Genomic DNA, 53590 nt, shown 5'->3' on the forward strand with positions numbered 1-53590 from the left:
CGACCCGATCAACATGGCCCGCGAGGACGCCATCTCCAGCCGTGGAGGGAACCCCTTCGTCGACCTGGCCCTGCCCACCATGACCCTCGTCCTGGAGCAGGCGTTCGGCCGCCTCATCCGCAGCTCGGACGACCGGGGCACCGTCGCGATCCTCGACTCGCGGCTGTCGGCGACCTGGTGGGGCCAGAAGATCCAGGCGGCCCTGCCGCCCGCCCGCCGCACCACGGACTTCGCCGACGTCGCCGAGTTCTACGCCCGCCACGGCGCGCACGAACTCGCCAGCTGAATCCGTTGATCGCTACCCCAACTTTGGGGTAGAGTTGGCCTCACGCCAAGACAGACCCGCCACAGCACAGGAGCATCAACGTGACGACTTCCGCTGCCCTCACCAAGGCGCTCGTTCCCGCCTACGACTTCGATCAGGTCACCGCCTCCCTCAAGGCCGACCCGGGCACCGACCTCGCATCCCTGCTCAACGACCTGGCCAAGATCCCCACCCCGGAGATCACCAAGCCGGTCGCCAAGAAGACCAAACTGGCCGTCGCCGAGCAGCTCAACGCGCAGATGGCGCACTCGATCGAGGCCCTTCCCCAGGTCTTCGGCAAGACCCCGCTCCCGGCCACCCGCCGGACGCTGCGCAAGAACGAACTGGCGGCCTTCACGGACGAGAAGGAGGAGATCGTCACCGCGAAGGCCGCCCTCACCAAGCGCGAGGAGCAGATCACCCGCGCAGTCTCCACGCACTTCGACGTCGTCGCCGAGCGCGAAGGCCGCGCCTCGATCGACAAGACGCCGGTCGACAAGAACGGCCACTACCTGATCGGCGGCAGCGGCAAGGGCACGCGAATGGAAGCCCCCGTCCCCGGCCGAGAGAAGTTCTTTGTTCGCGAGCGCAGCCAGGACAGGTCCGAACTGAACTTCGAGATGCTTTTTGACCTCTACGAGCAGGGCAGGGTCTCCCGCGCGGAGTTCCTCTACTACACCAAGGAGGTCCGGTACCGCGTGCTCGACGGCGCGAAGTTCAGCAAGGGCCTCCTGTCCCGGGCGCGCCGCAGCCGGACCCAGGAGATCATGACCATGATCAGCAGGGTCACCTACGGCACGCTGAGCATCAAGCTCCGCAGTTAGCAAGATCCCCTCCACCGGAGGGACGTACATAATGCCCACCTCCGCCCGTATACACGGGCGGAGGTAGCGGTATATGAGAGGTCACCATGACTGACGACGACACGAACCCCATCATCATCGAGCCCTACGTCGACACCCGAAAGGCCGACCCGAAGAAGAACATCTTCATCCTCTACGACGAGGACTTCCTGGAGGAAACCGACCCCAGGCGGCAATCAACCGACCCGGACAGGCCGCTGCGCCAGCCGCACTTCTCCATCGGAGAGATCGGCCCCTGGGTCTTCGGCCGGAACGTCCACTGGCTGCGCAACGAGACGAAGAACCACCCTCTCATGCTGAACGGCAAGCGACTCGTCTTCCGCTTCACCACGGGCGGCCGGGGAGGGGGCGAGCGCCGCCTGACCCTGCCCGACATCGAACGCCTGGCCTGGGCCCTGTTCCAGGGCAAAAGGATCGACGGAGTCGTACTCCAGCGCGCGACACAGATTCTCTCCTCCGTCGCCCACCAGCACGGCGCACTCCGAGACAAGAACGGAAAGCGGATCCGGTGACACGCCCCACCCTGCTGGTCGACGGCAACAACCTGCTCTACCGCGCGGTCGAGGCCACCCGCCGCTCGGCCATGAACGCCCCCGACGGCACGAGCACCAGCGCCCTGGTGGTCTTCACCTCCACCCTCTCCCGCTACATCCGCGAGGAGAAGCCCTACCGCGTCATGATCTGCTGGGACGCGGGCTACGGCTGGCGCACCCGCCTGCACCCGGGCTACAAGGCCGCCCGGCCCCAGCACACCGACGACTACCGCAGCACCTCCCGGGACCTCGTCACCGGCTTCCTGCAGCGCTGCCGCATCCCCCAGGCCAGAGTCGACGGCTTCGAGGCCGACGACCTGATCGCCGCCTACTGGCGCGCCCTGGACGCCCCCATCACCATCCTGTCCAACGACAAGGACATGCTCCAGATGGTGGGCCCCAACCCGGCCGGGCAGCCCTGCGAGCAGATCCGCATCTCCTCGGCCGACACCCCGACCGACCGCTGGGACGAGGCGAAGGTCATCGAGCACTTCGGCTGCACACCCGCCCAGCTGCCGATCGCCATGTCGCTGGCCGGAGACCCCGGAGACGGCGTTCCCGGAGTCTCCGGCATCGGTATGAAAACGGCCGTCAAGCACCTCGCGAAGGCCGACTGGGACCTCAGCGCCATCACCCACCCGGGCATCGCCGCCGCCCGCGACAGCGGAGAGATAGAGGTCTACCGCCAGCTCGTCGACCTGCGCGACACCCCCACCCCCGTGGTCCTGCCCCTGTCGGTGGCCCCCTTCATCCCCGTCACCCCCGGCCCGGACGACGCCTGGAGGGATCTCTACGGCTTCCTCAGCCGCTACGGCATGACCCGGACCATCAACCGCCTGGCCAGCGGCGAACTCTGGTAGGGCATTTTCTTGCCCCCGGCCGAGCGCCGGGATAGCTTCAAGGAGCCTCCCCGCCAAGGGGCATCACCCACGGCATGCACCACCGATTTGCCGTGCCCAGCCACCGCCAGGTTGGAGCTATCAACTTGATCAACTTCGCCCCCACCGCCCCGTACGGAAAGCCCGCCACGACGGCCGAAGCGCCCCCCGTGACCGCGCGCCCCGCCGGAGCCCCGGGCCCCGTCTCCATGGCCGCCACGGACCTCCTGGACTCCCCGGCGGACTGGTCCTGGGAGCAGCTGCGCGACTACGTCACGAGGTCCATCGCCGAGCGCCACGGGCCCCAGCCTCGGCACGAGTCCGTCAAGGTCAACTCGGTCTTCAAGTCCTTCGCCGCCCGCTGGGGCAACCAGGCCGGACCGATCGCGCGCTTCGCCTTCGAGGACCAGGACGGCTTCTGGCGCTCGGGCCCGGTCACCCTCACCCGGTTCATGAAGGGCAACGACGCCCACTTTGCGGGCCCCATCTCGGAGCGCCTTGCCAATGTCTAAGGCTCTCGACGCCATCCCCTGGGGCGAGCCGCCCTGCTGCCCGGACTTCTTCATCTGCTGCTGCCACGGCAACTTGTCCATCGAGTGCACCAGGCATCACGAGAACCCCTGCACGCGAAGCGAGGGGCACTCCTCGGTCACCCGGGAGCAGTGGCACGACTGGGCGGAGAGGTGGGAACGGGAACTGCTCGACCGCCACATCACCGCCCACCAGGTCCTGGAGGCCTTCGGTCTCCCCGACTGGTGGAACACCAGAGCCCTGAACGCCCTCATCTGATCCACACGGCCCGACCGCCACGGGCCCCTCATCAAGGACCGCCACCTTGAAACCGCCACCGAAACCCGCCGCCTGCATGCCGCTGTCCAACGCGGACTTCGAGCGCCTGAGGGCCGCCCGTCCCAAGCTGTGGGGCGACCCCCAGCGCGAGTGCAAGGTCTGCCTGAAGGAGAACGGCAACACCTACCGCTGGTGGGCCGACTCCTCGCGAACCGAGATCGCCACATACGAGTGCAATTGCACCGACCAGTGGCTGATGCACATGTGGTTCCTCAACGCAGGCATCGGAGCCAACTACCAGCGCCTGACCTGGGACGACGTCGCCAGTGTGGACCCAGCCATCGTCGAGCAGATCATGGCCTACGTCCTGAACGCCAAGCGCAACGTCGCCGACGGCCGCAACCTCGTGCTGTGGTCGCAGTCCCCGGGCACCGGCAAGACGCTCCTGCTCAGCCTGCTGCTCAAGGCCCTCATGGTCCAGGGCTTCCAGGCCCACCTCGCCCAGTTCAACGAGATCATCGACCTCTTCACGAACTCCTGGCGGGACAAAGCCGAGCGCGAGCAGTGGAACCGCCGCGTACGCAACGTCCACATCCTCGGCATGGACGACATGGGCAAGGAGAGCAAGGGCCGCCTGGAGATGGTCGAGGCCATGGTCGATCAGATCGTCCGCGCCCGCGTCTCCGACTCCCTGCCGGTGGCCATCACCACCAACCTCACACCCCAGCAGATGCAGGAGGGGTACGGAGGCGGCGTCATGAGCCTGCTGTCCGAGCAGGCCGACTTCATCGAGGTCACCGGCACCGACTACCGGCCCCGCCGACGAGAACTCACAGCCCAGGAGGCCCGCCTGGGCCTCGTCCGACCGATTGCAGCGGTGTGACCATGAGCAACGACGACATGTACCTCGGCACGGACATCTGGACCGCGAACCCTGCGGCGCAGCCTGCGCGCCTCCCCGTCCCCAAGGTCAAAAGCCTCCTTGGCGCGGAGGACCGCCATCGGCTTGCCCCGCGCCCCGTCGCCTACGCCAACGCGAGCACGACGGCGGCCGTCGCGGAGGTCGAGGCCGAGCTGAACAAGCTCCGTACCGGCCTCAAGGGGTTCTCCGACAAGTTTGTCGAGCTGGACATGACCACCACCCGCATGGTTGCCGCCCTGCGGGCGCCGGACGGCGAACTCGCCGAGGCGAGGGACACGATTGCAGCCCTGGAGAAACGGGTCGGGGCTCTGATCAAGGAGGCGCAGCGGCAGAAGCGCCGCGCCGAGCGCGCCGAGATCACGCCGGAGGAGATCGAGGCGAGCAAGCCGGGCGAGGTCGCCTTCCTGCGCCGGACCCCGGGTGACGCAATCAGGTACCTCGCCGCCGAGGTCATGAAGCACGCCGAAGCCGACGTCAACGCCTTCCTGATGGGCGCCGCCATGGGCCTGCGCATGATCGCCGATGACGTGGATCGGCTGCCGCAGGGATGACCACGAACGCCGAGGCGACCCTGTACGCCTCCCTCACCGACGTGGACGCGCTGGAGCAGCTGGCCGACACCGGCCTGGCCGCCGAGTGCATCCCGACGGAGGGCATGCGCGAGGTCGTCGCCTACTGCGTGGCGTACTTCCACCGTTCCGGCCGAACCAAGGCGCCCTCCCGCGAGCTGCTGCAGGAACAGTGGGGCACACGCCTGGAGCAGTGCCAGGTCATCCTCCCCGAAGCCGACCTGCAGGCCGACGAGATCTGGGCGGCCGTGGAGTACCTGCGCTCCCAGCACGTCCTGGCCGAGTCCCAGCGCCTCCAGCGCGACATCGCCGTGAAGATCGCCGAGGCCGGGGTCCACGAACGCGTCGAGGTCATCCACGAGGCCGCCCAGGCCTTCCACGGCCTGTCCATGTCCGTACGCGACCGCTCGGCCGAGGTCGAGGGCATCACCGGCCTGCGCGACTCCCTGGCCCGCTACGACCAGCGCGCCGCCGCCCCCAAGGTCATCTCCGGCATGTCGCTGGGTATGAGCGCCGTGGACGAGCACTGCCTGGGCATCCACGACGGCGAGATCTGCACCTGGGCCGCCCCGCCCAAGGGCGCGAAGTCCTGGACCTCCACCCACGTCGCCCACACCGAGTGGAAGCGCGGCCGGGAAACCGTCCTCTACACGCTGGAGAACGGCGTGAAGATGTCCTACGACCGGCTCGCCTGCCAGATCTGCTGCGTGGACTACCGCCAGTACCAGAAGGGCACCTGCACCCCCGAGGACGTCGACCGCGTACGCACCTGGCTGGACGAGAACGAAGCCGAGCTGGCCGACGGACTGCACATCCTCTCCCCGGACGACGGCCGCCGCACCCCGGCCGCCCTCATCCGCCAGGCCCAGTCCTACGGCGCCAAGAGCGTCATCGTCGACCAGCTCTCCCACATCGAGCACCCCAGCCCCGACTCCCGCCGCGCCCAGCACCAGAAGATCGCCGACATCATGGACGAACTGTCCAAGATCATCACCACCGGCCACCAGATGCTGCCGCTGTTCCTCAACGCCCAGATCAACCGCGAAGGCGTGGCCGCCGCGAGCAAGGCCGGACGGCTGGAGCTGCAGCACCTCGCGGAGTCGGCCGCCATCGAGCGCTACAGCAGCTGGGTGTTCGGCCTGATCCGCTCCGAGACCGAGGTCGTGGCCGGGATGGCCACGCTGCAGATGCTCGCCTCCCGGCGCATGGACCTGAAGAACTGGCGCATGGCCTGGGAGCCCTGGTACGGCACTCAGCACAGCCTCGGCGAGGTGTCCCTGTGAGTACGACAGTCAAGATCACCCATGTCATCGAGTACCCGCTGACTCTCGTCAGGGACGACCCCGAAGAATTCGCGCGAGGCATGGTGCGGATCTACGCCCTGCAGGCCCTCTGCCGCGCATACCCCTGCACCAGCACGACCGACGACCTTCAGATCACCGTCGCGACGGCGCGGACGACGGACCCCTTCGGCCGCATCACGCTGACCGGCACCGCCACGGCCCCCTGCGGCAAACCCCGCGACTGCGCCAAGACGTACGGGGTGGTCCTCCCATGACCGGCCCCGTTGTCCACGAGCTGACGACGACGGTCCTCCTCACCGGCGACGAGATCTTCGACGTCGGCGAGTTCACGGAGAAGGACCTCACCGTGCGGCTCGTCCGCGACGCCCCCTGCCTGGAAGGCGATGAGGACCGGGTCATGGTCACCTCGACTCCCTGCAGCGACCCGCCCGCCGTGTTCGCCTTCCCCCACTCGCACCTCTACCGCGCGAGAGCAATCTGCCGCACCCCCTACAAGTGCGCGCTCCTACGAAAGGCGGACCGGTGACGTTCCCCTGCAGTACCGATCCTCGCCTCTTCGACGCCGGGGGCGGCCCCGACGACCCGGACGTCCAGAAGGCCAAGGCCATCTGCTTCACCTGCCCGGCCATTTTCATGTGCCGCCAGCAGGGCCGTGACGGCCGCGAGAACGGCGTCTGGGGCGGCGAGTCCCAGGTCGAGCGAGTCGGTGTCGTCGGCATGGGAGAGGACGCGGCCGAGTGCGGCACCTACGCCGGGCTGATGCTCCACCGCGCCCTGTTGGAGACGTGCGAGACCTGCCTTGCAGCCCGGCGCGAGCGCGAGCGGGACTACAACGAGAAGCGCAAGGCAGGCAAGAAGCTCGTGGACATCAAGCCTCGTGGAGGAGTCCGCACGAAGTCGGAGTGCCCCTCCGTGGCCGCCTACAAGCGCCACATGAAGAACGACGAAGACCCGGGGCCCTGCGGTTGCCGTGGCGCCTACAACGCAGCGAGGAAGGCCGAGAGGGCCGCCAAGCCGAAGGGGCCCCGCAAGGTCCAGGGCTGCCCGTCCACGGCCGCCTACCGTCGGCACCACCGCAACGGCGAGAGCGGCATCGAGTGCGGCTGCCGGGCATTCAAGCTGGGCAAGGACGCCAAGGCCCGCGAAGAGAAGAAGCAGAAGGCAGGCGCAGCATGAGTACGAACATGGCCCACCGCGTGTGGCTGCGCGTCTTCAGCGGCGAGCCGGAGGGGCGCTGTCCCTCCTGCCTGACATCGCCGGTCCTCACCGAGTACCACGACACGGTCGTCATGGGCATGTGCAAGGAGAAGCGCGACATCGTCCTGGCGCTGGCCGACGACGTCTCGGACGTCCCGGACGAGACCACCCCGCACCTGTGCCGGGGCTGCCCCACCTGCGGCTACGAGTGGTGTGAGGGCGTGGCCAGCGCCGAGGATCTCCTTCGGGTGAAGGGCCGGGCCTCCGATGACGACTGACCTCGAACAGCTCGCCGCCCTGCCCGAGGCCCACAAGGCCCAGCTCGCCCGCGACGCGCTGGCCTCCATCGGCGTCGCCGTGAAACGCGAGCAGGGTGACGAACTGATCATCGCCTGCCCCATCGGCGGCTACCACAAGGACCAGGAGCGCAACCCCACGGCGGCCCTGTCGACCACGAAGCTGCTCTTCAACTGCCTGGGCTGCCAGGCCCGGGGAACGATCCTGTGGCTGATTGCCACGGTGCGCGGCGACGACAGCATCGAGCAGGCCCGCCAGTGGCTCACCGGCGAAGCCGGACTGACCCGGGCCATGGACCTGCCGGTCCTGCTCGACCTCTTCGACTCGCTGTACGCCGAGAAGAAGACCGAGCCGATCCCGGTCTACAGCCCCCGCATGCTGGACCGCTGGGAGGGCATCGACGGCTACATCCTCGACGACCGCCAGATCCCCATCACCACGGCGGCGAAAATGGGGATCTGCACCGACCCCGACGGCTTCATGGGCCCGCCGGACAGCCGCGTACGCACCGGCCCTCGCGCCGTCATCCCGCATTACTGGAGGGGCGACCTCGTCGGCTGGCAGTCCCGCCGCCTGCCCGCCGCCGACCCGAGCGCGCCCAAGTACCTCTCCACGCCGAGCTTCCCCCGCGACCAGACGATCTACAACGACTTGCTCCACGCGGACGAGGTCGTCGTCGTCGAGTCACCCATGAGCGCCCTGCGGCACATGCACCACTCGCCGGTCGTCGCGACCTTCGGCAGCGAGGTCACCGAAGCCCAGATCACCCGCCTGGCCCGCAACCGGGGCAAGGTCACCTGGTGGCCAGACAACGACCCCGCCGGGTGGCGCACCGTGGAGGGCTACCAGCGCAAGGGCAGCCGCTCCCGCTCCCTGGGCGCCCCCGAGCGGGCCTCGGCCATGTGCCAGAACTGGATCGTCCAGAACCCCTTCGCGGCCGACCCGGCCGACCTGTCCGACGAGGTCTACGACATCGTCCTGGACACCGCCGTGCCCTGGCAGATCTACCAGCGGCCCGAGCGGCTGTACTGCCACCGGTGCCTCAACGTCGCCCACCGTGGGGCCTGCTGATGGACCACGAGACCTACCGCCTGGACCCCCAGAGCGCCGTCGCCGACGCCGAACAGTGGATGGCCCGCCACCAGGTCGACTGGGGCCCGGCCGCGCTGACCGATCACCTGAACCGGTTCGCCATCTACGCCTCCGACGGCAGTATCGCTCGGCCCAGCCGCTTCTCACTCAGGGGCAGGCTGCACTTCCTGAACAGCCAGCCCCTGTTCGTCGCCGAGGTCGGCGACACGTTGTGCTGGGACGGAACTCGTGTCCAGCTGCACTCCACCAACCGCCAAGGGGTGCAGACCTGCACCAGCGAGGAGGCCCCTATGCTCAAGTTCGGCACCGGCGCGATCATCCAGGACGACGAGGAAGGCCGTATCGTCCGTACGGCCGTCGCGCTCAGCGAGGCCGAGCGCGCGGGGATCATCGACGAGGGCGAAGAGACGGAGCCCGAGGGGGAGTAGGCGTGGCGGACCTGCAGCTGATCGGCCGCCCGGACGCCGCCATCGTCTCCACGAGCACCGACCTCGTGCCCGTGCGCTCGACCTGGGGACGTCATGACGTCAACGGCTACTACCGGGCTCTGGGGGTGCGGCCGGACGCCACCCGCCGCCAGCTCATGGACGCCTACCTCGCCCGGGACGGTCAGAACGACGCCTACCTGACCTACGTCTTCCGCCAGCTCCTCGACGTCCGGACCCGGGCCCGCTACGACGCCGCGCCGCTCGGCCAGCCCTTCCAGGACCGCTACGTCCACGACGAGATCCTGCGCCTGGCGAGCCTGCAGGCGTCCGCCCAGAATGCCGCCCATGGCACCGAAACGACCGCCGCAGACATTCTTAAATCTCACGGAATCAGCTCCGAAGAACCGACGGGCGAATTTCTTGATTCCGCCCCGCAGGGACGCTTTAGTGATGACGGGAAGAGGGACCGCCAACCCTCTCCCAGCTCCCCGGCCACCTGGTCGTACTCCTACCTTCTACTGGCATCCACCTGCGACGATGAGTCGCGGATGGCTCAGTGGAGGGAAGGGCTCGGCAAGGCCCTGGCGGCCCGGAACTGTCCGCGATTCGCGGTCGGATTCCACGGCATTCCAGGGCGGCCGTTCTTCGTGGCGAAGGACCTCGGGCCCCCCGTGGTGTTTCTCCACGAGGACCAGCCCGTGACGGAGGAGTTGATCGCGGCAGCCGCCACTGCCGCCGTCGGATAACCGACATCACCCGCCATCAGAACCGCATCAGGAGCATTCGTGACCGCCAACACGAGCCCCACCTTCCGCAAGGGCGGCAGCGCCGCCGAAGAGGCCGAGAAGGAGTCCAACGCCAACGGTGGCCGCCGCGACCGGGGCCCGGACTACTTCAGCCTCAAGGAGGACCAGTCCTCCACCGTGATCCGTCTCCTGACGGACCACGACGACTGGATCTACGTCGAGCAGCACTCGTTCGTGCCGACCAAGGCGGCCCCCAAGGGCGTCGAGAAGTGGCCCAAGGCCATGACCTCCGTCTGCCGCAAGGACCCGGCGTTCGAGGGGCACTTCTCGGACTGCTACATCTGCGACAACAAGATCAAGAACAACTTCGGCAAGGTCGCCTCCTCCCGCATCCGTGTCTGGGCCCTGGCGGTCGAGCGCGAGCTGGTGCGCGGTGACGGCACCGAAGCCCTCGGCGGCCCGGCCAAGAAGGGCGTCGTCATCGGCGTCCGGGACCGGATCGACGAGGTCGACGAGCTGAACGCCGACGGCAAGCCGACCGGCGCCAAGGTCAACTATCCGCGCCTGCTGGTGATCAACCAGCCCATGAAGGGGTTCTTCGCCAACCTCAAGGCGCTCCACGGCCTCTACGGCACGGTCTGCGACCGCGACTTCGCCATCACCCGCGACGGGCTCGGCACGGACACGAACTACAAGATCGTGCCCATCGACCCGATCCCCGACCTCAAGCCCGGCACCCCGGCCTGGGAGCTCTACACCCAGTCCGTCACCGACCGTGAGGTCGTCCTGGAGGCGATCGTCGGCGAGAAGGCCAGCGACGAGTACTACGCGCGGTTCTTCGACCCGACCAAGACCGTCGAGAAGGACGGCACCATCGTGGACTCCACCGCCGCCACGACGGCCACCGGAGCCGTCGCCGTCGGCGGCATGATGAACCTCGCCAGCGCCAGCTCCCCCTCGGGCGACACGGGCCTCTCCTCCGACATGCGGGGCAAGATCCAGGCCCTGGGAGTACCGGCCGGTAGCTGATCCAGCCCGGCCCCTCAAACCCGGTCCGCCCCGGTGCCGTCAGATACGGCTCCAGTGACTCAGTCGCTGTTTCTTCCCGGGGCGGGCCGGATCCATCACCCTCCTTCATGCGCGAGGACCACCACAGTGCTGCGCCTGGTCACTTCCTATGCCTCTGAGCGTTTCCCCGGAGCCGAACACCGTGTCGGCGGCCTGCGAATCCACCTCCCCGCCCTCGTCGAGCACGAGGAAGACGGCACCCGCTGGCTGCTGAACCCCGGCTACACGCCCCTCGACGTCACGACGTCTGTGTGGCGTCGGGCGCTCGCCGACGGCGCGGCCGGGATCCTCTTCCCCCTGCAGGACGGCATCTGCGCCATCGCCTCCCACCAGGTCGACGAGCACGCCCACGACCTGGGCAACGGCCACCTGCGCCTCAACCACGCGCACACCGCGATCTTCTCCGATGCCGACGGCATCCCGACCTACCACGAGGTCCTGGACCAGACCGAGGCTCGTGACAGCACGCCGCCGATCCGCCCGAAGCAGGGGTTCGTCCACCTGCACACGCACAGCGAGTACAGCCCCCTCGACGGCCTGTCCCGCATGGCCGAGATCGTCGAGCAGGTCGCAGCCCACGGCCAGCGCGCCGTCGGCATCACCGACCACGGCAACTGCGCCGGGCACCCGGCCCTGCAGCGCGCGGCCGACGCCGCCGGACTCAAGCCGGTCTTCGGCATCGAAGCCAACCTGACCGACGACCGGCACCAGCGCTCCACCGACCTCGTCCCCGACGACGACCCCATGCGCGACGTCCTGGACGACGAGGGCAAGCAGGTCCCGTTCGCCCGGCAGATTCTCAACAAGTACTGGCACCTGTGCCTGTTCGCCGAGACCGACGAGGGCCTGCGCAACATCTGGGCCGCGTCCACCGAAGGTTTCCGCGACGGCTTCTACGGCCGCCCCCGCATGGACTGGGACACCCTGGCCCGCCACAGCGAAGGCGTCATCGCCTCCACCGGCTGCCTGCGCGGCCCCGTTGCCGTCGCCATCAAGGCAGGCGACATGGAGCTGGCCCGCCACCGTCTGACCCGGCTCATGGACATCTACCCGGGCCGCCTGTACGTCGAGCTGCAGCCCAACGACCTGCCCGAGCAGCGCCTGGTCAACGAGACGATGGTCGCCCTGGCCCGCGAGTTCGGCCTGCCGCTGCTGGCCACCGTCGACTCCCACTTCCCGACGGCCGAGGACGCCCACGCCCACCAGGTGTGGATCGCCTGCCAGACCCAGAAGGACGTCCAGGACGAAGGCGACCTCTTCAAGGAGGACCTCAACCTTTACCTGATGGGCGAGGACGAGGTCCGCGACGGCCTGGCCTACCTCGGCGCGGCCGTCGCCAGCGAAGCCATCGCCAACACCGTGGTGCTCACCGACCGCTGCGACGCCCGCATCAAGGGCGCCCCCGTCGTTCCGTCCTTCACCGGCGACCCGGACGAGGACGTACGGCGCCTGCGCGAGCTGTGCATGGCCAACTGGGACCGCCTGCCCGCCAGCGCCCAGGACCAGCCGACCGGCGCCCACCGCGTCTACCGCGAGCGCTTCGAGCGCGAGATGGACCTGCTGGTCACCAAGGGCTTCTGCGGCTACTACCTGATGGTCGCCGACTACGTGGGCTGGGCCAAGGAGAACGGCATCCTCGTCGGCCCCGGGCGCGGCTCCGGAGGCGGCTCCCTGGTCGCCTACCTCGCCCGCATCACCAGCCTGGACCCGATCCGCCACGACCTGCTCTTCGAGCGCTTCCTGACCATGGGCCGCTCCGGCCTGCCCGACTTCGACGTCGACTTCCCCGCCTCGAAGAAGGGCCTGATCCTCGGCTACCTCCGCCAGCGCTGGGGCGCCGAGTTCGTCGTCACCATCGGCTCCGAGGGCCGCCTGAAGAACAAGGCCGTCCTCGACAACGTCCTGCGCGCGCTGAAGTCCCGCCTGCCCGACAACGCCGAGGCCGACCTGAAGCAGGTCAAGGAGCTGATCAAGGAGGCCGAGGCGGGCACCGCCGGACTCGGCATGAGCTGGGAGGACCTGTGGGTCCAGCACGGTGACCAGCTCCAGCCCTACGCCGACCGCTACCCCGAGCTGTTCGCCATGGCCGAGAAGTTCGTCGGCCGCCTGAAGTCCTACGGCCGCCATGCCGCCGGGGTCGTCATCTCCACCGACGCGCCCCTGTCCGACTGGATGCCGATGCGCGCGGTCGACGGCGAAGAGCAGATGGTCACCCAGTGGGCCATGGACGACGTCGAGGCCATCGGCGGCATCAAGTTCGACATCCTCACCCTCGGCACCCTCGACACGATCCAGCGCTGCATCGACCTCGTCTACGCCCGCTACGGCGTCCGCATCGACCTGGAGTCCTGGGACAAGGAGTTCGAGGACCCGGACGTGTGGGACGAGATCCAGCGCGCCCTGACCCTCGGCATCTTCCAGATCGAAACGCCGAGCGGCACCCGCCTGTGCGAGCGGATGCGCCCGGCCAACATCGCCGAGCTGTCCGACATGATCACCATCGTCCGGCCGGGCCCCATGAACTCCGGCCTCACCGACGCCTACCTGCGCCGCCGCGCCGGAGAGCAGGCCGTCACCTACCCCGACGAGCGCCTGCGCCGCGTCCTGGAGCCCACCTACGGCGCCATGATCTACCAGGAGCAGGTCATGGCCGTCACCCGGATCATCGCCGGGTACGACGAGTCCGAGGCCGACACCGTCCGCAAGATCCTCGGCAAGAAGAAGGTCGCCGCGATCGAGTCGGCCGGACGCGAGTTCCTCGAACGAGCCGACATGGCCGAGGCCCAGGCCGCCCACCTGTGGGCCCAGATGGCCGAGTTCTCCAAGTACGGTTTCAACAAGTCCCACGCCTACGCCTACGCCTACCTCGCGTACTGGACCGCGTTCCTGAAGGTCAACTACCGGCGCGAGTTCCTCGTGGCCGTCATGACGACCGTCGACAACGACCGGCTGCCCGAGTTCGTCCGCGAGGCCCGCCGCGTCGGCGTCGGCGTCCAGCCGCCGGACATCAACCTCTCCCGCCAGGGCTTCACCGTCGACCCGGCCGAGTACTCGATCCGCTACGGTCTCGACTCCGTCAAGGGCGTCGGCGAGTCCGCTGTCGGCGACATCGTCCCCCACCAGCCCTACCAGGCCTGGGACGACTTCCTGGAGCGCAAGGGCTCCAAGGCCAACGCCGGGGTCGTCTCCCTGCTGGCCAGGGTCGGCGCCTTCGACTCCCTCGTGCCCAACCGGCGCGGCCTGGAAGCCACCCTGCTGGCCAAGAAGACCGGCGAGGACGCCCGCTGCACCCTCAAGCAGGACGACGCCCAGCCGGAGACTCTCCTCATACACCCCCGGCGGGACGACGAGTCCGACGAGGACTTCGCGGCCCGCAAGGAGGCCGCCCGCGTCCGGCAGCGCGTCGCCCCGCCTACCTGCACCTTCGACTGGAAGACCGAGCCCGCCCCGGTCAACGCCCGCACCGGCAAGAAACTCAAGCCGAAGCCCCCACCGAAGAAGTGCACCAAGGCCTGCCGGATGTACGACCCCCGGCCGCCGATGGACCTCGACGCCGTCGAGCCCTACACGGACGAGGACATCCGCCAGATCGAGCTGGAGATGCTCGGAGTCTTCCTCTCCAGCACCCCCTTCGAACGGCTCAACCCGAACGACCGCCAGGCGTGCCTGCACAACGCCACCGTGATCACGGATGGCCCCAACGGCAACTACATCGTCGCCGCGATCGTCGCCTCCGCCCGGCCCCACCGCTCCATCCCCATGGGGTTCGTGTCCCTGGAGACCGAGGCCGCCACCCTCAGCGCGGCCGTGTTCCAGGACGCCTGGGCCGTCGAGAAGCACCGCCTGAACAAGGGCCAGCTCTGCTTCGCCGAGATCCGCAAAACCGACCGGGGCCTCAACCTCGTCGCCTACCAGCCCGTCTAAGGAGCACCCGCCAGTGAGCACCACCCGAAAAGCCGTCATCAGCTTCCTCGTGGGCTTCGTGACCGTCATCCTCCTCACGGCCGCCGCTTTCGCGTTCCGCTGGTTCAGCGCCGACCTGCGCGGCGAGGCCAGCAAGCGCGAGCAGACGATCGCCAACGGCGCCTGGCGCCTGGGCACCTACGAGGAGTTCTTCGACCTCTGCGCCGCCGTCGAGTCGACCGAGCAGAAGATCAAGAACCTCGAAGCCGAGCTGGCCACCAAGCCCTCCGCAGACCGGGCCGAGCGGATCAACACCAGCCTCGCCGCGCTGAAGAACACCCGCGCCGACTCGATCGCCACCTACAACTCCAAGGCCTCCCAGGAACACCGCACCGCGTTCCAGGACGCCGCCCTGCCCTACACCCTCAACAACGCCCAGGAGACCCAGTGCGCCGCCTGACCACCACCCTGACCGCCACCCTCATGACGGTCGGCCTCGTCCTCGGCCTCACCGCCTGCATGGAGGAGGACACCAAGCCGTCCTCCCGCGCCAAGGAGAACTCGGCCCGCAGCAGCAACTACGACCGCCTCGTCGCCAAGCAGCCCGCCGAGACCGTCGACCACAGCCCCACCCGCGACACGAAGAACTTCTGGATCAAGACCTGGGGCAAGACTCCCGGCAAGCTCTCCTACGTCTACCTGCAGGACGCGGCGGGCGGCTGGGGCTACTTCGTCCTCAAGGGCCTGCCCGTCACCTACTGCGTGAGCCTCCTCCCGCCGGAGAGCAAGACCCGCGTCGACCTCGGCCAGTACGAGGGCGACTCCTTCATCCAGGGCCCCTCCATGGACGGCACCTACAGCAGCAACTCCAACTGCAGCTCGTACTACGGCGAGGACGCCAACACGGGCGCCTACGTCGAGTTCAGCGTCGGCGCGAACCAGTCCTACCTGCTCTACAGCGAGCCGATGGACCTGCCGCAGTTCAAGGGCGCCGTGCCGCTCGGCCAGACCCGCCTCGACAACGTCAAGAAGTAGCCCACCGACGGGGGCCGACACGTTCGGCCCCCGCCTCCCGAACGGAGCCCCATGGCAGCCAACGTCATCGCCAGCATCGCCCACCCCTACTGGGCCAACCTCGGCTACGCCGTACGCGAGAAGCGCCTGGACCTGAAGTACTCCCAGGCATACACGGCAGGCGCCCTCGGCCTGTCCGTACGCGACCTGGCCGCCCTGGAGTCGGGCTTCGTCCCCTCCGACGTCGCCGAGGCCCTCAGCCGGGTCAGCCTGCAGTCCATCGACGAGATCCTGAGCTGGCGGGAGGGTACGGCCCGCAAGTACGTCACCGAAGCCGTCCAGGCCGCCATCACCCCCTCCTCCACCCCGGGCCGCATCGGCTTCGACCGCTCCTTCTACAGCACGGCCGCCTGGACCCGCCTGGGCAAGGCCATCCAGACCGCCCGCGCGGCCCTGAACATGACCCGCCCCGTCCTGGCCTACGCCGTCCGGTCCAGCGGCAAGACCATCCTGCGCCTGGAGCAGGGGCGCATCTACGGCGACCCGCGCACCGCACCGCCCGGCGACTACAACTCCGAGAAGTACATGCTCAAGCGCCTCTCCCTGCTGGAGATGGCCCTGGAATGGGAGCACGGCCAGGCCCGCCAGATCCTCGAAGGGGGAACCCGGTGACGACCCCCACCCCCGACGACGTCGCTGTGGGCCTGAAGGCCCTTGACGAAGAACGCCGCAAGCAAGCCGACCTGGACCTGGTCAACGACTACCGCAAGGCCGTCGACTTCCTGCGCGGCCTGCGCACCTGCGGCGTCCCCGAAGGCGACGTCATCGACGCCGTCACCAACGTCGACAGCCTCTTCTGCATGGCCGTACAGCGCAGCACCTGACACCCGCCCCACCGGCCGACCGCCAACGGCCGCGCACCACCCCTCCTACCGCCAGGGAGAAACTGCATGGCCTCCAAGGGCCTCTCCAAGCTCCGCACCGACCTCTCCAAGGTCTACGGCGACCGCGTCACCCGCCGCGACGCCATGGTCCCGCCGACCTTCATCTCCACCGGCAGCCTCACCCTCGACTACGCCATGGGCGGGGGGTTCGCCCTCAAGCGCACCCACGAGATCCTCGGCCCCGAGGGCATGGGCAAGACGTCGCTGGCGAACCTCGCCATGGCCAACGCTCAGAAGCAGTTCCCCGACCGCGCCGCCGCCGTCATCGACATGGAGCAGGCCTACGACTTCGACTGGGCCGCCTCGCTCGGAGTCGACCTCGGCGAGAACCAGTTCTTCCACCTCTACCCCGACCACTCCGAGGACGTCTCCGACCAGATCTCCATGCTGCTGCGCAGCGGCGAGGTCTCCCTGGTCGTGGTCGACTCCATCGGCGGCATGGAGTCCCGGGCAGCGTTCGAGAAGAAGGCCGAGGAGTCGGCCATGGGCAAGAACGCCCAGGTCATCTCCCGCATGGTCAAGCGCGTCGCCGGACTGTGCCGCGAGAACAACGCCGCCGTGGTGTTCATCAACCAGTACCGCGCCGACATCGGCGGCCGGATGCCCGGAGGCCAGAAGGCCGCAGGCCCCTCCGCGCTGAAGTACAACACCACCAGCCAGATCAAGATGAGCCGCACCAGCGAGCCCACCCGCAAGATCGCCATCTCCGACGCCGTCTCCAAGGCCCCCAGCGAGCTGGAGGTCGGCCGCCAGCTGCGCGTCAAGGTCACCCGCAACAAGCTCACCGCCCAGGGCCGGGTCGCGGACTTCTGGTTCTACAACGTCGCCACCGACAAGCACGGCCCCATCGGCATCGACCAGCTCGACGAGGCCGCCGTCCTCGGCATGGCCACCGGCGCCATCAAGCGCCTCACCAGCGTGACCTACGAGTTCCCCGGCGGCGCCCAGGTCAAGGGCGGCCGACCCGGCGTCCTGACCTACCTCGCCGAACACCGCGAACTCGTCGGCACCATCCGCGAGCTGGCCCTGCAGCAGATCTCCAGCGAGATCAAGTCCGAGCACACCGTCTCCTACGACGACGAGGAAGCAGCATGAAGACGATTTTGATCCGCTGCCACAACTGGGCGCACGAGCACGCCCGCCTCCTCTCTCTCCTGCTCCTCGCGCTGAGTCTCCTGGAGGTGGCGGGCCTGGCCGCTGTCCTCCTGATCGCGTTGCCCGACGCGGGCCCCGCGCGCGAGGACTTTGCTTTCGCCGCACTGGTGGGCATGACCTACGTGCTCGTCGCAGGAGGTTTCGGCAGCGCCGTCCAGCGTTTGTTCGGGCTCTACCGGCCCCGTTCCATGAAGGTCGACCCGCTCTACCCGCCGAAGCCCGGCATCTTCGCCCGCGAGCCCGAGGACCCTAAGGCCCTGTGCGAGTGCCACTGCCTCCCTCTCGCGGACGGACAGCCCATCATCTGCTGGCCGCAGCCCCCCAAGTTCACCTGCGACACCACTACGGAGGTCTCGAAGTGACCGGGGCCGAGCACCAGTGCCTCCTGCCGCACCCCGGCCGCCATCTTGACGCGTCCACCTTCTTCTGCGCCGGATGCGGCGCAGAGTACGAGCTGGTCTACGTCGGCCTGTGGGGCATTCCGCTGCGCTTCAAGCGCCTCTTCCAGGCCCTCGGCCGCAAGCTCAGGGGACGCCGGTGAGCCTGAACAAGGACATGGGCGACGCGCACGAGGCCCACCTGGCCGAGACCCTGGGCATGCGCCAGACCCGGGGCTCGGGCAACCAGTGGCGCGACCCGATCGACGCGCGCCACAACCGCCTCGACACCGCGTACGCCTTCGCGGTCGACGGCAAGTCCACCCTCGCCAAGTCCATCAGCATCACCCGCACCATGTGGGAGAAGGCCGTCGAACAGGCCGGGGGCGAGAAGCCCATGCTCGGCCTGCGCTTCTACGACGACGGCGCCCGCAAGGTCCACGCCGACCTCGCCGCCTGCGACCTCCTCGACTTCGCCGAGCTGCTCGAAGCCGCCCGAGCCTGGGAGCTGGCGAAGCCCCTCGTGCAGAGGTTCGTCAAGGAACACGGCCTTGAGTCCCTGTTGCCTGCCCTGGCAGGCGAGGGCGAGACGGCACTGCTTAGGGAGCTGCTCAAGTGACGACCTCCGACACCACCGCGAAGGACGCCGAGCGCTGGCGCAAGGCCAAGCTGGTCCTGGAGGCCCTCGTCGAGGAGGACCCGCGCTGCATCCGGGTTCTCGTCGCTCGGGCCCAGCGGATCCTCAAGGAGGACTCGTGAACCCCGCCTGGAGCTACGTCCTCACCCTGATCGGCATCACCGGCCTGCTGCTCGCCGGGCGAAAGAAGGCCTTCGGCTGGATCATCGGCTTCCTCGCCCAGGGCCCGTGGGCCACGTACGGCGTCGTCACCGGCCAGCACGGCTTCGTCATCAGTGCCCTCGCCTACGGATACGTCTACGCCCTGAACTTCTGGACCTGGCGCCGCGACAAGGCCGAGAAGCCCGAGGAGCTGACCCCCGAACAGCGGCTGTTCAAGCTGGCCGAGGAGATGCTGAAGATCGCCTCCCCGGACACCTCGCTGGTCGACCGGGCCCGGTACGCCGACGTCCTGATCAAGTTCTCCAAGACGGCCGCCGCCTGGGAAGAGACGAACAACCCGAAGCCGACCCGCCGCAAGATGCCAAGGACGAGCCGCCGCCGATGACGACCTTCACTCCCAGCTTCCGCCGGGTCGTCTCGCTCAACCGCGACCTGGTCCTGATTCCCCTGATCGAGAACGCCGTCCAGCAGTGCGCGTTCCCCAAGAAGTTCTCCGTCACCTTCGAGGGCTACACCGCCACCCGCGAGCCGGACGGCTGGTTCCATCCCTCCACCCACCCGACCATGGACGCCCGCAAGCTGTACTACTACCTCGCCCGGCCGGAGAAGTGGACCGAGGACGAGTTCCCCTACGGCGCCCGCATGTCCGTCCTCATGGGCTCGGCCACGCACGACATCTTCCAGCACGTCATGACCGAGATGGGCCTGCTCCTGCAGCCCAAGGGCACCTGCGTGGCCTGCGGCAAGACCCACGGCCGCCGCAAGGGCCAGTGCAACGAATGGGGCGTCCGCGATGACAACCTCGGCCGCCGGGGCCACATCGATGGCCTCTTCGAGGACCTGCCCAAGTGGGGCGAGGGAATCTTCGACCTCAAGACCTGCGCCCCGCCGGTCATCCGGGGCATCCAGAGCCACGACCTCGACGCCTTCAAGATCAAGTGGCCCAAGTACTACGCCCAGGCCCAGGAGTACATGGCGCTGACCGGCAAGGTCCGCACCCTGATCCTCTTCCTCGCCATGAGCGAGGGCTGGGACATGAGGGAGTTCACAATCCCTCGCGACGATTCCTTTATCGCGAGCATGGAGGCGAAGTACCGTGTCGTGCGCCAGCATGTAGAGATGGGCACCCCGCCACCCGTCGCGTGCTGCTCCACCCGCGCCTCCGCCCGCAAGTGTCCCGCCAGCGCTTGCCCCGTCAAGATCGGTTTCGCCGCGTGACTGCCATCACCCCTGCATCAACCCCCTTCAGCGCCTCCGGCAACGCCCTCGGTTTCGTCCGCTACGAGGACGACGCGGCAGAGTGGCGCCCCAACAACCCCTTCTCCGCCACCCTGCGCATCCACGACGTCAAGCGCAGCGTCTCCTCCTGCCGCGTCATCTGGCGCGACGAGACGACCGGCACCCTCTACCCGATGCTCCTGCCCGAGCTGGAAGACCTGCTCACCGCAGGCACGATCAGCCTCGGCGTCGCCAAGGGCTGGTGGATCATCCGCCAGCGAGGCCGCAACTACGGCATCTGCCGCGCCTACGAGGCCGAGATCGTCGCCATGCCGACGCCCGAAGAGCGCGACGGCGAAATGACCTGCTCCATGCCCCGCCCCCACATGCCGCACGACCTCACCCACGATTCCCGCACGTACCACTGCGACGGAGTCCGCGTCTCCTTCACCCGCCGCCCCGCACCCGCTCAAGGAGAACCGACTCCGTGACCCGCACCCGCCTCGCCAAGGCCCCGTATGACCAGCACGGCAGCCTGATCAACTACGTCGGCAGCGACCCCGAGGACGTCCACGAGTGGCGGGAGAACAAGCCCTTCCCCACGATGCTCATCCTCACCGGCACGACACGCGGCATGTCGGCCGCGCGTCTCTCATGGCGCTCCGACAGGGGCCGCACCTTCGAGATGTTTCTGACTGACGCCGCAGCCCTCATGCAGGGCAGCGCCCCCATCTACGCGGGATCCGTCGACACCTGGTGGATCGCCCAGAGGCGCGGCAGCAACTACGGCATCCGCCAGGCCACCCAGGACGACCTGAAGTTCGCCGGACACACCGGCGGCCCGAAGGCCGACTGCAAGGCCTGCGACGGCGTCGCCTACGGCTACGAGTCCTGGTGCCCCCTCCCGCCTACCCCCGACAAGCCGCACCAGTTCCGGCCCGGCTCCTACTCGATCGCACGGTGCCTGTGTGGCGAGCGGCTGCGCCACGCCGCGCACCCGGGCCACCTCGACGAGGACGAGCCCGAGCAGGCCCCCGTTGCCCCCGCACCGCAGCCGATCGAACTCACCCCGGGCGTTGTCCACGTCAACGGCGAGCCCGTCGCCGTCGCGAAGCCCGCCTGCTCCTGCAGCAGGACCGACCGCACCGCCTGCAGTTCCGCCACCTGCCAGGGCTGACCGCCAACAGCCGTCCTCCTCCGACCGCCAACGGAGCCTTCATGTCCACTCAGCTCACCATCGCCGCCGTCGATGACCTCGCCACCCGCAAGGGCTGGACCCCGCCCCGGGCCCCCGGCGACTTCGCGTACGGCATCGTCCAGGCCTTCGACCCGGCCCTCGCGAACACCGGCATGGCCGTGATCAAGTCCAACGAGGCAGGGATCCACCTGCTGATCACTTCCATGATCCGGCCGCCCGCCGACGTCCAGGCCATCAAGGCGTTCGAGGGCAACAACGCCCGCGCCGACAGCGTCTACGCGGGCGTTGTCCGGGCCCGGGGCGGATTCGCCGCCAACGCCGACGCCGTGGTGTACGAGCGCCCGCCGGTCAAGGGCCAGCGCCTGGAGTCCATCCAGATGGCCGGACGCGAGATCCACCGCGCCACCCTCGGCCGCGCCGTCCTCATCGACAACCGGCACGCCAAGTCGGTCATCGTCGGCACCGCCGGGTCGAAGGCCAACCCGGTCACCAAGGCCCACGTCAAGGCGGCCGTCGAACGCTACGTCATCCCGCCCAGGGACCAGTGCAAGACGATGCCCTGGAACGAGCACGTGCGCGACGCCGTCCTGCTCGCCCTGACCTGGCTCTACGACCGGAAGATCCTGGAAGACATGGCGAAGATGGAGACGTCCGCGTGAGTGCCACTCGGAGCGTCGGCCAGGACAGCCAGGACATCGCCCTCGACGGCAGCCAGGCCGTCGACCAGGCCAACCGCGTCATCGGTGAGATCGCCCGCGAGGCCGACGATCCGGTGGCCGTGGACATCGACCCCGACCGCACCCGGGAGACGTCCACCACTGGGTTCGCCCGCATGCGCACCGACTGGCGCCCCGGCGACAGCGCCGAGATCCTCGGCATCACCCAGCAGGCCCAGGGGATCATCCACCGGACGTTCCCCGACGCCTACCTGATCATGAACGAGCTGTGGTGGCTCGTGCGCGAGCCGATCGCCAACGAGACCACCGGCGAGGTCGTCACGGACATTTTCGGCTGGCCCGAGTGGGTCAAGCTCCCCTCCGGCGCCTACCAGGAGGACTACACCAAGCTCACCGCCCGGGAGAAGGAAGACTTCCTCCTGCGCATCACCACCGGCCTCATGGAGTGGGAGCAGAAGGCCTCCCGCAGCTGGCTGGAGGCCATGCTGGCCAAGGGCCGCTGGGAGGAGGCCATGGCCACCGGCTTCATCACGCCGTCCGGCCGGGTCACTGTCGAGGAGCGCACCCAGCGCGGCCGGGCCTTCGCGGCCGAGGACCGCTACCACGCGATCTTCCGGGCCGCCGTGAGCCGCTCGGCCGAGCAGCTCGTCCGTTCGATGGAGCGACTGGGGCAGCGCTTGAAGGACTCGCTGACGGCCTAGTCCTGTCCGGCCCCAAACTTCGAACGACGAATTACTGGAACGGGTCGCAGGCGTCGACCTATGCTGTGGAAAAATCCGGCTCTTTGCCCGCCAGAAGGCGCCGGAGGCGTGACCGCCACACGTCAGCGTAAGGAACCCGCCTGCATGACTATTCCTGTGCGCACGCTCAGGGAACTGTTCCGGCACCTCCAGGCATGGAATGCCCTCTACGAAGCTGAGGGCAAGGACACCATCACTGGGCCGGACGGGACCGAGTACTGCATCCACGACATCGTCCGCCTCTACAACACGGCAATCCACGGACGCGGTGAAAAGGGAAAGCACCTCCTTTCGCCGCGCCAGCGCGAGGCAATTCAGCTGTTCCTCATCGAGAACAGGCCCGAGCGCAATGTCGCCCGCATCATGGGCGTCTCCGAGGACAACCCCGTCGCCTCGTACGCCACCCAGGGCCTGGTCCGGCTCAACGAGCTGATCGAGTCCGGCACCATCCCCGACACCGGCCGAGCCGAGCTGGAAGTGGCCGCGTGAGCCGCGTACGCCACGGCGTCGACCTGGAACTGGAGACGGCCGCCGACGAGCTGCTCAAGCAGTCCTTCCTCGACGACCCGGACCCGGACGAGAAAGCGCTGATCCTCACCAAGTACATGCTGCAGAACCGCTACAAGCGCGAGGTCTACACGACCGACGGCACCCCCGACGGTTCCGTGCGCCGGGGCACCTTCCACAGGGCCCTGAACCCCAAGTACCTGCACCTCAACGCGATCGAGGGCGTCGCCGCCCCGCAGCACCGGATCCCCAGGACGGCGATGGACGAATGAGCAACAACCTGCCCGTCAAGTTCGACCCCGACGACGACGGCCCCTCCAGCCTCGTCATGGTCCGCGTCGGCACCCAGACCGTGCCCGCCAAGACGGCCGCCCGCTGCCGCGTCTGCCAGAGCCCCGACCGCATCCAGATCGAGAAGTGGATGCTGGGCGGCTTCACCCGCCCCACGATCCTCGGCCACCTGGCCGACCTGAAGCCCGGCCCCCTCGGCCACCCCTCGGACAAGTCGCTGCGCCTGCACGCCGACAAGCACATGGCTCTGGGCGACCGCGCCCAGACCGCGATCCTCGCCCGCCGCGCAGAACAGCTCGGCGAAGAGATCGAAAAATATGGCGGCCGTGTCGCAGACCATCAGTCGGCCCTCGATATCGTGGTCCTGAGAGGCTTCGACGCGCTCCAGCGCGGCGACATCAAGGTCGATGCCGCAACCCTCATGAAGGCCATCGACCTCAAGCATAAAATCGACCAGACCCTCGACGGGGGAGTAGAGGTCAACGTCTGGCGAGGTGCTCTCATGGAGTACATGCGAACGGCCCTGGGATTCATCCCTGCGGACCGGCGCAGAGAATTCGCCGACGCCCTCAACGCGAATCCCGTCCTCGCCGCCCTTTCGAAGAACATGCAGAACCCATCACATCAATAAATCCGGACCCGCCACCGGATTCACCTCCTTCCCGCCAAGAGGAGAACACCCGCCATGCACCTGCGCGAGCGTGAGCCCCGCACCCTCAACGACGTCTACGCCGACTGGAAGAGCCGCGACCGCAGCTGGACCTCCGACGCCTGCGTCCCTGTAGTCGACTTCACCTACGAGGAGAACGAGACGTCCGGCCTCCTGCTCGGAGACCACCGGATCTCCCTCGACGAGAAGGCCATCGACCAGCTCTGCGCCTTCTACGCGATCCCCAGGGCGTTCTTCCACCGGCTCACCCCGGCCGAGAAGCACTTCGTCATGAACTCCCGGATCGACCACGCCCCCGGTGAGGTCACCGTCGAGTACAACCGCCTCGGCCTCACCGACGTCCGCAAGCCGACCCAGCCCCGCCTGGAGGTCGAGCAGTTCGTGCGGATCGCCTCCCGGATCTTCCCCGCCAGCGCCACGGTGCTCGACGACTGGTTCACCCCCGACGACCTGCGCCTGGACGTCATCTTCCAGCTGCCGACCATCGGTACCCGGGGCCTCGTCTACGGCGGCCTGCGCTTCGCCCAGAACCGCAAGCAGAACTTGGCCCCCACGGTGAACCCGATCCTCTTCCACGAGGAGTCCACCAGCGTCATCGAGATCCCCGACTGGTCCCTGAGGATCGACGCCCGGGGCGTGTCCGTCGAGAAGATCGCCGAGCGCCTGGAGGCCGAGGCCCTGCGCGCGGAAGCCCGCCTCAGCGCCGACGCGACGCACCTGCTCGACCTGGACCGCATCTCCATTGGCGGCGACCGCATCACCCGCCTGCACCGCATCGCCGCAGAGCACAAGCTGCCCGTACGCCCGCTGGCCGACGTCACCGTCACGCTCTCCCGCTCCGGCGAGCCGACGATGTTCGACCTGGCCCTGGCCATTGCCAACGCCGCCAACGCCCCCAAGCTCCAGGACGCCAGCAAGATCACCTCCCGCACCAAGCTCCAGTCCGTCGCCGGAGCCGTCGTCACCGACGAGTCCGCGCGCTGCGACAGCTGCGCCGCCGTCCTCACCGCCGCCTGACCCGCCACAGGAGAACGCCATGCCCGAACGTGAGTGGCCCGAACACTTCATCGAGTCCCCTGTGCCTATCCCTGACCCCGGCTACGTCGACCGGCTCACCAGAAAGATCGGCGCCCCCAGTAGCCTCAGCGAGTACAGGCAGCAGGAGAAGCTCCGTCAGCGCTCCGGTGACCAGCCCCTGCCCACCGAGGGCCAGGAGAACGTCCAGGACCGCCTCATCGAGCTGCTCAGCGAGCGCCGCACGCTCGGCATCGAGCGCTACGGCCGCGCCCTGCAGACCTTCAACGGCCGCAACGCGATCCGCGACCTGATCGAAGAACTGCTCGACGGCGCCACCTACGCCATGCAGGCCGAGATGGAACGCGACGCCACCCGGCGCACCATCAGCGCCGCCCTGGACGAGCACCGCGCCGGACCCGACGGCCTATGCGCCTCCTGCCACGTGGCCATCCCCTGCCGCACCCGCAAGGTACTCACCCGGCACCCCGGCCTGGCCGCAGAGCAGGAGAAGGAACTGGGTGTCAAGACCACCCACCCGGTCGAAGAGGTCGCCGTCCACCCGGACTCGCTGGAGGACTTCAAGTCGCGCTTCCGCGTCCAGGAGGCCGAGCGGCGCCTGGGCGGCGCGCTGGTGCCTGGGGAGCTGTTCGGTTTCCCCGTCGTTCTCGACGACACCCTCCCGCTCGGCACCGTCCGCCTGCGCCCGCGCGGCTTCGACAACCACCCCTCCCACGGCACCAAGGAGCAGACCCCGTGAACGGCAGCAACCCCTCCGGCCTCATCCTCCCGCCCGGCGTCCAGGGCTCCCCGGCCGTGAGGACGCCGGATCACATCGACCGCGAGTACGGCGAGGTCGGCCAGCGCCAGGAGCTGGCCCAGGGCGACATCCTCGACAGCGAGATCCTCCAGCTGGAGCGCATCTTCCACGAGATGCAGGAGCGCTACGGAGCGAAGTCCTTCGACGTCGCGGAGTTCGAGCGTGAAGCGAAGGAGCGCTGCCACAGCCAGCTCGGCCTCGCCATCGGCATCGCCTGGAAGAAGGTCCGGTCCAACGTGACCGGAGAGATCATCGAGGGTGTCGCAGCCCCGAAGGTCGAGATCGTCGGCCGTGTCGACAAGAAGACTTTCGACCACGACCGGAAGGTCTTCGAGGTGACCCACGACATCGCGGGCCTGGGCACCCAGGGCGTCATCGCCTCCGACGGCGCCCAAGGACACCCCCGCTGATGAGCTTCCTGCGCGCCTTCCTGATCAAGAAGCACCGCATGCCGCCCGAGTGGGCCGCCCAGTACACGACCTCGCAGCTGTGGCACTGGCACGTCACGGGCAAGGAGCCGACCCGCCGATGACCCGCATCCACGAGTACGACGAGCACAGCATCGTCGTCGCCATCATCCCCCAGGCCTGCGGCAACTGCGGCGACCGCACCGACCGCGTCCGCCTGTCCCTGGACGTCGTCATGTCCAGCGGCAGCGACTTCCTCGGCATCCGCACCCTGGCCGTCACCCCCTGCTGCGGCGGCAAGCGCAGCGCCCCCTACCCGGCCGTGAAGCTCGCCGAGCTGCTCGACCACCTCCAGACCTGCCCCAACCACTGACGTCATGACGTCGCAGACAGACAGGATCGCCATGTCGGACGTACTGGACGGCGATGAAGCGCGCCGCTGGTTCACGCAGCAGATCAAGCGGGGCTTCCAGGACGCCTGGCTCGGCAACGAGCCCGACGACTACGACTACATCGTGGTCCTCGACGTCCAGCTAGACCTCACGTCCGGGAATCCGATCGAGGCGACGGTCATGGCCTTCCCCATGGATGATGAGCCCAGGGGCCGCATCGCCACGAAGGTCGTCACCAGCGATGCCCGCCAAGAACACCTGTTCGCCATGGGGCGCCGCCTGGCGAAGGCCGTCCTGAAGGCCATTCCGGCCAAGGGCTGATGTCCGCCAGCGCCCTCCTCGCCCAAGAGGTGAGGAGGGCGCCCCATGGCCAGCACGAACGAAGACCGCTCACCACTCGCGAACTTCGACCCGACCGCGATCCACCAGCTGTTCCTGGGGCTGGAGATCCCGGACCCGATCACCTTCGTGGTCTCCCCGGCGTACCTGAACCGGCCCAACCTCTACCCGCGCCAGGCCACCCTCCTGAAGTGCTTCTTCCTGCGCGAGGACCTCTTCACGCCGTACGACTACGAGGTCGTGGCCGAGTGGGACGAGCAGTACCGCACCGCGAAGACCACCAACGAGCAGCGCGCCGCCCAGGCCCAGCTCGACCTCGTCGCCGAGATGGACGGCGACACCACCATGGCGCAGGTCATGGACGACCTCGACTCCCTCACGGAGAACGAGGACCGGCCCAAGATGCCCATCGGCGGCACGCCGGACATCCTGCGCCGGATGCGCGCCGCCAAGGCCCTCGGATACCAGTGGTTCCGCGAGATCCTCCTGGTGATGGGCCGACGCGCGGGCAAGGGCCACATCAGCGCACTCGCCATGGCGTACGTCCTGTGGACCTACATGGCCAAGGGCGACCCCCAGGACCACTACGGCGTCGACCGCGACAAGAAGCTCGCGTGCTTGATCTTCGCCGGTAAGCGCGAACAGGCCAAGGCCAACCTCTGGCGAGACCTCGTCAACGTCGTCACCGGCGGCCCCTGCTTCGCCCCCTACATCGCCAACTCCCTGGGCGAGAAGCTCTCGATCTACGCCCCCCACGACTTCGTCCGCATCGACGACTTCGCCCGCCGGGGCATCAAGACCGCCCTCGACATGGCCACCTTCGAGATCCTCCCCAAGGAATCCACGCTGATGGCGGGCCGTGGCCCGGCCTCCTTCATCATGGGCTTCGACGAGATGGCCCACGTCGTGGCCAGCGGCGCCAACCGCTCCGCCGAAGAGGTCTACACCGCCTCCACCCCGTCCCTGGACCAGTTCAAGAAGGACGGCTTCCTCATCGAGCCGTCCTCCCCCTGGCAGATGACCGGCCAGTTCTACGCCAACTACGAACGCGCGGTCGCCGTGGAGCCGGACGGCGATCCGACCTACCCCTCCGTCATGATGATCCAGCTCGCCTCCTGGGACATCTACCTCGACTGGCAGATCGCCCACGACCTGCCGCTGTTCCCCGAGGGTTTCACCGGCGACAACGACGAGTACGCCGACGAAGAGCCGCCCGGCTTCCGCGTCCTGAAGAACGCCATCCAGACCTACGACGACCAGATGCGCAAGCTGGAGAAGGCCGACCCCGACACCTTCGCCGTCGAGCGCCGCGCCCAGTGGGCCACCGTCATGGACGCCTACCTCGACCCCAACAAGGTCGACGCGGTCTTCGGCGCCTGGGCCGGACGCCCGCCCCAGTACGGCGGCCAGCTCATCCTCCCCACCGCCGAAGGCATCCTCGCCACCGACTACAAGGGCCACGCCGACCCCAGCTCCGTCAACTGCCGCTTCGGCATCGCCTGCGCCCACGTCGAGTACGACCTGCAGGGCCGCCCGCACGTCGTCTTCGACAAGATCCACCACTTCGACCCGGCCGACTTCCCCCACCACACGATCGACTACGAAGAGGTCGAGGACTGGATCTGGGACGACATCATCGCCCCGTTCATGCCCTCCGAATTCACCTTCGACCAGTACAACTCCGTCGGATCCACCCAGAAGCTCACCAAGAAGATCGCCAAGGCCCGCTTCCCGAAGAAGACCAGCGTCTTCATCCGCGACGCGAACGCGACCTACAACTGGCAGGTCGCCGAGTGCTTCAAGGCCGCGATCAACATGGGCCTGGTCCACGCACCCGATTATGAGGAGGGCGCCCTGGAGCTGAAGTTCCTCCAGAAGGCCCCCAACTCCAACAGGGTCGACCACCCCACCGTCGGGCCCGTCCAGACCAAGGACATCGCCGACGCCATCATGATCACCACCTGGGCCCTGATCGGCGAATGGATCACCGGCTACAAGGAGATGCTCAACGCCGCCAGCGTCCACGGCGTCATGCAGGGCGGCCTCCACGGATCCAGCCCCAGAACCCCCGAAGCCGCAGCTCCGGACCACGACACCCAGGCCCAGTTCGACGCCCTGCGCTCCTTCACCCGCACCCGAACAGGCCGAGACAGCTGGGAAAGGAACATGGGCCGTGCACGCAGCGGATACCGCCGCTAGCAGGCAGTGGTCCTCCTTGCTCCTATTTCTATCTCATGGCACGATGGCCGCAGTACGTCTCGTGAATAGGGCCGCGAAAGCGGTTGGCGCGTAGGAGACACGGCAGACCGACAAGGTCGGTGCCTCCATAGTCGGGTGGTCTGTCTTGGCGGGTAGTCCCCCGTCGACTAAAACGCTCGCGAGACGTCTGGGCCTCCCGGCCGGTACCACCGGGAGGCCCCTTTTCATGTCCGGCCCCAGCGCTTCGGCCCCAAGGACTGGAGGTGCACGGTGACGGACATCAGCGCGACCAGCTTCTTCCGGCAGGCGGCCGAGACCGTCTCCCCGGACTTCGAGCACGAGGAGAGCGACACCGGCGGATCGAAACGGCCGACGAAGATCCACCTCCACGCCCTCGACCCCGACAGCGGCGACCGGATGGGCACCCTCACCTACCACGTCCCCCGCCGCAAGGCCGACAAAATCCTCATCGAGCACGTCGGCACCGACCAGGCCCACCGGGGCAAGGGCGTCGCCTCCGCCCTCATGGACGAGATGCAGCGCCGCCACCCCGCCACTCCCATCGACCACGGCGACCGCACCGACGCGGGCAAGGGCTGGTGGAAGAGCTACACCAACGGCAAGAGCGTCTCCCGGGGCCGCACCATGGCCGCCGCGACCAAGCCGTGCCCCTGCTGCAGCGGCACCGGCGAGCACAACACCGGCTTCGAGTGCTTCCACTGCGACGGCGGCCTGACCGTCCCCGCCGACAGCCCCGACGACGCCACCTGCGACGGCCGCCTGCCCGACGGCGGCCACGGCAAGACGGCGGCCACGAGCTGGGACGTCCCCGACCATGTCTCCTCCTCCATCCACCGTGGCCTGACCCTCGCCCTGACCCCCGAGGACCACGCCCACGTCCACGACCGCTCCATCTCCACCAGCAAGCGATCTCTGCACGTCCTGCGGCTCGCCACCGAGCGCGGCGGCCTCGGCCGCCACTGGAGCACCGACCCCGACATGGCCAGCCACTTCTCCCACACCGGTGCGAGCGACCTGGCCAACCACCCCGAGCGCCCCCACCTGCTCTCCGTCACCCTTCACGCCCACCCGCCCAAGCCCGAGCACATCGAGCGCGACCCCGAAGAACTGGGCCGCATGGGCGTCCAGGGCCACGTTGTGGAGAAGGAGGTCCCCCTCACCCGGGACGCCCCCGTGCGGGTCCACGGGGTCGACTGGCAAGACACCAGGGACTTCGACCAAAGCCATCGATTCAGCGCGGGAGAAGGCCACAAGGGCGTCCTGAGGCAGGCGTTCATCACCCCCGTCCCCGACAACGACCAGCCCTACGAGCACGAGCACGGCTGGCTGCCCCGCGACCACTTCTTCGAGCCGACCAAGCCCGGCCTGGACCCGCGCCTCTTCGACGGCGACCGCATGCGTCCCGAGGTCCGCCAGCACCTCCTCAGCCTGCTCCACGGCTTCTGGGCGCCGAAGTACGGCGACTCCTGGCAGTCCTGGGCCCGCGTCTACCTCGCAGGCTCCGAGGCCTCCCACTTCCTCGGCCCCGACGGCACCGGCAACGGCGACCTCGACGTCCTGATCGGCATCGACTACGGCGCCTTCCGAGCCCACGTCTCCGCCCTGGCCGATCTCGCCGACGGGGACATCGACACCCGCCTGACCGACGAGCTGCGCCGGGGCCTGAACGACGATGCCCGCATGCTGCCCGGCCCCGACGGCAAAGAGACGGGGCCCTGGGAATCCACCTGGTACGTGAACCCCGGGGCGTACGACATCCGCGCCATCAAGCCCTACGCGGCCTACGACATCACCCGCGACGAATGGGCCGTCAAGCCCGTCGAGACCCCGGCCGACTTCGGCCCCGAGAAGCTCCCCGAGTCCACCTGGGGCGTCTTCGAGGCCCTGCAGACCCTCATCAAGGCCATCGCCGAGCTTCCCGCCGGAACCCGTGAACGCGAGGGCGCCGCTCTGTACGATTACCTCCACGGTGACCGCCACGCCGCGTTCGGACCCGACGGAACGGGCCTCTACGACCCCGCCAACGCGACCTGGAAAGCTCTCGACAAGGCCCCGGGCAAGCCTCTGCAGCAGCTCATCGACTGGAAGCACGCCCACGACGGCGCCACGACCCTGGAGTCCGCAGCATGACCGAGCACAGCGCCACGTCGTTCTTCCGGCAGTCCGGCCCAGCTCTCTCCACCCCCAGCACCCAGAAGGAGGCCCTCGATGGACCCGCAGGAGCCCGCACCGCAGGACGAGGAAAACCACGCCGTCAGCCCGGAACTGGAGCAGGAGCTGCAGGAGCGGGCCAAGACGCCGCAGGAGGAGCACCTGCCGTGGGGGCCGATCAAGGAGGAGCTGGGACTGTAGGCCCGCGCGACGTCTCCTTCCACCCGGCGGCCGACAAGGACCTGCGCAAACTCGACGCCACGGCGCGCAGACAGGTCGGCGCCACGGTCGACAGCCTGGCCGAGGGATCGGAAGGCCTGCAGACCCACGCCCTGAACGGGCCGCTCAAGGGGTGGAACTCCACGAAGGCCTCGCGCGGCCACCGCATCATCCACCGCAACCTCGACGACGGCACCCTCCACGTCGGCTACATCGGCCTGCACGACTACGACAAGGCCATCACCCGCCTCACCTCCCTCACCGCCACGGCGTTCTTCACCCAGGCCACCACCGGCACCGACAACGAGGGCCACGAGGTCGAGCTGGACTTGATCGACGGCTGGCAGCACGCCGACGGCTCCGTCTCCCACGACGACGGCACCACCGTCTCCGACCACCCCGTCAAGGAAGCGGTCGCCGTCGACAACTCCGGCGGCGTGATGGTCGCGTTCGTGCCCCCGCCTGAGATCGCCGAGCAGCTGGCCCGCGAGGACGGCCAGCCCGCCGACGACCTCCACATCACCCTCGCCTACCTCGGCAAGGCCTCCAGCTACACTGAGCAGCAGCTGCAGATCCTCCCGCAGATCGTCAGCTCCTGGGCCCTGCGCCACCAGCCCGCCGAGATGCGCGTCGGCGGGACCGGCAAGTTCAACAACAGCCACAAGGGCCAGCACGTGCTGTACGCGGCCATGGACATTCCCGACGGCGCGGCCCTGCACGCCGATCTGGTCCGTACGCTGGAGGGCCACGGCTACACGCTGCCCAGCGAACATGGGTGGACACCGCACATGACTCTGGCGTACGTTGATCGCCACTTTCGTTTCATGCCCCATCTGGATGATCACCGCTGGACGTCGACACACGTCGTCACCGAGGTAGGCACGACCCGCCACCAGGCCCGCCTCGGCACCATCCCCAGCGGAAGACACACGCTCTAGACGCCAAGCTAGGGCCCCCAAGGGAGACCGCCACCATGAACATCACGCTCGACCGGCCGCCGTCCCCGCCCGTCCCGAAGCACCTCCAGGACGCCCTCGATCAGTGCGTGCGGGTGGGGTGGGAAGTGACCCGGAGTACCAAGAGCGTCTCCGTCACCAGGTCCCCGGGGCGCAAGCCGATGAACTTCTCGCTGAGGAATCCGCCTACGCCGGACCAGGTCCGGCTCTGGATGGGCCGTGCAGGCCTGCGCGCCGCGCTGGCGAAGTTGCCGCCCGAGGAAAGCCCCGCACCGACTGAGACCGAACCGGAGCACAGCATGGCCACCACGCCTCAGTCCGAGGAGCTGCGCTGCCCCGAGTGCGACAGCGACAAGTACCAGCGCCCGGCCAGCCTCGGAGTTCACCGCAGCCGGGCGCACGGGGTCAAGGGCGCATCCCGGTCTGCTCAGGAACGCAGGCTGCTGAGTGCTGCCCGCGCGTCCAAGGCCAAGGCGTCCAAGGCCAAGGCGAAGAAGGCGACTCCGAAGAAGACCGCCCCGGCCGCCGTCGTCCCCGCCCCGGCCCCGGCCCCCTCCCTGGCCCCGGCGGCGCCCGAGACGGAGGGCAGCCCGGTCTCCACGCCCATCACCGGCGCCATCTCCAACCTCATGGATGCCGTCGCGGCCGAGGTCGCCAAGGAGACGGCCGCGACCGCCCGGGAGCTGGAGCAGGCCCACCGCGAGGTTGCCGAGCTGCAGGACTTCAAGGACAAGGTCTCCGCCGAGATCGCCAACGGCCACCAGGGCCCCATCCAGACCCTGGCCAACATCATCAAACTCGGCGGAAAAGGCTTCGGCACCCCCACCGCGTGAGCAGCGCAGCCCCCATCCTTGCAACGCACTGACCAGTGCGCTACGGTGGGGGCTGCCCGCTACCGCCAAGGAGGCGCACCATGAACGCTCCTGACCTTTCCGACGTCACCATGACCCCGACCATGGAAGCTCTGCGTACCGTCGGGGTGCCATCGGTGCAGCTCAAGGCCGCCGCCGAAATCCTCAACGACTTCACCACCGACGCGGGAGAAGCCGCCTGGGCCGAGGGCCACCAGATGGGCCACATGCTCAAGGCCTCCGGCCGCCGCTGGAGCGACCGCGCCGTCTTCGGAGCCCGCCTCGGCCGCCGGGGCATCGACACCAAGATCGACTGGAGGGTGCGCACCGGCGCCCCCATCGTCGAGCGCAAGGTCCCCGAGTACCTCACGGACGCCGACCTGACCAGGATCGCCGAGCTGGCCGCCGAGCTGACCGAACTCCTGGCCCCCATCGCCGAAAAGCGCGAGGAGCAGTACCCGGCCTACCACCGGGGCATCCAGGCCGCCCTGAAGAAGGCCCGCGTCACCCTCGCAGAAGCGAGCTGACCCAGCACACACCAACGCCCCCGCAGAGATCCATTGGACCGGACATCTCGCGAGGGCGTCGATCGAGCCATGCCTACTCCCACCGAAAGCCCGCCAAGGCGCACGAGAGAGCCGAAACAGTGACCCTCACCAAGCGTACCCGCAACGACCCCCCGAAGTCCGCCATCCGCCCCTGGCGGGACCGCCTCGCCCACGCCGACCTCGCCGAGATCTTCGACGACGGCCTCATCTACCTCCTGGCCGCAGGCGGATTCTGGCTCGGATTCTCCACCCTCTACGACCTCGCCCTGCAGGTCGACTACAGCGCCCCCCAGGCCGCCGGAGCCGCCGCCCTCGCCGACGTCGCCATCCTCGCCTACTCCCGCAAGGCCCTGCGCGAGATCCGCGCCGGACGCTCCGCATGGGGCCTGCGCCTGATCGTCGCCCTCTTCTCCATCGCGACCTTCGCCCTCCAGCTGCGCGCCGCCTGGCCCGACCCCACCAGCCTCGCCTTCCACTGCATGCCCCCGGCCGTGTGGATCATCGGCCACGAGGCCATGCTGCGCGGCAAGATCCGCGACGCCCGCAAGGCCCTGCGCGAACAACAGATCGCCGCAGGCCTGCGCCCCGCCCCCCTGCCCACCATCCGCATCTCCCACTGGTTCCTCTCCCCCCTGCCCACCTTCCGCGTGTGGCGCCGCATGAAGCTGTGGGAACTGCCCCAGCACGTCGTCGTCCGCCAGCTCGTCGAGGACCGCAAGGCCAAGGGCAACAAGGCCATCCCCGCCGCCTGGCAGGGCATCCTCCTCACCCCCGTCCCCCTTTCCTCCGACGACGAGCCGCTGGAGCTCGAAGACGGCCCCGTCGCCATCGATCCCCCCAGCGAGGACACCGACATCGACATGTGGCGCCGCTTCCTCCGCGCCCTGCCCGACGCCCCGCCGGAGGGCCGCTCCAAGGAAACGGCCCTCGCCTACATCGAGTGCGTCGAACGGCTCGCCGGAGAGTTCGGCTTCGAGGTCAGGGGCACGCTCCTCGCCCACCTCCTCAGCGTCGACCCCAGCCGGATCTCCCGCATCCGAAACCAGGGCAAGGAACTGGCCACCACCGGCAGTTGATCCGATAAGCTCCCCCTGCAGGGCCCGAAGATGCGTGACGGCATCACGGGCCCTGCTTGCGTTCACCCCTGCAGGCTGTAGAAGTCCTCGTTCGCCGCATACAGGTCACCGGCCACCACCGCCAGCAGCTCCTCGCCCGCGCCACGGCCGCACGCGTCGGCCAGCCCCGAAGCGAACCGCCGCACCATGGCCAGCGACGGCGTCACATCCCCCTCGGTCCCGTCCGCCGCCTTCGCCTGCAGCAGCAGCTCCTCCGCCGCCGACAGCCGCTCCCCGTCGTCCATCGACCCGACGAAGGACATGCACGACCGGGACCCGGCCGCCGCACCCCCTGCGCCGTCGGTGGCCTCCCCGTCGGACCCGGTGACCATCACCGCCGCCACCGTCGCCACCGTCACGGCCGCCACCCCCGCGATCAGACCCATCCTGCTGCGCACCATGTCCCCCACCCCTCGCGCCGGGACCACCCCGGCCGCAACATTGAAGCATCCCGTACACTGGCCGCGCCTGCACAGGCTGATGCCCCGCTCTCAAAGGTCGAGAGCGGGGCATCGTCGTTCTGCGGGGCGGCCCGACCAGCCGACTTGCCTCATAACGAAACCGATATAACATATCGTTGTCATTATGAGAGCGCTGAGGAAAGCCGCACCCCCCACCACAGACCCCGAGCGAGACATGGCCTACGACATCGCGCAGGCCGTCTACGACCTGCGTACCGAACAGGGCCTGTCGCAAGGAGAACTGGCCGAACGCGTCGGCACCAAGCAGCCACGCATCTCCGTCGTGGAATCCGCAACGAAGATGCCCTCCCTGCCCCTGCTGCTACGCATCGCCAAAGCCCTCGGCGTACGCCTCGTCATCCGCTTCGAGAAGCCAGGAGACCCCCAGTGACCGCAGCCCAACTCCTCGGAGAACTCCGCCACCGAGGGGATCTCATCTACTTCACCTCCGTTGTCCCCGCCAGCGCGCTCCTCTTTGTGCCAGGCGACGGCAACTGGCTCTTCCTCCTTCGTCTCCTGGCCTCTACGGGGATGGTGGCCGGGGCGCTCCTGGGCGTTCACCACTCCATGATCTTGTGCGAACGGTGCGTCACCGACTTCCGCATCGACGCCGCCGACCGCGCCGCGAGCCGCCGATGGCGCTTTACAGCCTTCCACCGCGCGTCCTGGGGCGCAGTCGTAGTCATCCTGGGGGGCTCACTCGCCAGGTTCTTCCTGGACCGGCCCCTGGACGCGGTAGTGGCCAGCACAACGCACTTCGTAGTAGTCATCGTCGTGCTGCTGGCCCGCTTCCACGGTTCCTACCGGCCGTGGTGCCCCTACTGCCGACGCGGACGAGGAGGCAAGGACCCGGAGGAAGCTCCCAGCCCCACCGGAGGCCACGGCCGCCCCCTGCCCGTCGTCTGACACCGGTTGCCGAAAATCAGTCCTGCGTGGGCAGACGGGTGCAGGGGATCGTCCACACGTCCTCGGACTTCGGCTGCCACCCCTGCAGGGTCATGGCGTCGAGCTTGCGCGCGAGGTCCGGATACAGGCCGCCGTACGCGGCGGCCCGGTTGGGCATGTACCCCAGCTCGACCAGCCGGATGCCCAGGGTGAAGCCGGGCCAGTTGCCCCGCTCGACATCGCGGTCGTTCCACAGCACCTTGTCGATGTCGGTGCCCTCCACCGTCATGTGCCAGTCCCGCTCGGCGTCGATCGTGACCTTCGCGGTCAGGAACTCCACCTCGTCGTCGTGCACCTGGCGAGTCCAGGTGTTGCGCTGGTAGGAGATCTCCTTCCAGCCGTGGTGCTCGCCCTTGGCCTCGTCCTCCTGCGTGGGGGTGTAGCCCCGCTCCATGAGCCGGTGACCGGCCTCCTGGGGCTTGAACTCGTCCCAGTACAGGGTCACCCGCACCAGATCTCGATTGTGGTCGTCCGAGACGACCCGCAGCGTGTACGGGCCGCCCGTCGCGCCCTTGGGGCCCGAGCAGATGGCGAGCAGAGAGCTGGTCGGGGCGTCTGCCGGATCCGGCTCACGGGGTTCGTCGGCGGTCAGTGCAGGGGCGGTCATGCTTCCTCCAGGGGCTCGAAGGGCGAGGGGGAGTGCGCGACGATGTCCGGCGTGATCCGCACCTGCAGCTCCGGCGCGTCCGGGTCGGGGCACTGGCGGGCCAGCGCCACGGTCGCCCGCAGGATCGCGGCCGGGGTGACGTTGGAGTCCAGCGGGTTGCCTCGGTAGGTGGTCAGCAGCGGCCCCGACTTCTCGTGAGAGAGCGGGGGGCGCCAGATGCGGGCGGGCAGGTAGGTGCGGACGGCTTGGCGGACTTCGTCGGGCACAGCGTAGCGCCGCGTGCCCCCGCCTTTCTGCCAGATGTCGCAGGTGAGCCGGTGCTGCTCGAAGTACAGGTCCGCCAGCTGCAGTTCGGTGATCTGACGCGAGCGCAGCGAGGCGAGCATCAGGTACATCACCAGCCGGTCGCGCGCGGCCGTGGCCCCCTCGTGCCGGTCGGCACCCCAGCGGATGAGGTGCATCTGCCCTTCGGTGAGCCGGGGCAGGCCGGGTTCGTCCTGGGGACGGCCGCGCAGCTGGGGGACGGCCGGGTTGGCTCGGGCGTGGCCGGTGTGCATGGCGTAGGCGTAGAACGCCGAGAGCGCGGAGACGCGCCGGGCCCGCGCGCGCACGGCGCCGCGCCGGGAGTCGAGCCAGGTCTTGACGTGGGAGGGGGTGGCGCTCAGGGCGTCCAGGTGCACGGTGTCCATGAAGGCCAGCCAGTCGAGGACGTCGTCTCGGTAGCGGCGGGGGCTGGTGCCCTGCAGGAGGCGGCCCTTGCTCCCGCGCTGCAGCTCGTGCGGGGTCTCGTCCTCGTCGATCCAGCTGTCCAGCACCGCGCGCGCGTCCATGGCGCGTCATTGTGGCATCCGGCGCCGGGCTACTGTTCGGGGCGGCCCTCTGCGGTGAAGGGCCGGTTCGCGTCGAACAGCTCCTGCTTGATCTTTTTGCGCAGGGCGCCGAGGGTTTCGGGGGTGTTCTCGGAGCTGATGACGCCGGGCCGGTGTTCGTAGGGGGCCAGGCGCTGGAGGATGTAGGCGTGCTCGGCCGGATGCTGCAGCACGAGTGCGCTGGCCGCCTCGCGGCAGGCCTCTTCGTAGGCCACGACCGCCGGGTCTTCGTGGCGGCGTTTCTCGACGGATTCGGAGGCCCAGCGCCGCTGGTAGTCGCACTCGGTGCGCCGCTGGTGCACGGCGGCCAGGAACCGGCGGGCGTTGAAGATGTCCCGGGCGTCGTCCTCCCGCATGGTGTGCACGTGGGAGGGCAGGGGGCCGAGGGTGAAGGGGCTGGTGGCCAGGGCCCGGGTCCAGGTCATCTCGGCCAGATGGTGGAGGGACTGGCGCCAGCGGCGCAGGAGAAGAGGGTGGCGCAGGGCCGGGTTGCGGTGGTCCTGGCGCTGGGCGTCCTGAGCGGCGGCCTGGCGCACCGCGTCATCGGAGGAGAGGAGCAGGCGGTCGACCTCCTGTGTGGCGGGGATGCTGAGCCAGCCCCGGGCGCATCCCTTCTCGATGGCGTCGAAGGCATCGTCCGACGACGGGGGCAGAGCGGCCCGGGGGCCGGAGGTCAGCTCCAGGAAGTCGTCCTGGTGCGCCCGGACGAGAAGGCTGGCTGCGGTCCGGGCACTGTCGTAGAAACCGTCTTCCTGGAGGGCGCGGCGGTGGGCGCGCTTGCGGTAGTCGACGGCCGTCTTGCGGGCGGCCGTGAGCTTGTTCCTGATGCGTGCCAGCCGGTCGGAGTTCGCCTGGGCGCGCTCGTCGCCGGTGTGCTCCATGATCTCCACCGCGACCTGCAGTTCTCCCTCCGCGTAGGTCAGGGCGTCGAGCCAGGCCAGATGCCATTCGCGCTTGCGCAGGAGGCGTTGGTTCGAGCTGGACGTGCGCAGGGTTGCGTCGGCGATGGCGGCTTTGACCAGGACGTCGAAGTCGCGGCGCATGAGAGAGGCGAGCAGCTCGGAGTCCATGGTGGCGACCTGGGCGACGCTGAGGGCGGCACTGGCGGGCATCTCGGCTCCTGAGAAGGGATGCGGATGGGCGAGAGCAGCCTACCCACACCCTGACTTTATACAACCGCCCGCACCGCCACCAGGAAGCAAGGGGTGGCCGAGGTGAGAGGGACCGTGCGGGACGGCGCCGCGCCCGCGCGGGTAAGTGGGTGGTGGTCCAGGCTGTTGTATAAAGTCAACGTAAGGGGGTACAGCCCGGAGCCCGGCGGGGCCGGAGAAGGAACTGCAGGAGGAACGTGGCGGGTGGCGGTGTGGCGGAGCCCTGATCCTGCCACGACCACCACGGCGTACGCCAGCCGCCCCGCCGCTACGCTGAGCCCATGCCCGACCAGCTCCTCGCCTGCAGCGCCACCGGCTGTCAGACCACCGCTCCCCGCCCGGCCGACTGCCAGTGGGCCCCGCTCTGGGACGCGGGCTGGCGCTGGCGCAGCGACCCCGCAGAATGCCCTCTGCGCCTGGCTCCCCGAAGCACGCTCTACTCCTGCCCGGCCCACCCGCCCCGCCACTACGCTGGGCGCCCATGAGCGACTCCTCCCTCGGCGAGCTGGCCATCCGCTTCGCCAACCAGGACCAGCGCCACACCTACCTCGCGCTCGGGCGCCTGCTGACCCGGGCCGCCAGGGCCCAGCTGCCGACGCTGGCCTGGACCGTGCCGGTTCACAGCGGCACCATGCTCGTCGGCGAGGTCACCGGCGCCTGGCTCACCGACGCGGAGAAGCGGGAGATCTACGACCGGTGGCTCGCCTTCTTCCCCGACGTCAAGTGCAACGAGGAGCAGACGTACGGGCACAGCGTCGTGCGGAGCTTCGTCCCCCAGAACGTCGACTGGCTGCGTCATCCCGGGGAGAAGGCCCCCAGCGATGCCCCCGACCTCGCCCACAGGTACCGGACCGACGTTCTGATCCGGCTGACCCTGGACTGACGAAGGAGGGGCTGGAGTGGGCGAGTTGGGTGTGGCTGGTGGCTGAAAGTCCTCCTCCTGGCCAGGCGGGTCGGGAAGGGGCGGTAGCGTCCCTTCCGCTCACCCGCCACAACCGCCAACCCGCCTACAGAGAAGGGGACTTCATGCCCTCAAAGTTCCAGCCCAGTCGATTCACGCCGCACCGCTTGTGTGTCTTCACCCACGGCATGATCGCCGTCCTGTCAGTGGTGATCTTTCTTCGGACGATCAGCCAGAGCTGGGTCTTCTTCATCGTCGCCCTCGGCTGCGGAACGTTCTTCTCCGTTCTGTTCAGCCTGCTCTGGAAAGGGGAGGCCAGCGGCGCAGTCCACATGGAGACGCGGCCCGTTCTGGTCTGGGCCGCAGTAGCGGCGGACGTCATCCTGCTCGGCGTGGTCTGCCAGCAGATCGGCGAATTCCTCCAGGAGCCGCTGACCTTCACCCAGGAGCCCCTGAGCAGCGGCCAGCTCATCTACTTCGCGGCGATGGGCAGCGCGGGCATCATCGTCTACGTCCTGCTGCACAGTCAGGCCGTACGGCGCGCCCCCGTGAAGGATGAGCCGGTCAAGGTCTGAACAGCGCGGGAGCCCCGGTTGGCGGACTCGGGGCTCCCTGTGCCCCGTCCGCTCAACCGTGGGGCGGGAGCGGACGAGGCGGGGGCCCCGAGCGGGGGGAGCCGGGGCCCCTGAAGATCGGCTGCTCACTTTGCGCCCCCTCACACCTGATTCACCCTTTCGGGTGAATCCTGGGGCAGCAGAAGACCCCCGTCTGCATGTCACTGGGAGGACATGCAGACGGGGGTCCGTCGGGGGTCAGGCGCCTGTCGGATTGACTTTGCGTGCCTGCTCCAGGTTCCAGTCCTCGGCGTCGTGCTGCATGCGGATCTGCTCGCTGGCCCGCTCGGTCGCAGGACTCCAGGGGCGGGGAGGGATCTCGTACTGCTCGTCCCACCTGCAGCCGTTCAGGAGCATGTTCCTCTGCCTGCGCAGGTCGGCGTCGGTGAAAGCCCGCAGGGAACGGGCGGGGGGCTCGGGTTGCGGACGGCGGACGTAAGGGCGCTGCTGTTGAAGGGCCATCGCTCCAGTGTGGCCCTCCTTCCCTGTGTGCGTCCGGGGTTCGGCGAGAAGGGGTTCAGGAGGGGCCGTTGCACGCGGGGCAGTGGAGGTCTCCGATCCAGCCGGTGCCGCCACAGCTCTCGCAGTTCGGGTCGGTCTTCGCGGGGGTGCAGGTGTGCGGTACGGCCGGGAGAGGGGTGGTGGCCGGGGGTGTCTCCATGGTTGTCCTCCAGGACGTGACGTTTAGAGTAGTTGTTCGACTACCCACAGTTCGAAGCTAATGACATTTTCCCAACTGTGCAAGTTCTCTTCCGCAGTTGGGGCTGCTGTCGGCCATGATGCGGGAGGGGGCAAGGGGTGGAGAGAGGATCCCGCCCATGCCGAGAGCCAAGAAGCCCGCCATCACCGATTTTCGCACCCCTGTGTGGCCCGAGCGGGCCTGCCGCGACACGGTGTCCGGCGAGTTCGCCAACTACAGCTGCGACGTCGTCGAGAGCCACCTGGGCCCGCACGCCTCCCACTCGGTCCCCGAGTCGGTCCGCCAGCGCCTGCTGTGGGAGAACCGCAACCCGGACAAGCGCGAGCCCACCGCCGCCGCCGACCCCTTCATCAGCGCGTGAGTGCCCGCCCGCCGGGCTCCTTCCCCGCGCCGCCCGCCACCAGCCCGGCCGCAGCCCTCCACGATCAGGCTGTCGGCGCCCTGCAGAAGCTGCACAACCACCTCGCCACCACCCGGCCCCGCACACTGGCCGAGGCCGCCGACGGCGAGAGCGCCGTCGAGGTCGCCATCCGGCTCCTGGGTCGACTTCCGGCCGAATAATGACAGGTCGTCAATTGCGGGAAACTGTCACCTGTTTGGCCGCAGTCGTGCATACTGATCACACCTCGGCCCTTCCGGCCCTGGCCCGCCTGACCCCCCGAAGACGTGGCAGGTGCGGTGTCGTCGTCTGGGCCGCCGCATCCGCCGCGCACGTGTGAGGCCCCCGAGACTTGTTACCCCCCGGGGGCCTCACGCACGTCCGGGCCCGCTACTCGCCGGACCCCTCGCGCCGCATGCTCTCCATCTCCTCGGCCAGCGCCTGGTACAGCGGCCCCATCACCGGCTGCACGGGCTGCCCGGTGCGCTCCTGCTCCCTCCACGCCCGCTCGTAGCAGGCCAGCTCCTCGCGCATCAGCAGCCGCCACGCCGCCAGCGCGACCCTCGCGAAGGCCCACCGCTTGACCCCGTGACGGGCCTGGAAGTACCCCAGATGCACGCCCAGAGGCCCCGGCACCCGGACAGTCTTCGGCGTCTCCGCCAGCGGAGGAGCGCCCACCGGCCGCATCATGCCGTCCGGGGTGACCTGGAAGTTGATCTCCGCGAGAGGCTGCGCCGCCATCGCGCCGGGGTCCACCACAGCCGCAGGAGGCTCGGGGGCGGCCTTCAGCGCCAGCTGCTCCTGGCGCTCGCGCTCCTGGGCCTTCAGGCGCAACTTCTCCCGGCGTGCAGCACTCGCGGCCATGGCGTTCTCCGTAGATCGTGGCGGAGCCCCATCCTATCTTCGGTGACGTCATGACGTCCCTGCACCCCCTGCCGCCGGGCATGCAGAAGGCCCCTCCCGCGAGGAAGGGGCCTTCTGCAGTTCCGCATCGAGTCAGAGGCCCGTCCTACCGTCCCTGGCCGCGACGGACAAACCAAGGACGAACCCCGTTCAGCATCCCCGCAAGTGCGGGGACAACTCTGCCATCAAACAGAGAAGTGGAACATCCCCGCAGATGCGGGGACAAGCAGGGCCATGATCCGGGACACCTCCGCGTCGGCGGAGAAGCCCTGCTGTGAAAAACACTAGCAGCGCCTGCCGGGCCCCGTGCAGGCTTCAGCTGAGAAAGTCCGCCAGGTCGTACACCGGCGAGTCGTCCAGGTCATCTCCCTCGTCCGCTTCCGGGGTGGCCCAGCCGTGGACGAAGCAGATCCTCACTCACAGCACTCCTCGCATCGCGTTGTCCTTCTTCGTCGGCCGGATATAGATCTGGGCCTGTGTGCCCTTCTCCGACCAGTCGCCCTGCTCGCAGATCTGACTGAACGCCGCGCCCGCTTCTGCGGCGGCCGTAGCACCCGAGGCCCTCGTCGAGTGCGCTCGGTATGTCGTGTTCGGCCTCGGTTCGAGCTTGGCCGCCTTCGCCGTCTGCTTCACCAGGTTGTTCAGGTGAGAGGCGTGCAGCCGGTAGGGAAGGATGCGGCCAGTGCGCGAAATCCGGCGGAACAGCGGACCGTCGTTGATGCCCTGCTTGCGCATCTCCTCCCTCCACGCCCGCAGCCATCCGACCGGGTCCGACAGCTCGTGCTCGCCGGGTGGGATCGTCACGGGGTGCCCGCGCGCGGCCTGGTCAGTCTTCGAGTACGTCTTGAACAGGCGGGCGTCGCCGTCGTCGGTGAAGGTCAGATCCGGCAGGTCGAAGCGGACCAGGTTCGAACGCCGGACGAAGGAGGAGGTACCCGCCGTCAGCATGGCGCCGTCCCTCAACCGGGCCACGCGCCGCTCCTGCGGCAGGGTGGCCACCATCAGGCGCAGCTCCTCAGGCGTGAAGACCTCGGCCCGCACCTCGCGGTGTCCGGCGTCGGCCCGTTCCTTCTTGTACGCGCCAACGATGCGCCAGGCGTCGCCGGTGTCCGGCATGAGCTTCTCGTGCACGTTGGCCTGGTCGTGGAAGAACACCACGGCGGCGATGCCCTGCTTGATCGCCGACAGGCCGTTTCCAGCGTCACACCTGTCGGCTACCCAGTTCGTCAGAGCGTCCGTGGAGCACGGCAGAGACGGCTCGCCCTCACCCTGGCACCAGGCGACGAACCGGGGCCACTCCCGCTTGTACGCGCGCAGCGTCTCGTCGGGCACCGAGCCCTGCAGGCGCCGCCGGGCCGACTCCGACAAGTTGGTCCGGCGCGGCCGAAGGGCACTTGGGATACCGTCAGCGGGCTGGTGTGCCGCCGGAGCCAGATCCGCCGTCATGGCCCTCCTTGTCCACCTGGGTCATCGTGACCCCCTCGCCGAGGAAACCGTGCAGCGCCTCGGGGGCGCCCGGACGCGGCCGGGCGTCGAAGCACTCCCAGGAGCAGAAGTTCGTCGCGTTCCGTGGCTCGGCCCTGAACGACTTGCGGCACTCCTCGCAGCGCGTCACGCCTTCAGCTCCTTGGGTTCGTGTCGATGGCGGGCTCGTCGCCGCACAGGCGCAGCTTGATGGTCACGTGCCCTCCGCTCAGGCAGGCGCGGGGGCGCTGGTGGAGGGGTCGGGCACTTCGAAGTCGGCTTCCTCGCCGCCGTCGTCCCGGCACCAGGGGCACCAGGGCTTGACCGGGCTGTGTACGCGTTCCAGAACAGACCAGATCAGCACGGACACCGCAGTAACGCACACCAGGATCTTCGCCGGGACCGTTCCGGCCAGCGCCAAGGAGATGCCCCAGCTCGCGAATGCGCCCCAGAGGAGCCAGTAGCGCAAGACGTGGAAGGTCCGCAGCCAGGGCATGCGGCGCTCGGCCGCCTCTTCGGGCCGGTCCGGCAGGTTCTTGACGCAGTGCAGGCACGGCCCGTCCGCGTGCCCTGCGATGTCGAAGACGGAAAACGCCAGGGCCATCAGGCACATTCCATATGTGATCTGCAACAGAATGTCGGGGTGACTGCTCGCGAACAGTCCCAGTGCGCAGGTCGCCGGAGCGAGGACTGCGACCCACCAGACTCCGTAGTGAGCGTCTCGCATCTGCCGCAGCTGGGCTTTTTCCCTGGCGGGACTGCGTTTGCGTCCGGCCCGGCACCACTCCTTGTGGCATTCCTCGTGGTAGCGCCTGTGCGTTTCCAAGAGGATGACGTCCCGGGAGACCCTCAGAGCAACCACGCAATAGATCATCCCCGCGAGAGCCCGGGTCCACCATGGGCCCATGTACGGCTTAGGGAAGATGGCGTGCAGCATTACGAGAACGAGGGCTACCTTGACCAGCCGCTTCTTCCACTTGGTGTGGTGCGCAAGAGCCATTTTGGCCCGTGCGCTGGGAGTGGCCTCCCTGGGCGGCGGCTGGAGGCAGCGGGAGCAGGCCTTCCAGTCGTGCATGGCGGCCATACCCATGTAGAAGACGAACAGCAGCCAGAAGACCACGGCGCCAAGGGAGAACGCGAGCCCCAGGTCATGAGAGGCGCTGAGCGCAGATGCCAGGACGGCGGTCGGCGCAAGAAATCTGCCGCTGAGGTGCCCGAGGGAACCCATCTCGGGCTTGTCGTCGTCGTGGTGATGGTCGGTCACTTCGAGGCTTCCTTCATCGGATCGGGGTACAGCTCTTCGATCTCGGTCATGCAGGGCCTGCACGTGCTGTGCCCGAACCCCCAGGCCGACACGGCGAGCTGGTCGCGGTCGGCCCAGGTGAAGCAGGAGCCGCACAGCTCCTGCCGGGCAGGGTCGGCGGGCGGCTGGCAGCGCAGGTACCAGCCCGTCAAGCGGTCCTTTCCGTGCTGGGTCTTGCTGGTCGCGTGCAGGTTGCGCAGGGCCACCCACCGGTGCCCGCCCATCCGCTGCCCGCCGGTCGGGTCCCAGACCTCGGCCTTGTCGCCGACCACGCGCTCGACGACGAACGGCTTGCTGCGCTGCCAGTTCAGCGTGCTGCACGGCACGTACGTCTGCCAGCGCTTCACCTCGAAGGGCGGCTGCGCGGCGGCGGTCACGAGGTCCTCCCCAGCGATGTGACGAGTCGGTCGACGGCGTCGCTGCGGCGGCTGCAGCCCGGGGGCACCTCCAGCGTGCCAGGCCGCCGGTAACCCCAAGTGGTGTACATGGCCGTCCGTGTGCTGCGCCCGCTGCGCTGGCCGCCCCCACGCGTGATCTCCTGGTGCACGTACTTGTCGACGTACCCTTCGACCTTGTCGCCGACCAAGACGGCGTAGGTGGCCTGGCAGCCCGACTTGTTCCGGGTCTCGACCTTCTTGAGGCGGTACGGCTTGGTGCTGACGGTCACGAGGTCACCCCCGCCGTGCGCTCCAGCTTGCGCAGTCGGGTCTTGCTCTCGGTGGTGGTCATGCCGAGATTCCTTTCGCTTTGATCAGAAGGTCGTCGAAGGTCAGCTCGCTCCAGACCTCGGGGGCCTCCCTCTCGTCCCGCAGGCGTCGATCGACGAGACTGTCCACCAGCTTCAGGGCCGGGGTAGAGCATCGGGGCAGCCAGTGCACGTGGACGTAGTCGACCTCGTCGCCCATGGCCTCGATGAGGTCGAAGAGCTGCGGGAGGGGAGTGAATCTGTCGGCACGCTTGAACGGGCGCAGGCCGAGCACGGAGTCCAGAAGGTGTTCCACGGCCTGGAAGTCGTTGAAGATCACGGGTCGGAGTTCGTCGTTGGATCTGGCCAGGACATGAGCGGTCAGGCACCCGAGCAGCTCGACCTGGGGCGAACTCCAGTGCTCGACCTCGAACTGCAGTCGTCGCACGAGACCGTCCTCCTCCCCGGCGGGAAGTGTCGGCACGACAGCGACACTTGACCAGGCAAAACGCTCCCTTCCGTGCGCCCGGGAGTCGGTGTAGGCGTCGGATGCCCAGAACGTCATGTCACTGGTGAAGGAGGACGTGTCGACCGGGATAGGGCCCTTGTTGCGGGTGCCTTTGCGGCGTCGGGCCATCAGGCGGCCTCCGGGGGTCTTGGCGGGATTTTTGAAAGTCACTGTAACGGAGGTTACCGAAGGTGTCGGCGTCTCGCTGCTCAACGCACCACCCTAGGTTGACGATACCGAAAACCTTGCGCTAGGTTTCAGGTACCTTAAACCGATCGAGGGGCCATCATGGACGCGCCGACGCAGGCCAGCATCGAGATCCTCAAGTCCTTCACCCAGAGCGCGCAGGAGCACGCGGAGACCGCCAGCAACCGCACTCTCTCCGATGACACGCGGCGTGACGCCGCGCAGGCTGCAGACTCCACCTGGCGCGGCATCATGACCGTCGCCCGCCATCTCGCCGAACTCTGCGAGCAGGAGGGCGCCGCCCTGGAGTCGCAGATCCTGGCACTGGACCCCGACGACTTCAGCCGGGACGTGATGGAGCTGGACGCCCGCTCCAGGGTCTGGAGCGACCTCTCCCGCGAGATGGACGCCCTCGCCACGGCGGCCGTCGGCAAGTGCAAGAACGAAGAGCGGCTCGGCGCCGAGACTGCCGACCTCTGACCCTCAGCTCCCGAAGACGTCAGCCAAGGAGATCACCATGAGCGAGACCGCCGAGCGCACCAGGATCAACGTCATCGACCCCGGGAGCGGCAGCCTGCAGGGCTGGTTCGTCCTGGAGGCCGCGACCCGATACCTCGAACAGGCCGCGTACATCAACGGCTTCGACAAGCGGTCCGTCAACACCCTCTCCACGGACGCACACCAGACCCTCTACCGCACCAAGCGCGGCCGGTGGGTCCTGAGCTGCTGGACCGACTGGCAGAACGACATCCCCACGTACGAGTTCGTGGACGAGGACACAGCCAAGCGGTGGCTGATCCTCAACGACGAGGACGCTGCCGTCGAAGAGCACTTCGGCCCGATGGACGAGGAGAGCGGTCCGAACCTCGGCGGCCGTCCGGCGATCGGCCCGAAGATCCCCGGCTTCCCCGTGCCTCAGGCGCTCCTGGAGCGGGTGGACGACTACGCGAAGGGCGAGGGCATCTCGCGCAACGAGGCCATGCGCCGCCTCATGGAGCGGGGCCTGGAGTCCCCGCCGGTCGCGTAGCCTGAAGTCGCCCTCGGCGGCCTGCGGGCGCCAGCGTCGAGGGTGCGGTGAAACCGAGAGGCTCGTACGGCTGCAGTCCCGTTGGCGCGGGGGCCGTACGGGCCCCTTCATGCTCCGTGGTGCGGTAGCCTCGAAGGGCCCCACCTTCTCCTGGTTTCGGGTGGCGGCTTGCTCCAACCGACAGTTGAAAGCGAGAGGCCTGTACGGCTGCAGTCCCTGTTGGTGCAGGGTGCCGTACGGGCCTCTCGCCATGCTGTCCGGCGGGCAACGCGAAGAGCCCCCACCTTGGTGGCCTGGGGGCTCTTCGCGTACAACCCTGCTGGGCTGATGAGCCTTCACCGTACCAGTGCGGTGCGCCTCCCGGCGGCTTTTCGGCGGGGGACTGCGACTGCCTGGTGACCGTTTGCTGCACGGGCGGTGAAGGAGCCTTCACAACATGGTGACCGCACCGACCGCAGAGAGTAGTGTTCTCACTCCTTAACGCAACGTCTAATAGGCGGCGCCGCACCCTCTCCTGCTCGAATATCAGTTCGATAAGGTGAACGGGAACCGCCATGGGGACCTGGAGCGTCAGCAGGGAGTGAGAAGCGGTGCATGACCTGCACTTTCTTTACATCTACCCTAACTATGGGGTAGATTTGTTTCGAACGCTGATTCCAACCTTCACGGTCGACGTACGGCACGCGCCTGGAACCCGCCACAGGGCGCATCGAACATTCACGCAACCGCAGCCGGTGCTGCCTTGTCGTGCGTCGGCACAGGAGAGGCAGGTTATGAGTGGGGAGCAAGCTCCCGCAGGCCCGGCGCCCGCCACGGGCCCGCCGGATCCGGACGGGGGACCACGGCCGCGCATCCCGCCGCGCGGCTACGCCATTGCTGTCGCAACACTCGTCGTCGGACTGTTCGGAGGTTTCTCCATCGCCTCGGACTCCATCCCCCCGGCACGGCTGCCCTCCGTGGCCGACACCCTTCAGGGCGCCACGGCCGGAGCCACCATCCCAGGGGAAGGGTGGTCCTGGATCGGCAAGGACGCGGAACCGGGGTTGTACCGGTCGCTGGGGAATAGCGATCGTTGCCTCTGGACGCGGGCCACGGACGCCACCGGGGAGCCGGGCTCGGTCAAGGCCGTGAGTCGCTCGCGGGGGACCACCTACGTCCACCTCGACGACGGGGACTTCTTCCACGCCGACGGCTGCAACACCTGGCATCTGATGGGTCAGGGGGAGATGTAGAAGCCCGCCGAGTCGCTCTTGAGGAACGGGGCGACTTGGTCGACTCTTGGTACGGCGAAGGACCCCGACAGCTTGGATGTCGGGGTCCTTCTGGTGCGCGGTGGTGCGTCAGGCGGTCAGGCCGCCCGTGAGGTCGTCACTGCTCTTGATGCTGCCGAGGAACGCGCCCCAGTTGCTGCCGGAGAACGTGAGGACCGGGCCCGCGCCGTGCTGCTTGGTGTCGCGGACGCCGACCGCCTCGGCCGTCGTGTCGATACCCTGCTCGACGCAGTTCTCACCGTCGCCGCTGTAGGTCGACTTGTGCCAGTTGGTGTAGGTGGTCAAGGTGCTTCTTCCTCCACTGTGCGGGCGCTCACGCCGTTCGCGAGCGCATCATGCAAGTATCCGAGAGTCTTCTCTGGTGACCAAGCCCGGTCTTGCAAAAGTCTGAACCGGACTTGGTACAGCTCGATTTGTGCTGGGTCATCGATGAATGTTCCATCACCGTGGCCCTCCCGAAACGCCATCATGTCGGAACCGAACGAGAACAGGTCGAACGATCCTCCCATGCCGTTGTGGGCGCCCACCTCGAAGGGGAGGACCTGAATCCTGACCTCGTCGGTCAGGGCCAGGTTCACCAGGTGGACCAGCTGATTCTCCATCACCCGGGGGCCGCCCACTATCCGTCTCAGGGCCCCCTCGTCCATCACGGCGTGGATACGCGGCCTCCGGGGACGGGCGAGGAGCCCTTTGCGCTGCTCGCGGTGCCTGAGCGCGTCGCTCAAAGGGTAGTTGGGATCCACCTCGGCGGCCGGTTTGATGGCGCATTGAGAGTACTCGGTAGTCTGCAGCAGGCCGGGAACGACCTGCGCCGACCACGTGCGGATATCGTCGGCCATCGCTTCCGCTTCGGCGAAGTCCTGATGGCTGGGCCCCACGATCTTCCCCGATTCCGCCCAGGCGCTGCCCTCGCTGCTCTCCACCGAAAGCAGCTTCCAGCGGGCGACCTCCCGCTCCCACTCCTCTTTCTGCTGCCGGACCCACTCGTCGGCCTGCGCCGCAGCCTGTTCCTCGATGGTCTGCCGGACCGTCTGGATGGCTGTGCGCTGGTCGTCCGAGGCGTGCTGCTCGTCAAGGCCGCCGAGGCCGCCGTCGAACCGGGCCACTTTCTGCCGGATGAACTCCTGCCGTCTGGCGGTGAAGTCCGGTTCATAGAGCTTGATATACCCCCGCAGGGCGTTGCCCCGGGGCGGCGTGTGGCCGCTCTCGTTGCGGTAGACGGTCGACGCCGCCCTTCCCAGCTTCGCCGCCACATCGCTCGCCGACGTGAACCCTGCCGCCTCGCGCGCCCGCTTGAGCTTGCGGCCCAACAGGCTGCTCCTGATGGTGGGCCTGGTTCCGTACGCCATGACGCTCCCTCGTCCTCGACCGTGGTGACGCCGCCAGTGTCCACCTCCGACCCGGTCTCGCGCTAGCGTAACCAGATGGGAATTCCCACCTATGGGGACTTGCAGAATACGCGATCTTCCGGAACGGTAGGTACGCACCTGCTTACTCCAGGTCCATCGGCGTCAGCGGGGCCCAACTCGCCACTCATGCACTGGGAGTTATGCCCATGCACTCCCCGCACCACCAGTCCCCACCGCCACTGGGAGACCTACGATATCTGTCCTACCGGCAGGCTTATGTCGGGGTCCCGGAGAGTGTCCCCCTCGCGCGGGGGCATTTTGCCCGAGTGTCCAAGAACAGCGGACTCGACCCGGCCATCGCTGATATGGCGCTGCTGGTCCTGTCCGAGATGGTGACCAACGTTGTCAGCCATCTGGGCTGCAGGTATCTCGTCAGCGTCTCCGTCGTCGGCATGTATCAGCGCCGGGTCCGGATCGAGGTCTACGACCCCGTCTCGGACCGCATCCCCGTCATGCCCCCCAAGGGCGGCATCGTGGACGGCGACGCCGACGGCGGCCGGGGGCTCGGCATCATCGTCATGCTCTCGGCCCACTGCGGCGTCACGCCGGACGCCAACGGAAAAATCGTCTGGGCCGAACTGGACCTGACCGAGGCCGACGTCAGCGCCGCCCCGGCCCCCTGCGGAGGAGGCGCCCCTGTCTCTCGCTGAGCACAGCCGAGGACCGACGAGCCCATTGTCAGCGCACTGATGAGTGCGCTACGGTGGGCTCGTCGTCGTCAGGGGCTGCACAAGGGCTCCCCGGCGGCGGCCCGTTCGGATAGCTTGTACCCGCCACGCGTCCACCCCGCCAATCCAGCGGACGCCAGCAGGAGACACCCGCCAGCCTCCCGCCACCACGTCAGGAGTCCCTCATGGACCCCGTCGACCTTGAGCAGCTTCTCTACGAACTGCGCTCCGTCCACGCCGAGACCGTCACCATCCCGCCCGCCATGCTCACCCCCGGCTGCGTCCTCGCCGGAGGATCGTGGGACCACCACGTCGTCACCGCCGCCATGCCGGTCGGCTCCGCCCGCTCCGCCATCACCCTGCGGCACCTGCACGGCGGCCACAACGCCGTACGTCACCACGAGGCCGACGACCACGTCACCATCTACCGCGCCCAGCTCCTGGCCCGCGAGGTCCCCCGCGTGCCGACCGTGCCGCGCTGCGAGGTCCCCAGGGCGCCGAAGGTCGGAGACCGGGTCTTCCAGCACTTCCACACGGTGGGACGCCTCGGCGAAGGCAGGTTCTACGAGTTCAACAGCTCCGGCCTGTGGCAGCAGGTCATCGACTCCGTCGAGAACGGCAAGCCCCGCACGACCGTGAAGACCTACCCGATGGGCATCCAGCACATCGTCGGCAACCTCCGCGAGCCCGACCCGATGAGCTGGTACAGCTACCTCCCCGCCGACCACCGCCCCTTCCTCTACGTGGACGGCCGCCCGCTGCCCGCCCGCACCGTGACCGAGCTGATCGTCGGCGATGTGATCCGTCTCCCCGGCGGAGGCAGGCTCCAGATCACCGACGTCCGCCGCCGCTCCTCGGCCACCACCATCACCGTGGCGCTGCTGAAGAAGTCGATCCACCCCATGCGCCACTTCATGTGGGACCGCTCCGAGGGCGCCACCGCCGAGCACCACGACTCGGGGCGCACCCGCAGCCTGTACCCCACCGAGCCGCGCGAGGACGAGTTGGCCACCGCGCTGGAGCTGCAGCCCGGGGACACCGCCATCACCGCCTGGAACCGCCCCTTCAGCGCCGTGGCGTACATCGAAGACGTCTTCGGCCAGCCGCTGCGGGCGACGATGCACGTCCACTCCACGACCACCGACGGCCGCGAGCAGCGCGCCGTCATTGGCCTGACGAAGTCGTACCTCATCCTGCGCCGCCGCCGCCCCGGCCGCCACGCCTACGCCCCGGCAACGGATCTCGCCGCCAGGGCCCACGGGTGAACGATGTCCGGGTGAAGTACGAGAGGGGCCGCCGCCTCCTCGGCGGCCCCTCCTCGCCCATCCACTTCGCCTACGTCCAGCCCGGCCTGTACGAGAGCGACAACCTCGGCGACCCGGAGGGCGAGCCCCTGCGCTACCACCTGCGCCGCCTGGGCCGCAACCACTTCGAGGGCATCGAGGAGACCGGCTGGTACGTCACCGGCGGCGACCTGGTGCGCGAGTGGTGCGCCGTCGGCGTCGAGGACGCCGTCGAGGTCGCGAACCGGCACCTCATCCCCCTGCACTTGCCAACGCACTGATCAGTGCGCTAGGTTGGCAATGCCCGCCAGGAACCACCACGAGGAGCACCCCCGCCATGGGCCCCAAGCACTACCCCACCCAGGAAGACATACTCTCCGCGCTCTCCGGCCAGGACCGCCCCTTCACCACCGGTGACATCACCTACGGGGTCGCCGTCCTGCACTTCGACTCCCCCGGCAGCGTCGAGGCCGCGCGGAAGCTCGTCAGCCCCTACGGCATCAACGCCGTCGTCAGCGAGATGGCCAACAGCGGCGCCCTCGTCGGCCGCCCCGGCCGCGACTGGCGGGGCCCGCGCCCCAAGCGCGCCGGGAACACCAAGCGCCGACTGAGCACCGTCTACTACGCGCTGCCCGCGACCGCCGCCGCCTGGGACGACAAGGGCCGCGCGGAGGACGCCGAGCGGCGCAACGCCCGCGCCCACGAGCGCGCCGTGGCCGCTGTCGTCGCTGCCCACCAGGA

General features: G+C 68.5%; 78 protein-coding genes (2 of these 78 only partly in view). 63 read left to right on the forward strand and 15 right to left on the reverse strand.

Features of this window, described 5'->3' with window-relative positions:
• From QFZ75_RS39295 to QFZ75_RS39535, 49 genes are all read left to right on the forward strand, one after another.
• Positions 1 to 286: the 3' end of an ATP-dependent DNA helicase gene (locus tag QFZ75_RS39295; protein WP_307545303.1), read on the forward strand. The gene continues 1784 nt to the left of window position 1, outside the view; the window shows 286 of its 2070 coding nt (coding positions 1785-2070); its start codon lies off the left edge, out of view; the stop codon is at positions 284 to 286.
• An 80-nt stretch (positions 287 to 366) separates the two neighbouring features.
• The gene (locus QFZ75_RS39300) at positions 367 to 1128 is read left to right on the forward strand and encodes a hypothetical protein (protein WP_307545305.1); all 762 of its coding nucleotides are present in this window, start codon (positions 367 to 369) and stop codon (positions 1126 to 1128) included.
• An 86-nt stretch (positions 1129 to 1214) separates the two neighbouring features.
• Complete coding sequence (locus QFZ75_RS39305; protein WP_307545307.1) at positions 1215 to 1679, forward strand: hypothetical protein; 465 nt, start codon at positions 1215 to 1217, stop codon at positions 1677 to 1679.
• Positions 1676 to 2560: a hypothetical protein gene (locus QFZ75_RS39310; protein ID WP_307545308.1), complete on the forward strand. Its 885-nt coding sequence runs from the start codon at positions 1676 to 1678 to the stop codon at positions 2558 to 2560. The genes QFZ75_RS39305 and QFZ75_RS39310 overlap by 4 nt, the downstream gene beginning before the upstream one ends.
• A gap of 125 nt (positions 2561 to 2685) precedes the next feature.
• Entirely contained in the window at positions 2686 to 3090 is a 405-nt protein-coding gene (locus QFZ75_RS39315; RefSeq protein WP_307545310.1) for a hypothetical protein, read from the forward strand.
• A complete protein-coding gene (locus tag QFZ75_RS39320; protein WP_307545312.1) occupies positions 3083 to 3367 on the forward strand; it encodes a hypothetical protein in 285 nt (94 codons plus the stop codon). The genes QFZ75_RS39315 and QFZ75_RS39320 overlap by 8 nt, the downstream gene beginning before the upstream one ends.
• Before the next feature lie 46 nt (positions 3368 to 3413).
• On the forward strand, positions 3414 to 4250 hold the full coding sequence (locus QFZ75_RS39325) for a hypothetical protein (RefSeq protein WP_307545314.1): 837 nt from the start codon (positions 3414 to 3416) through the stop codon (positions 4248 to 4250).
• Between the two features lie 2 nt (positions 4251 to 4252).
• Positions 4253 to 4840: a hypothetical protein gene (locus QFZ75_RS39330; protein ID WP_307545316.1), complete on the forward strand. Its 588-nt coding sequence runs from the start codon at positions 4253 to 4255 to the stop codon at positions 4838 to 4840.
• Positions 4837 to 6141, forward strand: a complete 1305-nt coding sequence (locus tag QFZ75_RS39335; RefSeq protein ID WP_307545318.1) for a DnaB-like helicase C-terminal domain-containing protein — start codon at positions 4837 to 4839, stop codon at positions 6139 to 6141. Before QFZ75_RS39330 ends, QFZ75_RS39335 begins: the two co-directional genes overlap by 4 nt.
• Positions 6138 to 6416, forward strand: coding sequence for a hypothetical protein (locus QFZ75_RS39340; protein ID WP_307545320.1), 279 nt, complete (start codon positions 6138 to 6140; stop codon positions 6414 to 6416). Before QFZ75_RS39335 ends, QFZ75_RS39340 begins: the two co-directional genes overlap by 4 nt.
• Positions 6413 to 6688 carry a hypothetical protein gene (locus QFZ75_RS39345; protein WP_307545322.1) on the forward strand — a complete coding sequence of 92 codons (276 nt, stop codon included), beginning with the start codon at positions 6413 to 6415 and terminating at the stop codon, positions 6686 to 6688. The genes QFZ75_RS39340 and QFZ75_RS39345 overlap by 4 nt, the downstream gene beginning before the upstream one ends.
• Positions 6685 to 7338 (forward strand): WhiB family transcriptional regulator, encoded by a 654-nt coding sequence (locus tag QFZ75_RS39350; RefSeq protein WP_307545323.1) that lies wholly within the window; start codon positions 6685 to 6687, stop codon positions 7336 to 7338. The genes QFZ75_RS39345 and QFZ75_RS39350 overlap by 4 nt, the downstream gene beginning before the upstream one ends.
• Complete coding sequence (locus QFZ75_RS39355; RefSeq protein ID WP_307545325.1) at positions 7335 to 7637, forward strand: hypothetical protein; 303 nt, start codon at positions 7335 to 7337, stop codon at positions 7635 to 7637. Before QFZ75_RS39350 ends, QFZ75_RS39355 begins: the two co-directional genes overlap by 4 nt.
• A complete protein-coding gene (locus QFZ75_RS39360; RefSeq protein WP_307545327.1) occupies positions 7627 to 8727 on the forward strand; it encodes a toprim domain-containing protein in 1101 nt (366 codons plus the stop codon). The genes QFZ75_RS39355 and QFZ75_RS39360 overlap by 11 nt, the downstream gene beginning before the upstream one ends.
• On the forward strand, positions 8727 to 9176 hold the full coding sequence (locus QFZ75_RS39365) for a hypothetical protein (protein WP_307545329.1): 450 nt from the start codon (positions 8727 to 8729) through the stop codon (positions 9174 to 9176). Before QFZ75_RS39360 ends, QFZ75_RS39365 begins: the two co-directional genes overlap by 1 nt.
• Before the next feature lie 2 nt (positions 9177 to 9178).
• Positions 9179 to 9922, forward strand: a complete 744-nt coding sequence (locus tag QFZ75_RS39370; protein ID WP_307545331.1) for a hypothetical protein — start codon at positions 9179 to 9181, stop codon at positions 9920 to 9922.
• 39 nt (positions 9923 to 9961) lie between these two features.
• Positions 9962 to 10951 (forward strand): hypothetical protein, encoded by a 990-nt coding sequence (locus QFZ75_RS39375; RefSeq protein WP_307545333.1) that lies wholly within the window; start codon positions 9962 to 9964, stop codon positions 10949 to 10951.
• A gap of 126 nt (positions 10952 to 11077) precedes the next feature.
• The gene (gene dnaE, locus QFZ75_RS39380; RefSeq protein WP_307545335.1) at positions 11078 to 14914 is read left to right on the forward strand and encodes a DNA polymerase III subunit alpha; all 3837 of its coding nucleotides are present in this window, start codon (positions 11078 to 11080) and stop codon (positions 14912 to 14914) included.
• Between the two features lie 13 nt (positions 14915 to 14927).
• Positions 14928 to 15353 carry a hypothetical protein gene (locus QFZ75_RS39385; RefSeq protein WP_307545337.1) on the forward strand — a complete coding sequence of 142 codons (426 nt, stop codon included), beginning with the start codon at positions 14928 to 14930 and terminating at the stop codon, positions 15351 to 15353.
• The gene (locus QFZ75_RS39390; RefSeq protein ID WP_307545338.1) at positions 15341 to 15928 is read left to right on the forward strand and encodes a hypothetical protein; all 588 of its coding nucleotides are present in this window, start codon (positions 15341 to 15343) and stop codon (positions 15926 to 15928) included. Before QFZ75_RS39385 ends, QFZ75_RS39390 begins: the two co-directional genes overlap by 13 nt.
• A 51-nt stretch (positions 15929 to 15979) precedes the next feature.
• The gene (locus QFZ75_RS39395; protein ID WP_307545340.1) at positions 15980 to 16579 is read left to right on the forward strand and encodes a hypothetical protein; all 600 of its coding nucleotides are present in this window, start codon (positions 15980 to 15982) and stop codon (positions 16577 to 16579) included.
• Positions 16576 to 16791: a hypothetical protein gene (locus QFZ75_RS39400; RefSeq protein WP_307545342.1), complete on the forward strand. Its 216-nt coding sequence runs from the start codon at positions 16576 to 16578 to the stop codon at positions 16789 to 16791. The genes QFZ75_RS39395 and QFZ75_RS39400 overlap by 4 nt, the downstream gene beginning before the upstream one ends.
• Positions 16792 to 16857: 66 nt before the next feature.
• Positions 16858 to 17946: a hypothetical protein gene (locus QFZ75_RS39405; RefSeq protein WP_307545344.1), complete on the forward strand. Its 1089-nt coding sequence runs from the start codon at positions 16858 to 16860 to the stop codon at positions 17944 to 17946.
• On the forward strand, positions 17943 to 18368 hold the full coding sequence (locus QFZ75_RS39410; RefSeq protein ID WP_307545346.1) for a hypothetical protein: 426 nt from the start codon (positions 17943 to 17945) through the stop codon (positions 18366 to 18368). Before QFZ75_RS39405 ends, QFZ75_RS39410 begins: the two co-directional genes overlap by 4 nt.
• Entirely contained in the window at positions 18365 to 18547 is a 183-nt protein-coding gene (locus QFZ75_RS39415; protein ID WP_307545348.1) for a hypothetical protein, read from the forward strand. The genes QFZ75_RS39410 and QFZ75_RS39415 overlap by 4 nt, the downstream gene beginning before the upstream one ends.
• Positions 18544 to 19002 carry a hypothetical protein gene (locus QFZ75_RS39420; protein WP_307545350.1) on the forward strand — a complete coding sequence of 153 codons (459 nt, stop codon included), beginning with the start codon at positions 18544 to 18546 and terminating at the stop codon, positions 19000 to 19002. Before QFZ75_RS39415 ends, QFZ75_RS39420 begins: the two co-directional genes overlap by 4 nt.
• Positions 18999 to 19142, forward strand: a complete 144-nt coding sequence (locus QFZ75_RS39425) for a hypothetical protein (protein WP_307545352.1) — start codon at positions 18999 to 19001, stop codon at positions 19140 to 19142. Before QFZ75_RS39420 ends, QFZ75_RS39425 begins: the two co-directional genes overlap by 4 nt.
• Complete coding sequence (locus tag QFZ75_RS39430) at positions 19139 to 19567, forward strand: hypothetical protein (protein WP_307545354.1); 429 nt, start codon at positions 19139 to 19141, stop codon at positions 19565 to 19567. The genes QFZ75_RS39425 and QFZ75_RS39430 overlap by 4 nt, the downstream gene beginning before the upstream one ends.
• The gene (locus QFZ75_RS39435) at positions 19564 to 20400 is read left to right on the forward strand and encodes a hypothetical protein (RefSeq protein WP_307545355.1); all 837 of its coding nucleotides are present in this window, start codon (positions 19564 to 19566) and stop codon (positions 20398 to 20400) included. Before QFZ75_RS39430 ends, QFZ75_RS39435 begins: the two co-directional genes overlap by 4 nt.
• A complete protein-coding gene (locus tag QFZ75_RS39440) occupies positions 20397 to 20891 on the forward strand; it encodes a hypothetical protein (protein WP_307545357.1) in 495 nt (164 codons plus the stop codon). Before QFZ75_RS39435 ends, QFZ75_RS39440 begins: the two co-directional genes overlap by 4 nt.
• Complete coding sequence (locus QFZ75_RS39445) at positions 20888 to 21577, forward strand: hypothetical protein (RefSeq protein ID WP_307545359.1); 690 nt, start codon at positions 20888 to 20890, stop codon at positions 21575 to 21577. The genes QFZ75_RS39440 and QFZ75_RS39445 overlap by 4 nt, the downstream gene beginning before the upstream one ends.
• Positions 21578 to 21618: 41 nt before the next feature.
• Positions 21619 to 22257, forward strand: coding sequence for a hypothetical protein (locus tag QFZ75_RS39450; RefSeq protein WP_307545361.1), 639 nt, complete (start codon positions 21619 to 21621; stop codon positions 22255 to 22257).
• Positions 22254 to 22976: a hypothetical protein gene (locus QFZ75_RS39455; protein WP_307545363.1), complete on the forward strand. Its 723-nt coding sequence runs from the start codon at positions 22254 to 22256 to the stop codon at positions 22974 to 22976. The genes QFZ75_RS39450 and QFZ75_RS39455 overlap by 4 nt, the downstream gene beginning before the upstream one ends.
• 144 nt (positions 22977 to 23120) lie before the next feature.
• Positions 23121 to 23504 (forward strand): sigma-70 region 4 domain-containing protein, encoded by a 384-nt coding sequence (locus tag QFZ75_RS39460; RefSeq protein WP_307545365.1) that lies wholly within the window; start codon positions 23121 to 23123, stop codon positions 23502 to 23504.
• Entirely contained in the window at positions 23501 to 23794 is a 294-nt protein-coding gene (locus QFZ75_RS39465) for a hypothetical protein (protein ID WP_307545367.1), read from the forward strand. The genes QFZ75_RS39460 and QFZ75_RS39465 overlap by 4 nt, the downstream gene beginning before the upstream one ends.
• Positions 23791 to 24444 (forward strand): hypothetical protein, encoded by a 654-nt coding sequence (locus tag QFZ75_RS39470; RefSeq protein ID WP_307545369.1) that lies wholly within the window; start codon positions 23791 to 23793, stop codon positions 24442 to 24444. Before QFZ75_RS39465 ends, QFZ75_RS39470 begins: the two co-directional genes overlap by 4 nt.
• A gap of 54 nt (positions 24445 to 24498) precedes the next feature.
• Positions 24499 to 25500: a hypothetical protein gene (locus tag QFZ75_RS39475; RefSeq protein ID WP_307545371.1), complete on the forward strand. Its 1002-nt coding sequence runs from the start codon at positions 24499 to 24501 to the stop codon at positions 25498 to 25500.
• 19 nt (positions 25501 to 25519) lie between these two features.
• Positions 25520 to 26257 (forward strand): hypothetical protein, encoded by a 738-nt coding sequence (locus QFZ75_RS39480; protein ID WP_307545373.1) that lies wholly within the window; start codon positions 25520 to 25522, stop codon positions 26255 to 26257.
• Positions 26254 to 26727 (forward strand): hypothetical protein, encoded by a 474-nt coding sequence (locus QFZ75_RS39485; protein ID WP_307545375.1) that lies wholly within the window; start codon positions 26254 to 26256, stop codon positions 26725 to 26727. Before QFZ75_RS39480 ends, QFZ75_RS39485 begins: the two co-directional genes overlap by 4 nt.
• On the forward strand, positions 26727 to 26849 hold the full coding sequence (locus QFZ75_RS39490) for a hypothetical protein (RefSeq protein WP_307545377.1): 123 nt from the start codon (positions 26727 to 26729) through the stop codon (positions 26847 to 26849). Before QFZ75_RS39485 ends, QFZ75_RS39490 begins: the two co-directional genes overlap by 1 nt.
• A complete protein-coding gene (locus QFZ75_RS39495; protein WP_307545379.1) occupies positions 26846 to 27097 on the forward strand; it encodes a hypothetical protein in 252 nt (83 codons plus the stop codon). The genes QFZ75_RS39490 and QFZ75_RS39495 overlap by 4 nt, the downstream gene beginning before the upstream one ends.
• Before the next feature lie 4 nt (positions 27098 to 27101).
• Entirely contained in the window at positions 27102 to 27437 is a 336-nt protein-coding gene (locus QFZ75_RS39500) for a hypothetical protein (protein ID WP_307545381.1), read from the forward strand.
• Positions 27438 to 27482: 45 nt separating this feature from the next.
• Positions 27483 to 29654, forward strand: coding sequence for a hypothetical protein (locus tag QFZ75_RS39505; RefSeq protein WP_307545383.1), 2172 nt, complete (start codon positions 27483 to 27485; stop codon positions 29652 to 29654).
• A 270-nt stretch (positions 29655 to 29924) separates the two neighbouring features.
• Positions 29925 to 31805 (forward strand): GNAT family N-acetyltransferase, encoded by a 1881-nt coding sequence (locus QFZ75_RS39510; protein WP_307545384.1) that lies wholly within the window; start codon positions 29925 to 29927, stop codon positions 31803 to 31805.
• 78 nt (positions 31806 to 31883) lie between these two features.
• Positions 31884 to 32027: a hypothetical protein gene (locus QFZ75_RS39515; protein WP_307545386.1), complete on the forward strand. Its 144-nt coding sequence runs from the start codon at positions 31884 to 31886 to the stop codon at positions 32025 to 32027.
• Positions 31994 to 32983: a 2'-5' RNA ligase family protein gene (locus tag QFZ75_RS39520; RefSeq protein ID WP_307545388.1), complete on the forward strand. Its 990-nt coding sequence runs from the start codon at positions 31994 to 31996 to the stop codon at positions 32981 to 32983. The genes QFZ75_RS39515 and QFZ75_RS39520 overlap by 34 nt, the downstream gene beginning before the upstream one ends.
• 35 nt (positions 32984 to 33018) lie before the next feature.
• Positions 33019 to 33834 (forward strand): hypothetical protein, encoded by an 816-nt coding sequence (locus QFZ75_RS39525; protein ID WP_307545390.1) that lies wholly within the window; start codon positions 33019 to 33021, stop codon positions 33832 to 33834.
• An 80-nt stretch (positions 33835 to 33914) separates the two neighbouring features.
• Complete coding sequence (locus QFZ75_RS39530) at positions 33915 to 34379, forward strand: hypothetical protein (RefSeq protein WP_307545392.1); 465 nt, start codon at positions 33915 to 33917, stop codon at positions 34377 to 34379.
• A 119-nt stretch (positions 34380 to 34498) separates the two neighbouring features.
• A complete protein-coding gene (locus QFZ75_RS39535; protein ID WP_307545393.1) occupies positions 34499 to 35476 on the forward strand; it encodes a DUF2637 domain-containing protein in 978 nt (325 codons plus the stop codon).
• A 62-nt stretch (positions 35477 to 35538) separates the two neighbouring features.
• Here the strand turns inward: QFZ75_RS39535 and QFZ75_RS39540 are convergent, their stop codons facing one another.
• Positions 35539 to 35916 carry a hypothetical protein gene (locus QFZ75_RS39540; protein ID WP_307545395.1) on the reverse strand — a complete coding sequence of 126 codons (378 nt, stop codon included), beginning with the start codon at positions 35914 to 35916 and terminating at the stop codon, positions 35539 to 35541.
• 235 nt (positions 35917 to 36151) lie between these two features.
• Here QFZ75_RS39540 and QFZ75_RS39545 point away from each other — a divergent pair, with 235 nt between their 5' ends.
• A complete protein-coding gene (locus QFZ75_RS39545; RefSeq protein ID WP_307545398.1) occupies positions 36152 to 36367 on the forward strand; it encodes a helix-turn-helix transcriptional regulator in 216 nt (71 codons plus the stop codon).
• Positions 36364 to 36882 (forward strand): hypothetical protein, encoded by a 519-nt coding sequence (locus QFZ75_RS39550; RefSeq protein ID WP_307545400.1) that lies wholly within the window; start codon positions 36364 to 36366, stop codon positions 36880 to 36882. Before QFZ75_RS39545 ends, QFZ75_RS39550 begins: the two co-directional genes overlap by 4 nt.
• Before the next feature lie 16 nt (positions 36883 to 36898).
• Here QFZ75_RS39550 and QFZ75_RS39555 read toward each other — a convergent pair whose 3' ends face one another.
• The 3 genes from QFZ75_RS39555 to QFZ75_RS39565 are packed head-to-tail and all read right to left on the reverse strand — an operon-like array spanning position 36899 to position 39509.
• The gene (locus QFZ75_RS39555) at positions 36899 to 37528 is read right to left on the reverse strand and encodes a hypothetical protein (RefSeq protein WP_307545402.1); all 630 of its coding nucleotides are present in this window, start codon (positions 37526 to 37528) and stop codon (positions 36899 to 36901) included.
• The gene (locus tag QFZ75_RS39560) at positions 37525 to 38358 is read right to left on the reverse strand and encodes a site-specific integrase (RefSeq protein WP_307545405.1); all 834 of its coding nucleotides are present in this window, start codon (positions 38356 to 38358) and stop codon (positions 37525 to 37527) included. The genes QFZ75_RS39555 and QFZ75_RS39560 overlap by 4 nt, the downstream gene beginning before the upstream one ends.
• A 29-nt stretch (positions 38359 to 38387) precedes the next feature.
• On the reverse strand, positions 38388 to 39509 hold the full coding sequence (locus tag QFZ75_RS39565) for a hypothetical protein (RefSeq protein WP_307545407.1): 1122 nt from the start codon (positions 39507 to 39509) through the stop codon (positions 38388 to 38390).
• A 320-nt stretch (positions 39510 to 39829) separates the two neighbouring features.
• Here QFZ75_RS39565 and QFZ75_RS39570 point away from each other — a divergent pair, with 320 nt between their 5' ends.
• The 3 genes from QFZ75_RS39570 (at position 39830) to QFZ75_RS39580 (ending at position 41024) form a co-directional block, all read left to right on the forward strand.
• The gene (locus QFZ75_RS39570) at positions 39830 to 40033 is read left to right on the forward strand and encodes a hypothetical protein (protein WP_307545408.1); all 204 of its coding nucleotides are present in this window, start codon (positions 39830 to 39832) and stop codon (positions 40031 to 40033) included.
• Positions 40030 to 40431, forward strand: a complete 402-nt coding sequence (locus QFZ75_RS39575; protein WP_307545410.1) for a hypothetical protein — start codon at positions 40030 to 40032, stop codon at positions 40429 to 40431. Before QFZ75_RS39570 ends, QFZ75_RS39575 begins: the two co-directional genes overlap by 4 nt.
• A 143-nt stretch (positions 40432 to 40574) precedes the next feature.
• On the forward strand, positions 40575 to 41024 hold the full coding sequence (locus QFZ75_RS39580) for a hypothetical protein (protein WP_307545412.1): 450 nt from the start codon (positions 40575 to 40577) through the stop codon (positions 41022 to 41024).
• Positions 41025 to 41261: 237 nt separating this feature from the next.
• Here the strand turns inward: QFZ75_RS39580 and QFZ75_RS39585 are convergent, their stop codons facing one another.
• Both QFZ75_RS39585 and QFZ75_RS39590 read right to left on the reverse strand, forming a co-directional pair.
• Positions 41262 to 41525: a hypothetical protein gene (locus tag QFZ75_RS39585; protein ID WP_307545414.1), complete on the reverse strand. Its 264-nt coding sequence runs from the start codon at positions 41523 to 41525 to the stop codon at positions 41262 to 41264.
• Between the two features lie 55 nt (positions 41526 to 41580).
• A complete protein-coding gene (locus tag QFZ75_RS39590) occupies positions 41581 to 41724 on the reverse strand; it encodes a hypothetical protein (RefSeq protein ID WP_307545416.1) in 144 nt (47 codons plus the stop codon).
• Between the two features lie 157 nt (positions 41725 to 41881).
• Here QFZ75_RS39590 and QFZ75_RS39595 point away from each other — a divergent pair, with 157 nt between their 5' ends.
• On the forward strand, positions 41882 to 42124 hold the full coding sequence (locus tag QFZ75_RS39595) for a hypothetical protein (protein ID WP_307545418.1): 243 nt from the start codon (positions 41882 to 41884) through the stop codon (positions 42122 to 42124).
• Complete coding sequence (locus QFZ75_RS39600) at positions 42121 to 42324, forward strand: hypothetical protein (RefSeq protein ID WP_307545420.1); 204 nt, start codon at positions 42121 to 42123, stop codon at positions 42322 to 42324. The genes QFZ75_RS39595 and QFZ75_RS39600 overlap by 4 nt, the downstream gene beginning before the upstream one ends.
• Positions 42325 to 42532: 208 nt before the next feature.
• Here QFZ75_RS39600 and QFZ75_RS39605 read toward each other — a convergent pair whose 3' ends face one another.
• From QFZ75_RS39605 to QFZ75_RS39635, 7 genes are all read right to left on the reverse strand, one after another.
• A complete protein-coding gene (locus QFZ75_RS39605) occupies positions 42533 to 43006 on the reverse strand; it encodes a hypothetical protein (protein ID WP_307545422.1) in 474 nt (157 codons plus the stop codon).
• A 456-nt stretch (positions 43007 to 43462) separates the two neighbouring features.
• Complete coding sequence (locus tag QFZ75_RS39610; RefSeq protein WP_307545423.1) at positions 43463 to 44413, reverse strand: tyrosine-type recombinase/integrase; 951 nt, start codon at positions 44411 to 44413, stop codon at positions 43463 to 43465.
• A gap of 37 nt (positions 44414 to 44450) precedes the next feature.
• Complete coding sequence (locus QFZ75_RS39615) at positions 44451 to 44660, reverse strand: hypothetical protein (protein ID WP_307545425.1); 210 nt, start codon at positions 44658 to 44660, stop codon at positions 44451 to 44453.
• A 78-nt stretch (positions 44661 to 44738) separates the two neighbouring features.
• The gene (locus QFZ75_RS39620; protein ID WP_307545427.1) at positions 44739 to 45773 is read right to left on the reverse strand and encodes a hypothetical protein; all 1035 of its coding nucleotides are present in this window, start codon (positions 45771 to 45773) and stop codon (positions 44739 to 44741) included.
• Entirely contained in the window at positions 45770 to 46189 is a 420-nt protein-coding gene (locus QFZ75_RS39625) for a hypothetical protein (protein ID WP_307545429.1), read from the reverse strand. The genes QFZ75_RS39620 and QFZ75_RS39625 overlap by 4 nt, the downstream gene beginning before the upstream one ends.
• The gene (locus tag QFZ75_RS39630; RefSeq protein WP_307545431.1) at positions 46186 to 46479 is read right to left on the reverse strand and encodes a hypothetical protein; all 294 of its coding nucleotides are present in this window, start codon (positions 46477 to 46479) and stop codon (positions 46186 to 46188) included. The genes QFZ75_RS39625 and QFZ75_RS39630 overlap by 4 nt, the downstream gene beginning before the upstream one ends.
• A gap of 58 nt (positions 46480 to 46537) precedes the next feature.
• Positions 46538 to 46945 carry a hypothetical protein gene (locus QFZ75_RS39635; protein ID WP_307545433.1) on the reverse strand — a complete coding sequence of 136 codons (408 nt, stop codon included), beginning with the start codon at positions 46943 to 46945 and terminating at the stop codon, positions 46538 to 46540.
• A gap of 348 nt (positions 46946 to 47293) precedes the next feature.
• Between QFZ75_RS39635 and QFZ75_RS39640 the strand changes: the two genes are divergently transcribed.
• The 3 genes from QFZ75_RS39640 to QFZ75_RS39650 all read left to right on the forward strand — a co-directional run bounded on the left by QFZ75_RS39640 (position 47294) and on the right by QFZ75_RS39650 (position 49450).
• Entirely contained in the window at positions 47294 to 47671 is a 378-nt protein-coding gene (locus QFZ75_RS39640; RefSeq protein ID WP_307545435.1) for a hypothetical protein, read from the forward strand.
• Between the two features lie 37 nt (positions 47672 to 47708).
• A complete protein-coding gene (locus QFZ75_RS39645) occupies positions 47709 to 48218 on the forward strand; it encodes a hypothetical protein (protein WP_307545437.1) in 510 nt (169 codons plus the stop codon).
• Positions 48219 to 48991: 773 nt separating this feature from the next.
• Positions 48992 to 49450 (forward strand): hypothetical protein, encoded by a 459-nt coding sequence (locus tag QFZ75_RS39650; RefSeq protein WP_307545439.1) that lies wholly within the window; start codon positions 48992 to 48994, stop codon positions 49448 to 49450.
• A 108-nt stretch (positions 49451 to 49558) separates the two neighbouring features.
• Here the strand turns inward: QFZ75_RS39650 and QFZ75_RS39655 are convergent, their stop codons facing one another.
• On the reverse strand, positions 49559 to 49774 hold the full coding sequence (locus QFZ75_RS39655) for a DUF397 domain-containing protein (RefSeq protein WP_307545441.1): 216 nt from the start codon (positions 49772 to 49774) through the stop codon (positions 49559 to 49561).
• Entirely contained in the window at positions 49771 to 50838 is a 1068-nt protein-coding gene (locus QFZ75_RS39660) for a helix-turn-helix transcriptional regulator (protein WP_307545444.1), read from the reverse strand. The genes QFZ75_RS39655 and QFZ75_RS39660 overlap by 4 nt, the downstream gene beginning before the upstream one ends.
• Before the next feature lie 206 nt (positions 50839 to 51044).
• Here QFZ75_RS39660 and QFZ75_RS39665 point away from each other — a divergent pair, with 206 nt between their 5' ends.
• The 4 genes from QFZ75_RS39665 to QFZ75_RS39680 form a co-directional block, all read left to right on the forward strand.
• Positions 51045 to 51548 carry an ATP-binding protein gene (locus tag QFZ75_RS39665; protein WP_307545446.1) on the forward strand — a complete coding sequence of 168 codons (504 nt, stop codon included), beginning with the start codon at positions 51045 to 51047 and terminating at the stop codon, positions 51546 to 51548.
• Positions 51549 to 51751: 203 nt separating this feature from the next.
• Complete coding sequence (locus QFZ75_RS39670) at positions 51752 to 52831, forward strand: hypothetical protein (protein ID WP_307545448.1); 1080 nt, start codon at positions 51752 to 51754, stop codon at positions 52829 to 52831.
• A gap of 11 nt (positions 52832 to 52842) precedes the next feature.
• Positions 52843 to 53130 (forward strand): hypothetical protein, encoded by a 288-nt coding sequence (locus QFZ75_RS39675; protein WP_307545450.1) that lies wholly within the window; start codon positions 52843 to 52845, stop codon positions 53128 to 53130.
• A gap of 56 nt (positions 53131 to 53186) precedes the next feature.
• Positions 53187 to 53590, forward strand: partial view of a hypothetical protein gene (locus tag QFZ75_RS39680; RefSeq protein WP_307545453.1) — the 5' portion only. It continues 64 nt past the right edge of the window; 404 of the gene's 468 nt are visible here — the first part of the coding sequence; its start codon is at positions 53187 to 53189; the stop codon falls past the right edge of the window.

It is taken from the genome of Streptomyces sp. V3I8, assembly GCF_030817535.1.
In the GTDB taxonomy this organism is placed as follows: Bacteria; Actinomycetota; Actinomycetes; order Streptomycetales; family Streptomycetaceae; genus Streptomyces.

Coding starts and splice junctions, on each gene's coding strand:
- QFZ75_RS39305 (WP_307545307.1), top strand. CDS start 1,215: ATGACTGACGACGACACGAACCCCATCATCATCGAGCCCTACGTCGAC.
- QFZ75_RS39320 (WP_307545312.1), top strand. CDS start 3,083: ATGTCTAAGGCTCTCGACGCCATCCCCTGGGGCGAGCCGCCCTGCTGC.
- QFZ75_RS39330 (WP_307545316.1), top strand. CDS start 4,253: ATGAGCAACGACGACATGTACCTCGGCACGGACATCTGGACCGCGAAC.
- QFZ75_RS39335 (WP_307545318.1), top strand. CDS start 4,837: ATGACCACGAACGCCGAGGCGACCCTGTACGCCTCCCTCACCGACGTG.
- QFZ75_RS39345 (WP_307545322.1), top strand. CDS start 6,413: ATGACCGGCCCCGTTGTCCACGAGCTGACGACGACGGTCCTCCTCACC.
- QFZ75_RS39355 (WP_307545325.1), top strand. CDS start 7,335: ATGAGTACGAACATGGCCCACCGCGTGTGGCTGCGCGTCTTCAGCGGC.
- QFZ75_RS39360 (WP_307545327.1), top strand. CDS start 7,627: ATGACGACTGACCTCGAACAGCTCGCCGCCCTGCCCGAGGCCCACAAG.
- QFZ75_RS39365 (WP_307545329.1), top strand. CDS start 8,727: ATGGACCACGAGACCTACCGCCTGGACCCCCAGAGCGCCGTCGCCGAC.
- QFZ75_RS39395 (WP_307545340.1), top strand. CDS start 15,980: ATGGCAGCCAACGTCATCGCCAGCATCGCCCACCCCTACTGGGCCAAC.
- QFZ75_RS39405 (WP_307545344.1), top strand. CDS start 16,858: ATGGCCTCCAAGGGCCTCTCCAAGCTCCGCACCGACCTCTCCAAGGTC.
- QFZ75_RS39410 (WP_307545346.1), top strand. CDS start 17,943: ATGAAGACGATTTTGATCCGCTGCCACAACTGGGCGCACGAGCACGCC.
- QFZ75_RS39435 (WP_307545355.1), top strand. CDS start 19,564: ATGACGACCTTCACTCCCAGCTTCCGCCGGGTCGTCTCGCTCAACCGC.
- QFZ75_RS39450 (WP_307545361.1), top strand. CDS start 21,619: ATGTCCACTCAGCTCACCATCGCCGCCGTCGATGACCTCGCCACCCGC.
- QFZ75_RS39460 (WP_307545365.1), top strand. CDS start 23,121: ATGACTATTCCTGTGCGCACGCTCAGGGAACTGTTCCGGCACCTCCAG.
- QFZ75_RS39470 (WP_307545369.1), top strand. CDS start 23,791: ATGAGCAACAACCTGCCCGTCAAGTTCGACCCCGACGACGACGGCCCC.
- QFZ75_RS39475 (WP_307545371.1), top strand. CDS start 24,499: ATGCACCTGCGCGAGCGTGAGCCCCGCACCCTCAACGACGTCTACGCC.
- QFZ75_RS39480 (WP_307545373.1), top strand. CDS start 25,520: ATGCCCGAACGTGAGTGGCCCGAACACTTCATCGAGTCCCCTGTGCCT.
- QFZ75_RS39490 (WP_307545377.1), top strand. CDS start 26,727: ATGAGCTTCCTGCGCGCCTTCCTGATCAAGAAGCACCGCATGCCGCCC.
- QFZ75_RS39495 (WP_307545379.1), top strand. CDS start 26,846: ATGACCCGCATCCACGAGTACGACGAGCACAGCATCGTCGTCGCCATC.
- QFZ75_RS39500 (WP_307545381.1), top strand. CDS start 27,102: ATGACGTCGCAGACAGACAGGATCGCCATGTCGGACGTACTGGACGGC.
- QFZ75_RS39505 (WP_307545383.1), top strand. CDS start 27,483: ATGGCCAGCACGAACGAAGACCGCTCACCACTCGCGAACTTCGACCCG.
- QFZ75_RS39515 (WP_307545386.1), top strand. CDS start 31,884: ATGGACCCGCAGGAGCCCGCACCGCAGGACGAGGAAAACCACGCCGTC.
- QFZ75_RS39525 (WP_307545390.1), top strand. CDS start 33,019: ATGAACATCACGCTCGACCGGCCGCCGTCCCCGCCCGTCCCGAAGCAC.
- QFZ75_RS39530 (WP_307545392.1), top strand. CDS start 33,915: ATGAACGCTCCTGACCTTTCCGACGTCACCATGACCCCGACCATGGAA.
- QFZ75_RS39540 (WP_307545395.1), bottom strand. CDS start 35,916: ATGGTGCGCAGCAGGATGGGTCTGATCGCGGGGGTGGCGGCCGTGACG.
- QFZ75_RS39545 (WP_307545398.1), top strand. CDS start 36,152: ATGGCCTACGACATCGCGCAGGCCGTCTACGACCTGCGTACCGAACAG.
- QFZ75_RS39555 (WP_307545402.1), bottom strand. CDS start 37,528: ATGACCGCCCCTGCACTGACCGCCGACGAACCCCGTGAGCCGGATCCG.
- QFZ75_RS39560 (WP_307545405.1), bottom strand. CDS start 38,358: ATGGACGCGCGCGCGGTGCTGGACAGCTGGATCGACGAGGACGAGACC.
- QFZ75_RS39565 (WP_307545407.1), bottom strand. CDS start 39,509: ATGCCCGCCAGTGCCGCCCTCAGCGTCGCCCAGGTCGCCACCATGGAC.
- QFZ75_RS39570 (WP_307545408.1), top strand. CDS start 39,830: ATGCCCGACCAGCTCCTCGCCTGCAGCGCCACCGGCTGTCAGACCACC.
- QFZ75_RS39575 (WP_307545410.1), top strand. CDS start 40,030: ATGAGCGACTCCTCCCTCGGCGAGCTGGCCATCCGCTTCGCCAACCAG.
- QFZ75_RS39580 (WP_307545412.1), top strand. CDS start 40,575: ATGCCCTCAAAGTTCCAGCCCAGTCGATTCACGCCGCACCGCTTGTGT.
- QFZ75_RS39585 (WP_307545414.1), bottom strand. CDS start 41,525: ATGGCCCTTCAACAGCAGCGCCCTTACGTCCGCCGTCCGCAACCCGAG.
- QFZ75_RS39590 (WP_307545416.1), bottom strand. CDS start 41,724: ATGGAGACACCCCCGGCCACCACCCCTCTCCCGGCCGTACCGCACACC.
- QFZ75_RS39595 (WP_307545418.1), top strand. CDS start 41,882: ATGCCGAGAGCCAAGAAGCCCGCCATCACCGATTTTCGCACCCCTGTG.
- QFZ75_RS39605 (WP_307545422.1), bottom strand. CDS start 43,006: ATGGCCGCGAGTGCTGCACGCCGGGAGAAGTTGCGCCTGAAGGCCCAG.
- QFZ75_RS39640 (WP_307545435.1), top strand. CDS start 47,294: ATGGACGCGCCGACGCAGGCCAGCATCGAGATCCTCAAGTCCTTCACC.
- QFZ75_RS39645 (WP_307545437.1), top strand. CDS start 47,709: ATGAGCGAGACCGCCGAGCGCACCAGGATCAACGTCATCGACCCCGGG.
- QFZ75_RS39650 (WP_307545439.1), top strand. CDS start 48,992: ATGAGTGGGGAGCAAGCTCCCGCAGGCCCGGCGCCCGCCACGGGCCCG.
- QFZ75_RS39660 (WP_307545444.1), bottom strand. CDS start 50,838: ATGGCGTACGGAACCAGGCCCACCATCAGGAGCAGCCTGTTGGGCCGC.
- QFZ75_RS39665 (WP_307545446.1), top strand. CDS start 51,045: ATGCACTCCCCGCACCACCAGTCCCCACCGCCACTGGGAGACCTACGA.
- QFZ75_RS39670 (WP_307545448.1), top strand. CDS start 51,752: ATGGACCCCGTCGACCTTGAGCAGCTTCTCTACGAACTGCGCTCCGTC.